Raw genomic sequence first — 56596 nt, 5'->3', positions numbered from 1 at the left:
CGCAGGGCGCGAAGCAGCTCGATCTCGAGTTCCAGTTCGTCTCGGCGACCAATCCGGATCAGGGCCGCATCGTGATGACGCCCAACCTGATGAGCCTCCAGTTCAACTCGATGAGCCTCTACCCGGCGGGCTATTTCGTTCGCCGCATCCCGGTGCAGGCGCGCGTGAAATATCCGGAGGGCTGGTCGGCCGCGTCGGGCCTGCCGTCCAAGGCGACGGGATCGACCTACAGCTATGAGAAGACCAACTATGAAGTGCTGGTCGATTCGCCCGTAGTTGCCGGCCGCTACTACAAGGCCTTCCCGCTCAGCCCGCGCGTGACGCTCGACGTCTTCGCCGACAGCCCCGAGGAGCTCGCCGCCAAGCCCGAGCAGATCGACGCGCACAAGCGCCTGGTCGAGCAGGCGGTGAAGACGATGGGGTCGCAGCAATACGACCATTACCGCTTCCTGCTTTCGATCAGCGACGAGCTGGGCGGGATCGGCCTCGAGCATCACCGCAGCTCGGAAAACGGCGTCAAGCCGGGCTATTTCACCAAATGGGACGAGGGCCCCGGCAGCCGCAACCTGCTGCCGCACGAGTTCACCCACAGCTGGGACGGCAAATACCGCCGCGGCGCGGACCTGTGGGCGCCCGATTATCGCACCCCCACGATCGGATCGCTGCTCTGGGTCTACGAAGGCCAGACCCAGTTCTGGGGCTATGTTCTCCAGGCGCGCTCGGGGCTGGTGAGCAAGGACGTGACGCTCGACGCCTATGCCAGCATCATGGCGAGCCTCGACAATCGCCCCGCGCGCACCTGGCGGCCGATGGGCGACACCACCAACGATCCCGTCATCACCCCGCGCGCGCCCAAGGGCTGGGTGAGCTGGCAGCGTTCGGAGGATTATTACAACGAGGGCCTGCTGATCTGGATGGAAGTCGATTCGATCCTGCGCGAGCGCTCGGGTGGCACCAAGTCGATCGACGATTTCGCCGGCGCCTTCTTCAAGGGCCGCGACGGCGACTATGGCCAGGTGACCTACACCTTCGACGATGTCGTCCGCACGCTGGAAGGCGTCATGCCTTATGACTGGCGCAGCCTGCTCGACGCCCGAGTGAACCATGTCTCGGAGCGCGCGCCGCTCGGCGGATTCGAGCGCAACGGCTACAAGCTCGTCTATACCGAGGAGCCCAACAAGGCGACGAGCAAGACCTTCGTCGACCTCGCCTATTCGCTCGGCCTGGTGCTGGGCCCCAAGGGGATCATGACCGTCGCCTGGGACAGCCCGGCGTTCAATGCCGGGATCGACCTGGGCGACGAGATCGTCGCGGTGAACGGCCGCGGCTATACCGGCGACCGGCTCAAGGCGGCGGTGACCGAGGCCAAAACCTCCAAGGACCCGATCAAGCTGCTGCTCAAGAGCGGCGATCGCTACCGCGAAGTCGCCATCGACTATCACGGCGGGCTTCGCTATCCGCACCTGGTTAAGACGGCCACGGGAGAGGCTGGCCTCGACAAGCTGCTCCAGCCCCGCTGAGACGGGGCGGAGACGCCAACCACAGGTGCAGGAATGCGTATCGACTTGATTCCGGTGGGCGACGATCCGCCGCACAACCTAAACGTGATCATCGAAGTACCGACCGGCGGTGAGCCGGTGAAGTACGAGTTCGACAAAGCCTCGGGCGCACTATTCGTGGATCGCATTCTCCACACACCGATGCGCTATCCGGCCAACTACGGCTTCGTACCGCACACGCTGTCGCCCGACGGTGATCCGCTCGACGCGCTGGTGATCGCGCGCTCGCCCTTCGTGCCCGGCTGCGTCGTCCGCGCCCGCCCGATCGCGGTGCTCAACCTCGAGGACGAAGCCGGCGGCGACGAGAAGCTCGTCTGCGTCCCCGACGACAAGACCTTCCCTTATTACTCGGACATCGAGGAAAAGGACGACCTGCCCAGCATCGTGATGGAGCAGATCGAGCACTTCTTCACGCACTACAAGGATCTGGAGAAGAAGAAGTGGGTGCGCGTCGGCACCTGGGGCGGCGCCGAGGATGCCCGCAGGATCACCATTGAGGCGATCCAGCGCTACAAGGAAAACAAGGAAGCGGCGGCCGCCTGAGCGCGCCGCCAGGGGGACAGGCGGCGATGGAACGGGCAAGCGAACATCGGCACGCGATCGGCAATCGAGTCGCTCCGCCGCGTTTCCTGCTGTTCGTCGCCGCCACCCTAGCCGGGCTGGGCTTTGCAATTCCCCAGTTCGGTCCGCGGCTCGGCATCATGGCCGGGTTCGACTTCGGCGCCGCGGTATTCCTCCTCGTCTGCCTGCCGCTCCTCGGCCGCGATTCGAGCGAGATGCGCCGTTCGGCCAAGCGCAATGACGCGCGCCGGGTTCTGCTGCTGCTCGTCACTGCCGCGGTGATGCTCGTGGTACTGGCGTCGGTCGCGAGCGTATTGGCGCAGCGCGGGGCTCCGCATCCGCCGGAGCTCGCGGTGGTGATGGTGACGCTCGCGCTCTGCTGGACTTTCACCACTACGGTGTTCGGGCTCCATTATGCCCATCTCTACTACAGCGAAGCGCCCGACGGTACCGACGCGCGGGGCCTGGAGTTTCCCGGCACTGACGAGCCCGATTATTGGGATTTCGTCTATTTCGCCTTCTGCCTGGGCATGACCTCGCAGACGAGCGACGTCGGCGTCACCCAGAGCCGGATGCGGCGCCCGGTCACGCTCCAGTCCCTCGCCGCCTTCGTCTTCAATCTCGGCGTGCTGGCCTTCACGATCAACGTGATCGGGAGTTAGCGCTTCTTCGGCTTCTTCGCCGGTGCGCGCTGGCCGGCGGCGATTCCGAGCGCGGCCCATTCGCGCATCGCGTCGGGATCGTCGTACACGTCGGCGGGCGCGCGGCGGTAGTTCATGCTCGCGAGCCTGCCGCGCATTTCGACAGTGAACCGGTCGCAGCGCGCAGCATCCCACACTGCATCGCTTTCCGCATCGGCCTTGAACCAAAGCTCGCCCATGCTGACGATCGCGAAGATCGTGCCGTCGAGATAGAGCGTCGCGCCGCCCATCATCCGCCGGTGCGTGACCGTGCCGATCGGCTCGAGCGCCTCGGCGACCCAATCGATCAACGCCGGGTCCGCAGCCATCAGTGGCTCCCGCCCGCCAGCTTGAGGCCCGCGATGCAGGCAACCAGCCCGAAGATCAGCAATATCCGCACCGCGCCCGCAGGCTCACCGAAAAACCAGATGCCGACGAGCACGGTGCCGAGTGCGCCGATTCCACCCCACACTGCATAGGCAGTCCCCATCGGGATGCTTCGTGAGGCGACTTCGAGCAGCCCCATCGAAAGCCCCACCGAGACCAGGAAGCCGATCGTCCAGGGCACGTTCCTGAAGCCATCGACAAATCGCAGGCAGGTGGTGAATCCCACTTCGAAGAACCCGCCCAGGATCAGCCAGACCCATGCCATCTTCTATCTCCCTGCCAGGCGGGCGAGCGCATCCCCGGTCACGCGCTGCACGCGCCATTCGTCCATGCCGACCGCGCCCATCGCGCGATAGAATGCGATCGCCGGCTCGTTCCAGTCGAGCACCGCCCATTCGAAGCGTCCGCAGCCGCGGTCGATCGCGATCCCCGCGAGGTGGCGGAGCAGCGCAGTGCCCACGCCTGCGCCGCGCGCCGCGGGAGTCACGTAGAGGTCCTCCAGATAGATGCCGCGCTTGCCCGTCCAGGTCGAGAAATTGTGGAAGAAGAGCGCGAAGCCGGCGGGCTCGCCATCGACTTCCGCGATCAGCGCCTCCGCCGCCGGGCGTTCGCCAAACAGCGCCGCTTCGAGCATCGGCTCGGTCGCCTTCACCGCATCGGGCTCGCGCTCGAACTCGGCGAGCTCGCGCACCAGGCGCAGGATCAGCGGCACGTCGGACGGAGTGGCGGTTCGTATGCTGGTGGTCATGTGAGGGCAGCCTCTGCTTCGGGTGCGGCGCCGCCGCCGGGGCGCCCGCGCGCCGCGAGCAGGCATCCGGCAACGATCAGGAACGTGCCCGCGATCGTAGCGAGCGTTAGCTTCTCGCCGAACATCCACCATCCCATCAGCGATGCCCAGATGAAGGCAGTATATTCGACGGTGAGCAGCACCTGCGCCTCGGCGCGAGCATAGGCCCAGGAGAGGAGCAGCAGCGACACGATCGCGAGCGCGGCGGCGCCGATCACCGCGGGCCAGTGCTCCGGCCCCGGCACCGTCAGCAGCAGCGGCGCAGGCACGCAGAAGATCGCGAGCACGCAGACATTCTGGAACGCTGCGATCTCCAGCGGGCGCGCGATCTGCGCCTGGTGCCGCGCGATCACCAGGTTGATCGCGTAGAAGACCGCCGAGAGCAGCACCGCGCCCATGCCGAGCAGCGCCCCCTCGCCACGCGCGGCGCCGAGCTGGCCGATCAGGATCACGCCCACGCCCGCCAGACCGAGCAGCGATCCGAGCACCGATCGCGCGCCGATCCGCTCCTTCAGGAACAGCGCGGCGAGCCCGAGCGCGATCAGGGGCGCAATGAACGAAAGCGCGATCGCCTCGGCGAGCGGAACCTGCGTTATGCCCCAGAAGAAGGCGATCGCCATCACCGCCACCACGGCGCTACGGGCGATATGCACCTTGATCACGCGCCTCGGCGGCAGCGTGGGGCGCGAGAACAGGTAAAGCGGCACGGCGATCGTCGTGCCCGCCGCCAGTCTCCAGAACAATGCGGCATAGGCGCCGATCGCGAGCCCCAGGCTCTTCATCAGCCCGTCCATCACCGCATAAAAGGCGATGCCCAGGCAGGCGGCGGCGAACGCGAAGGGAACGGAAGCGCGGGACATCGGCGAGCCTCCGGTAGCGGGCCCCGCGCGCAATGACGAGAGGGTTCGGCTATTCGGCCGCGACTGCAGCCGTGGTGTCCGCTACCTCGATCTCGGCCGCCTTGGCCTCTACCAGACGGACGATGTGATCGATCATCTCGGCATCCTGGACATGGTGATCGGTCACGCCCGACAGATAGACCATGTGCTTGCCGTTGCCGCCGCCGGTGATGCCGATGTCGGTCTCACGCGCCTCACCCGGGCCGTTGACCACACAGCCGAGCACCGACAGGCTCATCGGCGTGCGGATGTGCTGGAGCCGCTCCTCCAGCGCCTGGACGGTGCGGATCACGTCGAAACCCTGTCGCGCGCAGCTGGGGCACGAGACGACGCGCACGCCGCGGTTGCGGATGCCGAGCGCCTTGAGGATCTCGAACCCGACCCGGACTTCCTCCTCGGGCTCGGCCGAAAGCGACACCCGGATCGTGTCGCCGATCCCGAACCAGAGGAGCGAACCGATCCCGATCGCGCTCTTCACCGTCCCGCCGACGAACCCGCCGGCCTCGGTGATGCCCAGGTGCAGCGGGCAATCGACGGCGTCGGCGAGCTGCTGGTAGGCGGCGACCGCGAGGAACACGTCGCTCGCCTTCACCGCCACCTTGAATTCGTGGAAGTCGCGGTCCTGGAGCAGCTTGATATGGTCGAGCGCGGATTCGACCAGCGCCTCCGGGCACGGCTCGCCGTATTTCTCGAGCAGGTCCTTCTCGAGGCTGCCGGCGTTGACGCCGATCCGGATCGCGCAGCCGTTGGCCTTGGCGGCGTTGACGACTTCGTTGACGCGGTCAGCCGAGCCGATGTTGCCCGGATTGATCCGCAGGCAGGCGGCGCCGGCGTCGGCCGCCTCGAGGGCGCGCTTGTAGTGGAAATGGATGTCGGCGACGATCGGCACGCGCGCGGCCCGCACGATCTGCTTGAGCGCGGCCGTGCTCTCGACGTCGGGGCAGCTCACCCGGATGATGTCGGCGCCCGCCTCCTCGCAGCGGCGGATCTGATCGATCGTCGCCTTGACGTCCGAGGTGGCGGTGTTCGTCATCGTCTGCACGGTGACGGGGGCATCGCCGCCAACGGGGACGTTGCCCACCATGATCTGGCGGCTCGGGCGGCGCGCGATATCGCGCCAGGGGCGGACGGACATGGATTCTCGCTAACGCTTGCTTACCTGGCGCTGCATATAGCCTTCGATGCCGCGCTGCGAAAGGCGCAGGCCACCCACTTACAATTGGGTTCGATAGCGCCGGCTGCCGCGGAGCGCGGCACCGCTCGCCAGCGTGACCGTGAAATCCCCGCTCTTGTCGGTCTCGATGCTGCGCACCGCGTCGCGGCGGACCAGCCGGCCGCGATGGATGCGCGCGAAGTTCGGCCCCAGCTGCTCGGCGAGCGCGGCCAGGGTGGAGCGGTGCAGCAGGAGCCGCCCCTCCCACGCGATCTCGACATAATTGCCCGCGGAGGCTGCCCAGTCGATCGCCTCGATCGGCACGCGGTGGGTGACGCTGCCGTCCGGAACCAGCAACACACGCGCCCGCTCGCCCTCCGCCGGCGCCGGGCGCGCCAGCAGCCATTGCGCATAAATGAGGAAAGCGACCACCATCAGATAGGTCGCGACGTCCTTGCGATATTCGTAGAGGAGCGCCATCGGCCAGTCGCCGAAGCCATAGCTCTCGCCCGCGAGCATATAGGCAAGCTTGCGGATGCCGACCATCACCAGGACGTGGACGAGCGACACCGGCACGGTCGCGGCGGCGTGGATCAGGATCGCCGCAGGCAGCGCCAGGCGCGGCGGCCGCGCCCAGGCGACCAGCCACCACAAAGGCACCATCAGCGCGATCCAGGTAGCCAGGCTGCTGAGCTGCCAGGTCCAGACGTGCCAGCGCTGCTCGGCGATTCCAGCCTTGGCGAAATCCTCGAGCGTCGACTCGACGTTGGCGATCGACTGGACCGTGACGAACAGCAGGAACGCCGCGAGCAGCCACCCCGCGCGCTGCCGCCGAAGCCGCGCACCGCTCGTCATCGCTTCGCCGCCGTTCGTCCCTGCCGCGTTTTCAGTCATCCCCGCCTGCCCGCCGCTCCACCCTTTGCGATACCGGGCCATGGCGCGCGCCGCTAGCCCACCGTTCGCCCTGAGCACGAACGGACGGGAAGTCGGGAGGCGACGCACATGGAACGGCATTACGGAATGGACTGGCTGCGGATCGGCGCGTTCGGACTGCTGATTCTCTACCACATCGGCATGTTCTTCGTGCCCTGGCCCTGGCACGTGAAGACCGCCCAGCCGCTCGACTGGGCGGAAATCCCGATGCTCGCGACCAACGCGTGGCGGCTGCCCCTGCTTTTCCTGGTCTCAGGGTTCGCGACTGCGGCGGTGCTCGGCAAGTCGCGCGGGATGGGTGCATTCCTTGGCGATCGCACCGCGCGGCTGCTCGTTCCCACGCTCTTCGCGGCGATCGTGATCATCCCGCCCCAGCCCTGGGTCGAGTTGATCAGCCAACACGGTTATACGCAGAGCTTCACGCATTTCTGGACGACCGATTATTTCCGTTTCGGCGTGCTCGACGGAATCGTGCTGCCGACGTGGCAGCATCTGTGGTTCGTCGTCTATCTCTGGGCCTATACGCTCGTGCTTGCCGCAATTCTGGCGCTGACGCCTGCACGCGCGCGATCGAGCTTCGCGCGCTTCGCCGACGATCTGCTGAGCGGCCCGGGGCTGCTGCTCGTCCCGATGGCATGGCTGGCGGTGCACATGGCCGTCAGCTGGCCCGGCGCCGAGCCGACGCACGCGCTGATCGACGACTGGGTCGCGCACCGCATGTATTTTCCGGCGTTCGCCTTCGGCTTCTTCCTTGCCGATGCGCCGCGGACCTGGGCGGCGATCCGGCGCTGGTGGAAGCCGGCAGGCGTGCTCGCGATCCTCGCCTATGCGGTGATCGCCGCGATCCTCGCGTCGTGGATCACCGGCACCGTCGCGCCGAGCGAGCTCCGCCTGCCGTTCGCAGCCGCGCGGCTGGTGATGGGATGGGCAGCGATCGTGGCGCTCGTCGGCCTGGCCGACCGCTACTGGAATCGCGACCATCCCCTTCGGGCGACGCTCACCGAAGCGGTCTTCCCTTTCTATATCATCCACCAGACCATCATCGTCGTGCTCGGCTGGTGGCTGCTCCGCTTCGCGCTACCGCCCGCGGCCGAGTTCGCGATCCTCGTGCCCGCGACTGCGCTCGGCTGCTGGCTTTTCTACCTTGGCGGGCGCCGCATCGGCTGGCTGCGACCGCTGATCGGGCTTCGGCCGCTGGCGCGGCGCGCGACATCTGCTAGGGAGACCGCACCAGTCCCGGGAGTGCCCTGATGCGCCTCTTGCCCCTGTTGTTCGGAGTATTCCTCATGCCGCTTTCCGCCCATGCCCAGGAGCAGGCGCGGCCCCAATGGACTCTGGTGATCCACGGCGGCGCCGGGATCATCGAGAAGAGCCGCGTGACCCCCGAGCAGGAGGCCGGCGTGCGCGCGGGGCTCGACGCTGCGCTCGACGCGGGATCGAAGGTGCTCGCTGCCGGCGGCGACGCGCTCGATGCGGTGCAGGCCGCGGTCCAGGTGCTCGAAGACGATCCCCGTTTCAACGCCGGGCGCGGCGCGGTCTTCACCTGGGACGGCAGGAACGAACTCGACGCCGCGATCATGGACGGCCGCACCCGCGCGGCGGGCGCAGTCGCAAGCACCACCACCACGCGCCACCCGATCGCCGCGGCGCGCGCGGTGATGGAGAAGAGCCCGCACGTCCTGCTCTCGGGCCCGGGCGCCGATCAGTTCGCGCGCGAGCAGGGGCTGGAGCAGGTCGACAACAGCTGGTTCGCCACGCCCGAGCGCCGCAAACAGCTCGACAAGATGAAGGCCAACGACAAGCTCGGCTGGTTCGACGTCGACCTGAAGTACGGCACCGTCGGCGCCGTCGCGATGGACCAGAACGGCCATGTCGCCGCTGCCACCTCCACCGGCGGGCTCACCGGCAAGCGTTGGGGCCGGATCGGCGACTCGCCGATCATCGGCGCGGGCACCTATGCCGACGACCGCGCCTGTGCGGTCTCAGCGACGGGGGCGGGCGAATTCTTCATCCGCGAAGGCGTGGCGCACGAGATCTGCGCGCGGGTCCGCTTCAAGGGCGAGAGCCTACAGGCGGCCGCCGACACGGTGATGGCCGAGACCAAGGCGCTCGGCGGCACCGGCGGCGTGATCGTCACCGGTCCCACGGGCGAGATGGCGTGGAGCTTCAACACCCCGGGCATGTACCGCGCCCGCGCCTCCGCCAGCGGCGACCGGCTGGTCGCCTTCTACGGTGACGACAAGTGAAGCGCTTCCTGATCCTCCTTGCTGCGATCCTCGGCTTCGGCGCGGCACCCGCGCGGGCCTATTGGGAATATGGCCATGAGACCGTGGCCTCGATCGCCTACCGGAACGTGAGCCCGCGCGTGCAGGCCGAGATCCGCCGGCTGCTCGCCAAGCAGGCGCTGCTCGAGACGCCGACCTGCCCCGCGCGCACGATCGAGCAGGCGAGCGTCTGGGCCGATTGCGTCAAGACGCTCGGACCGCGGTTCAGCTATGCCTATAACTGGCACTATCAGAATGTGGACGTCTGCAAGCCGTTCGAGCTGAAGCGCAACTGCCCCGACGGCAATTGCGTCTCGGCACAGATCGAGCGCGACGTGAAGCTGCTGAAGGACAAGAGCGTACCGGTGCGCGAGCGGGTGATGGCGCTAGCCTTCCTCGTCCATTTCGTCGGCGACCTGCACATGCCGCTGCACGCTGGCGACCGCGGTGACCTGGGCGGCAACCGCGCACGGGCGGCCTACGGCGATTACATCACTGAGCGGCTCAACCTCCACACCATCTGGGACGGCTATCTAGCCGAGCGCGCGATCTCCACCCCGCCCTCGCTAGTGCGTGCCTATTCGACCGAGGAGCGCGCGGCGATGCAGGGCGGCAGCGTCGAGGACTGGAGCCGCGACAGCTGGCAGGTCGCGCGCGACGTCGCCTATGGCTCTGCCTATGGCGACCCTTGCGCCGAGGCCCCGCAGCGCGCCAAGCTCGACCAGGCGACGATCGAGAAGCTTATCCCGCCCGCGCGCGATCAGATCGTCAAGGGCGGGCTGCGGCTCGCGCGGCTGCTGGAAGAGGCGCTGGCCTGATTAACAATCCTCCCCCAGAGGGGGAGGGGGACCGCGCCCGAAGGGCGTGGTGGAGGGGTATGGCGCTATCGAGAGGGCGACACCCCTCCGTCGCGCTGCGCGCGCCACCTCCCCTTACAGGGGAGGATCGGGTGCGGATCACCGATCCCGCCGCCCGAGCAGCCGCAGCCGCAATGCATTGAGTTTGATGAAGCCCGCCGCATCGCGCTGGTCGTATGCGCCCTGGTCGTCCTCGAAGGTCACGACCTTCTCGCTGTAGAGCGAGTTGGGCGACTTGCGGCCGGTGACGATAACGTTGCCCTTGTAGAGCTTGAGCCGGACGGTGCCCGCCACCTTCTCCTGGCTGTGATCGATCGCAGCCTGAAGCATCTCGCGCTCGGGCGCGAACCAGAAGCCGTTGTAGATCAGCTCGGCATAGCGCGGCGCGAGCTCGTCCTTCAGGTGCGCGGCGCCGCGGTCGAGCGTGATCTGCTCGATGCCGCGGTGCGCGAGGTGATAGATGGTGCCGCCGGGCGTCTCGTACATGCCGCGGCTCTTCATGCCGACGAAGCGGTTCTCGACCAGATCGAGCCGGCCGATGCCGTGCTTGCGGCCGAGCTCGTTGAGCGCCGCGAGCAGAGTCGCAGGCGACATCGCCTGGCCGTTGAGCGCCACGCCGTCACCGCGCTCGAAATCGATCGTGATCGTCTCGGGCGTGTCGGGCGCATCCTCGGGGTTCACCGTGCGCGAATAGACATAGTCGGGGACCTCGTCCCACGGATCCTCGAGCACCTTGCCTTCGGACGACGTGTGGAGAAGGTTCGCGTCGGTCGAGAAGGGCGCTTCGCCGCGCTTGTCCTTCGACACCGGGATCTGGTGCTGCTCGGCGAACTCGATCAGCCGGGTGCGCGAAGTGAGGTCCCATTCGCGCCACGGCGCGATCACCTTGATGTCCGGATTCAGCGCATAATAGCCGAGCTCGAAGCGGACCTGGTCGTTGCCCTTGCCGGTGGCGCCGTGGCTCACCGCATCGGCGTTCACCTGGCGCGCGATCTCGATCTGACGCTTGGCGATCAGCGGGCGCGCGATCGAGGTGCCCAGCAGATACAAACCCTCGTAGAGCGCATTGGCGCGCATCATCGGGAAGACGAAATCCTTGACGAACTCCTCGCGCAGATCGTCGATGAAGATGTGCTCGGGCTTGACGCCCGCCATCTCGGCCTTGCGGCGCGCCGGCTCGAGCTCCTCGCCCTGGCCCAGATCGGCAGTGAAGGTCACCACCTCGCACTGATAGGTCTGCTGGAGCCATTTCAGGATCACGCTCGTGTCCAGCCCGCCCGAATAGGCGAGAACGACGCGGTTGATCTTGTCTGACATGGGCGTGCGACTCCAGAGGAAGGGAACGGTGCGCGCTCTAGGGGCGGCGTGCCGCTTCCGCAACCTTTGCCGCTCGGGCATGCTCGCAGCCACCGACTCGGGAGGGATCATGGCCGAGACGAAGACCAGGCCGACTCAGTGCAGCGTTGCCGAGTTCATCGACGCAGTGCCGGACCCGACCCGGCGCGAGGACGCGCGGACAGTCGCCGCGTTGATGGAGCGGCTGACCGGCGAGCCGCCTGCGATGTGGGGTCCATCGATCGTCGGCTTCGGCAGCTACCATTACAAGTATGACAGCGGGCACGAAGGCGACGCGTGCCGGATCGGCTTCAGCCCGCGCAAGGCCGAGCTGGTGCTCTATGTGCTGAGTGGCGGCGCGGAGGAAGCCGAGCTGCTCTCGCGGCTGGGCAGGCACAGGACGGGCAAGAGCTGCCTCTACATCAGGAAGCTGGTGGATGTGGACATGGCGGTGCTGGAGGCCCTGGTCCGCCACAGCGTCGCGGCGATGGGCGCGCGCTATCCGCGTTGCGCCGGGAACTAGCCTGATATTGATCAGATCGAACCAATACCGTTGCCCTGAGCCTGTCGAAGGGCCGCTCTCCACCAGCCGTTCGCGCGCGAAGGGGCGCCCTTCGACAGGCTCAGGGCAACGGCTCTTTGGCTCAACCTGGCCGAACAACTAAGCCCGCAACCGCTCCCGCGCCTCGGCCTCGCCCCCGCGCAGTGCCTGCTCCCCCTCCAGCATATAGTCGCGCGTGATCGGCAGCGCGTCGCGCGAGCGCGAGAGCTGGAGCTGGTAGTTCACCAGCCCGCCGTTCAGGAAGCTCACGCACGACCCCGCCAGATAGAAGGTCCACATGCGGTAGAAGCGCTCGTCGTACAGCTCCACGATCTGATCGTGCGCGGCGACGGTGCGGTCGTACCAGGCCTTGAGCGTATAGCCGTAATGGAGCCGCAGCACCTCGACATCGGTGGCGAACATCCTGAGCCCCTCATAGCCGCGCACCATCTCCGAAAGTGCGGGGATGTAGCCGCCGGGGAAGATATATTTCATCGTGAACTTGTCGGTGACGCCCGGGCCGCCTGCGCGGCCGATCGTGTGGAGCAGCATAACGCCTTCGGGCGTCAGCAGCTGGTGGCACTTGCGGAAGAAGGTCCGGTAGAAAGCCGGGCCGACATGCTCGAACATGCCGACCGAGACGATCCGGTCGAACTGCCCCTCCAGCGCGCGATAGTCGATCAGCTCGAAGCGCACCTTGTCGGCCACGCCTGCCTCCGCCGCGCGGCGCCGCGCGACCTTCAGCTGCTCCTCGGAAAGCGTGATCCCCAGCACCTCGGCACCGGTCTTGGCGTGAATATAGAGCGCCATCCCGCCCCAGCCGCAGCCGATGTCGAGCACCTTCATGCCCGGCTCCAGCGCCAGCTTCGCCACGATGTGCGCCTTCTTGTCCGCCTGCGCCTGCTCGAGGCTGTTCGACGGATCGGTGTAATAGGCGCAGCTGTACTGCCGGTCGGCGTCGAGGAAGAGATCGTAGAGCCGATCGCTCAGATCATAGTGATGCGCGACGTTGCGCTTCGAGCGGCGCGCCATGTTGTAGCGGCCGATGCGGTGCGTCACCGCCTCCACCGCACGGCGCAGCGGCGTGGGATTGAGCGTGCCGGTGCCTTCTTCCCAGCGGTTGTTGGCAGTGACGAGGTTGAGCAGGTCGAAGATGTCGCCCTGCTCGAGCTCGAGCCGGCCGTCCATGTAGCATTCGGCCGCGCCCAGGCTCGGATCGCGGACGATCGCCGATGCTGCGCCGCGGTGCAAACGGATGGTGACGGGCTTCAGCCCGGGATCGGGTTCGCCGAAGCTTCGTGTGCTGCCGTTCGAATGGATCACGGTCAGCGGACCGCGCTTCACGGCACGCGCAAGAAACTGATCGATCAACGCCATCCGGCTGCTGCTCCCAAAAAAGCCGCCCCCCGATGTGACAATTTAGGCCCGTAACGATTTACCGCAATGCGGAAATTCTCCGGGCCTGCCTCAAATCCCGGCATACCATTCGTAATTGTTGAAATCCTCCCAGAAGCCGCCGCGCCCCTTTCCGATCGCGTCGAGCGAAGCGACCGCCTCGATCCGCATGACATATTTGGCGTGCTTGTAGCCCAGCTGGCGCTCGACGCGCAGCCGCACGGGCGCGCCATGCCCGATCGAGAGCAGCTTGTCGTTCATCGCCCAGGCCATGATCGTCTGCGGGTGGAAGGCATCGATCAGGTCGATCGATTCATAATAGGGCGTAGCGCCGAAGCGGTCGGCACAGTGGAAGACGATGTAGCGCGCCTGATCGCGGATGCCTGCGAGCCGCAGCAGCGTCTCGAGCCGCGGCCCCTGCCATTTGCCGATCGCGCTCCATCCCTCGACGCAATCGTGCCGGGTGATCTGGGCGCGCTGCGGCATCGCCTGGAGCTGCGCGAGGCTGAGCCGCAGCGGCCGCGCCACCAGCCCGACCACCGCAAGCCGCCAGTCGGCGAAGCGGTTGGCGGCGAGCGCGTTGTATTCGGGCGTGTTCGGATTGGCGTTGCCGTTGGTGCGGAAGATCGGACTGCGCTGCTCGGGCCGGAACTCGCGCGCGAGCGCGGCGCGGCCGGTGATCGAGCGGTGGAGAAAGCGGTGGGCGTCCTCGGCGCTCAGCAGCACCGGGCTGTCGGTCAGCGAATCGCACCCGGCGAGCAGCGCCGCGCCCCCGCCGACGATCAGGCCGCGCCGCGTGATCATTTATGGTCTCTCTCGGGCGCGCGCCACCAGCCGGTGATCATCGAGCGCAGCTCGTTGATCGGGCCCGCGAGGATCACGAGCGTCAGGTGCACGACCACGAACAGGGTTAGCAGCGCCATGGCGATGAAATGAACCGAGCGCGCCGACTGGCGGCCGCCGAACAGATCGGGCAGCCACGCCCACATGCCCGGCGCCAGCGCGAGTCCCGACACCACGAGCAAAGGCAGCAGCACGAAGATCACCCCCGCATAGCTCGCCTTCTGGAAGATGTTGTAGGCGCGCGGGTCATGCGGATCGTGGAAGCGCAGCGCCAGATGCGCCTTGAAGTCGGTCCAGAGCGCCGCCGGACGCAGCTCCGCCGCGCCGATGCGCAGGTCGCGCTTGGCATGGCCGCCAAGGATCGCCCAGAGGAGGTAGAACGGCAGCGCGACGATCAGCACCAGCGCGAACGCCAGGTGCCAGTGCCGCGCGCCGGAGAGGCTGTAGTAGCTCGGCAGCGTCGCCCAGCCGGGGAAGCGCGGCAGCTCCAGCCAGGCGGGATCGAAGTTCGCGCCGTAATGGCCCCAGTAGAGCCGCGGATGCGCGTTGAAGATCATCAGCCCGCTGGGGATCAGCACCAGCACGGCGATCGCGGTCAGCCAATGCCAGATGCGCGTGATCAGCCGGTGCCGATAGACTTTGGATACCTGAGCCACCCGCGCCTTATGCCGCGAGGGGCGCCCGGACGCCAGCGGCCCCAGCTTCCTCTCCCCTTGATAGGGGAGAGGATACCGGAGCTTGGCGCTTCAGCGCCTAGCGGAGGTTGGAGAGGGGTAGAGCGGAGCGAAGCTCCGCGCGGCTGCTGTGCAGCCGCTCACCCCTCTCCCAGCTCCGACTAAGGCCTTGCTTCGCAAGACCTAAGTCTGCGCAACCCTCTCCCCTCCTCCGGAGGGGCGAGGGAAGATATCCGTCGATCACCCGGTCAGGCGGGCTGATAGAGCAGCGTATCGAGCGGCACCTGTCCACGGCACGCGCCGCTGCCGGCGGGCGTCGCACCATCCTCGATCGCCTTCGCATAGGCGACCGCGGGGTCGGCCATCAGCCGCGCCTTGAGTGCCTCGATCTTGGGATAGGCGCCGGGCTCCACCGCCTGGTGGAACTCCGCCCAGCGTGCGACTCCGATGAACACGCCGTCGGCCAGGGTCGGCCGGTCGCCGAGCAGATAGGGCGTGTCGCCGAGCATCGCCTCCAGCTTTTCGTGCCGGTCGTTCACCAGCCCCCGCCCCAGGCGCCGCAGTGCCGCCTGATAGTCAGGTTCCGGATCGGCCATCTCCAGCGCCATCCAATAGGGCATGAACGCGCCCGTGAAGCCGGTGTTGAGGAAGGCCATCAGCTGGTGCATCCGATCGGCCTGCGCCGTGCCGGGCGCGAAGCTCACGCGGCGCTCGGTGTCGCGCGCCTCCATCCACAGCGCGATCGCCATGGTCTCGGTCAGCACGTGATCGCCGTTGATCAGCACCGGCGTCTCCTGCCGGCCGTTGATCCGCGCATAGGCGGCATTCTTCATCTCGCTCAGCATGTCGACGCGCGACAGGCGATAGGGCTGGCCGAGCCATTCGAGCGCGGCGACGAGGCCCATCGAGCTTCCCAGCGGGAAGCCATAGAGCAGGATCGGTTCCATGATTTTCTCCGTGATCGTGAGGATCACCGCGCGGCTTGGCTGGTATTTAGGCGCCGCAGCATCCAAGTAAATTACGCACAAAAATGTCACCGCGGAGGAAAGATGCAGGACGTGGTTTCGAGCTGCCCGATCGAAGACGCGATGCGCGTGCTGAGCGGCCGCTGGGCGACGCTGCTGCTCTATTATCTGAAGGACGGCACCAAGCGCTTCAGCGAGCTCCAGCGCGACAATCCGACGATCTCGCACCGGATCCTGACGCTGGAGCTGCGCAAGCTCGAACAGGCCGGGCTCGTCGAGCGCATCGCGCATGGCGGCTTTCCGCTGCGCGTCGAATATCGGCTGAGCGGTCCGGGCGCCGAGCTGATGCCGATGATCGACGCGATCGGCGACTGGTGGCAGGCCTCGTTCCCGCGCCGGCGCGAATGCCGCGAGGCGGCGTAGATTGCCTCTTTATCCTCCCCCGCCAGGGCAGGGCAATCGCATGGACTGTGTTGCCGGTTCGGAAAGGGGTTCGGCAAAATCTCCGTCCGTCCTGAGCTTGTCGAAGGACGTCCTTTCTTCGGGCTGGGCGCTCGCGACGGGGAAAAATGCCCTTCGACAAGCTCAGGGCAAACGGAACTTCCATATGCGACAGTCTCCCCCTGGCGGGGGAGGATAGAAACCGAAGCTCAGCTATAGGCGCGCACGAAGAAGACGATCGTCGTCCCGCCGGTCACCAGCAGCGTCCAGCCGCGGACCAGCCCGGGGGACATGCGCTTGCCGAGAAGTGCGCCCAGCCAGCCGCCGACGATCGAGCCGAGCAGCATCGGCAAGCACGCCCACCACCAGACCATCGCGAAGCCGATGAACACGCACGCCGCGGCCAGGTTCGCCACCGCGAGCATCAGCGTGCGGATCGCGAACAGCTCGCGCGGGCGGATGTTCGCCAGCAGGCCATAGACCGCCGTGGTGATCAGCCCCACGCCCCCGCCGAAATAGCCACCATAGACGCCGAGCAATGCCTGAGTGACGAGCAGCGTCGGCCGCCCGATCGTGACGCGCGCGTGCAGCCAGTCCGCCGCTCGCTTGCCGAACACCATCACCGCGAAGGCGAACAGCAGCAGCCAGGGGATGATGATGTCGAAAGTCTCGCTGGGCGTGAGGACGAGCAGCATGCTGCCGACCAGCCCGAACACAAAGGTGATGCCCGCGAGCAGCCTGACCGACATCCCAGCCACCGGCCCCAGCTCGTCACGATAGGCCAGCGCGCTCGCCCCCGCCCCGGGCAGCAGTGCGACGTTCGAAGTCGCATTGGCGATGTTGGCGGGAAGCCCGAGCGCGATCAGCGCCGGCAGGGTCGCGAAAGTGCCCCCTCCTGCGAGGGCGTTCATCGCGCCGCCGAGCACACCTGCCCCGGCGGCCAATGCAATCGAGAAAAAGTCCACCCTAACCCCGTTCGCGCTGAGCTTGTCGAAGCGCCGTATCTCTTTTTACTGCGCGGGAAAGAGAAGAACGGTGCTTCGACACCCCCGGATCGGGTCCGGGGACGAACGGGGATGGTTCATCCCTGAACGGAAGGATCAGCCCAGCGCGACCATCTTCTCTTCCGCCAGCCGATCGAGCTCCGCCCGGCTCTTCTTCTCCGCCGCGGTCTTGAGCTGGCCGCAGGCGGCGTCGATGTCGCGGCCGCGCGGGGTGCGGACCGGCGCCGAGATGCCTGCCTCGAACACGATGTTGCTGAATGCCCTGATCCGCTCGGGAGTCGAGCATTCATAGGGCGCGCCCGGCCAGGGGTTGAACGGGATCAGGTTCACCTTCGCCGGCAGCCGGTACTTGCGGAGCAGCCGCACCAGCTCGTGCGCGTCGGCGTCGCTGTCGTTCTTGTCCTTGAGCATCACATATTCGAAGGTGATCCGCCGCGCGTTGTTCGCGCCGGGGTAGTCGGCGCAGGCCTGGAGCAGCTCCTCGATCCCGTACTTGCGGTTGAGCGGCACGATCTCGTCGCGGACTTCCTTGGTCACTGCGTGGAGCGAGACCGCGAGGTTGACGCCGATCTCCTCGCCCGCGCGCGCCATCATCGGCACCACGCCCGAAGTGGAGAGCGTGATCCGGCGCTTGGAGAGCGCGAGCCCGTCGCCGTCCATCACGATCGCCAGCCCGTCGCGCACATTGTCGAAATTGTAGAGCGGCTCACCCATGCCCATCATCACGATGTTGGTGAGCATGCGGCCCTCGGGCTGGCTCGGCCATTCGCCGAGCGAATCGCGCGCCAGCATCACCTGCGCGACGATCTCGCCCGCGGTCAGGTTGCGCACCAGCCGCATCGTGCCGGTGTGGCAGAAGCGGCAGTTGAGCGTGCAGCCGACCTGGCTCGACACGCACAGCGTCCCCCGATCGGCATCGGGGATGAAGACCATCTCGTAATCCTGCCCGTCGTGCGAGCGCAGCAGCCATTTGCGCGTGCCGTCGGTCGAGACCTGCGCCTCGACCACTTCGGGGCGCGAGATCACGAAGCGCTCGGCGAGCCAGGGGTGCTGCGCCTTGGCGATGTCGGTCATCGCCGAAAAGTCGGTGGCGCCGCGGTTATAGATCCAGTGCCAGAGCTGCTTGGCGCGCAGCTTGGCCTGTTTGGGCTCCATGCCGGCGCCCTCCAGCGCGGCGCGGATGCCCTCGCGGGGCAAGCCGATCAGGTCGACGCGGCCGTCGGCGCGCGGCGTGGTGGCCCGCGGCACGGGCACGGGATCGATGTGCCCTGGAATGGGCATGGGGGCGGCCGACACTGTCTGCATCGGATGCATGTAGGCGATTTGGCGCCGCTTTTCCACTCCCCGCTCGTTGCAATCGGTCTGTCGCAGCGCAGCAGAACCTGTCCCGCATATGCCACGCCATGTCGCTGCAAGCTTGTGGAAACAGTTGGGACAACCCCAATTTGAAGATCCGGGGGCGCGGAATCGGAGTTTAACTATGGCTTTTCGTACTTCGGGTATTCTTATTGGCGCGGCGCTGCTGGCCGCGCCGGCGGCCTTTGCCCAGGACGCACCGACCAGCCCCTCGACTCAGGATGCGCCCGCTGCGCCCACGCAGGATGCCCCGGCGACCACCGAGGCACCCGCTGCAGGCATGGCAGCGCAGGGGAGCGGCGCCGCAGCCGTGAGCGATTCGGAAGTGACTCAGTTCGCCACCGCCGCGCTCGCGGTCGACAAGCTCCGCAAGGACACGACGGTCGCCGAGGCGGACAAGAACACCAAGATGGTCGAGGCGATCTCCTCGAGCGGCCTCCAGCCGGCACGCTTCAACGAGATCGCGCAGGCGATGCAGGCCGATCCTGCGCTCAACAAGCGCATCCAGGAAGCCGCGGCGGCCCAGGCGCCGGCGCAGTAAGCCGAGCTGTAAGCCGATTTGGGGGCGGCGGTCGTTCGCCGCCCCTTTTCGCTGCTTGCCTGTTGCCGGCGGCGTCGTAAGGTCCCGCATCGGTTACCGGGAGCAAATCGATGCGGAACACGACGATCCTGATCCTGGCGGCGGCGCTTGCGGCCTGCTCGGGCGGTGAGAATCCTCCTCCGGCAGCGAACGAGAATGAGAACGCGACGACGAACGGCGTGCTCGCCGCCGGCCCCGCGACCAACATCAGCGAAGTCTCCGCCGATGCGCTGCCGCCCGAACTGGCAGCGCTGATCCAGAAGACCGTGCCCGGCATGACCGTCGCCGAGGCCGAGCGCAAGGAGCGCGAAGGCCGCATCTACTTCGACGTCGAAGGCACGCGCCCGGACGGCAGCAAAGTCGAGCTCGACGTGCTCCAGGAAGGCAGCGCCTTCCGCGTCGTCGAGATCCAACGCGACATCGCCTGGAACCAGGCTCCAGCCCCTGTCCTTGCAACCGCCAAAGCCGCGCCGGGCTATTTCGAGCCCGAACGCGTCATCGAGAGCCGCCAGACCGACGGCAGCACCATCTACGAGCTGTTCGCTCCCGGCCGCCGCGATGAGCCCGCGATCGAAGTCCGCCTGCGCGACGGCAAGGCCGAGCTGCTCACCGAGCGCTGGGACCATTGAGCCCCTATTTCCCCGCGCACCCCGCAGCCGCGGCATCGATCGCCGTCGCCGCGCCCTTCAGCGCATAGGTGTCGGCGAAGGGGGCGCCGTTCGCGGCCAGCGTCTCGATGCTCATGCTCCGGCCGTCGCGCATCGCCGCGACGACCGCGGTATCGGTGCGCGAATCGGGCGCCCAGGCGTCGGCCGCTCCCGCCTTCAGCTCGAAGCGCCGCTCGCCGACCGCTAGCGTCACGCGCGCATTGGCGGCGCGCGGCCGGCTCAGCCGGATGTGGAGCTGGTTGCGCGCGCCCTCGCGCGGCCAGGTGGCGATCGAAGCAAAGGCTTCGCCGCGCCCGTTCTGCCCCGCAGGCCACGCGATCGCGAAGCAGCGCAGCGGCGAGGGGTCGCGGAACGCACCCCAGCTCTCGAACACGCCCAGCGGAACGCGCCCCTCAGCCAGCAGCAGCAGCGCGAGCGCGGCCGCGATCACGCCGGCGCGTCGCCGGTGCCGAGGTGGACGACCTTCTCCACGCCATTCTCGATCAGCACGATCGACCCCTGCGGCAGGTCGGGCGCGACCGGCGCACTGACGCGCGGAATCACGTCCTGCCCCGTCATCACTCCGCGCAGTACGCGGCTCGACATGCCGTGCATGATCACCAGCCGGTCGCCCGGATCGTCGTTGGTATCGGCGAGCCAGCCGGAGACGCGCGCCGCGATCGCGTCATACCATTCGCCGCCGGGCGGCGGGCGGACGTAGAGATGGTGCTCGGGATCGAGCACGGTGCCGATCTCCTGCGCCAGATCGGCATAATAGCGTCCGCTCCACTCGCCCATGCCGATCTCGACCAGGCGCGGATCGGTCTTCGCCTGATGCCAGTCGAGCTCGAGATGCTCGGCGATCACCGCCAGCGTCTGGAGCGTGCGCCCGGTGGTCGATGCCCATAAAGTGATCGGCGGCTGCGTGCCCAGCAACCGCCGGAGCGCTTCGCCCATCTGCTCGGCCTGGGCGAAGCCGGCTCGGGTCAGCGGCGTGTGGAGGTGATCGCCCTGCATCCGGCGTGCCCGGTTGTACACCGTCTCGCCGTGCCGGGCGATGAAGTCGCGGCCCTTGCGCTGGGGAATTGCCATGCGTGCCTCCTCAGCGCGTCCGAACGCGGAAGGCAATGCCCAATTTCCGCCTCGTTTCGTTCAGCCAACGATCAGGTGGCATGCTCCAATAGCACACCAGCGCTTCCGCCACGGAAGCGCCAGTGCAGGGAGTATCGCCATGAACCGGTTTTCGCCGCCTTTGTCGACCGCGCCCTGACGCCGGAGCGGCGCGCGGCACCTGTTGCAAAGATGCCACGCTTCGCCCCGTTTATCGGGGGTTCATGCAACCCCCGGAGTCCCACGCCAGTTAAGCCGCGGTCCCGCTCAGCGGGCTAAGGTATCAAGGAGTTTGTTATGCGTACCACCCTTCTCGCCGCTTCGGCCCTCGCCGCGGCGACTATCTTCGCCGCCCCCGCGATGGCCCAGGACACTCCCAGCGGCTTCCGCGCGGGCGTGATCGGCGGCCTCGACATCGTCCGCCCCGGCAGCACCGAGGATTCGGACGTCGAGGGCGACGACCAGAGCATCGAGGGTTTCCAGTACGGCATCGAGGCCGGCTATGACCTGCCGCTCGGCGGCGTCGTGCTCGGCGTCGAGGCCGAGCTGAGCGACTCGACCGGCAAGACCCGCACCGACACCAGCGATCCGAACTTCTTCGGCTATGGTGAGGTCAACACCGGCCGCGACATCTATGTCGGCGCGCGCCTCGGCGTTCCGGTCGGCACCGGCACGCTGCTCTATGCCAAGGGCGGCTACACCAATGCCCGGCTGAACGTCGCCGCCGACAACGGCACCGAGACGTTCGACGAGAATTTCGAGCTCGACGGCTGGCGCCTCGGCGCAGGTGTCGAGAAGTCGATCGGCACCAACACCTATGCCAAGGTCGAGTATCGCTACTCGAACTACACCGACGCGGACTTCCAGTTCGCGAACGGCGCGACGACCGACACGTTCGAGGTCGATACCGACCGTCACCAGATCGTCGCGGGCGTCGGCTTCCGCTTCTGAAGCACCATCCACACCAAATTTGGTGTGCAGGAAGGGTCGGGGCGCTTGCCCCGGCCCTTTTTGCCGTTAGAGATTATGAACGATCCATATAGCGACCGCCGGATTCGAAGGCGGCCCCGGGGGTTTTAGGGCATGAAAGCGACGATCGAACGCGCAACTCTGTTGAGGGGCTTGAGCCACGTCCAGTCGGTGGTCGAGCGGCGCAACACGATCCCTATCCTGTCGAACGTGCTGATCGAGGCGCAGGCCGGCGGCACGATGCGGCTGATGGCGACCGACCTCGATCTCCAGATCGACGAGACGATTCCCGCGGCTGTGGACCAGCCGGGCGCGATCACCGTCTCGGCGCACACGCTGTTCGACATCGTCCGGAAGCTTCCCGAAGGCTCGCAGGTCGAGCTTGCCGCTGCCGAGGGCCGCATCACGATCAACGCCGGCCGCGCCAAGTTCACGCTCGCCACGCTGCCGCGCGACGATTTCCCGATGATCGCCGAGGGCGAGCTGCCGGTCACCTTCGAGCTTCCGGCCGAGACGCTCAAGCAGATCATCGACAAGACCCGCTTCGCGATCTCCACCGAAGAGACGCGCTATTACCTCAACGGCATCTTCTTCCACGTGACCGACGAGGCGACGCCGCTGCTGCGCGCCGCGGCCACCGACGGCCACCGGCTCGCGCGCGTCACCGTCGCGCGCCCCGACGGTGCCGAATCGATGCCCGACGTGATCATTCCGCGCAAATGCATCGCCGAGCTGCGCAAGCTGCTCGAGGAAGTCGATGGATCGGTGGGCGTCTCGCTCTCGGGCTCGAAGATCCGCTTCGATCTCGGCCAGGCGATCCTCACGTCGAAGCTGATCGATGGCACCTTCCCCGATTACAGCCGCGTCATCCCCACTGCGAACGACAAGCTGCTCAAGCTCGATCCGCGCAGCCTGATGGAGGGCGTCGACCGCGTCTCGACGATCGCCACCGAGAAGACCCGCGCGGTCAAGATGGCGCTCGACCGTGACAAGGTGATCCTCTCGGTCACCAGCCCGGAGAACGGCGCCGCGGCCGAGGAAGTCCCCGGTGACTATGCCGCACTGCCCTTCGAGATCGGCTTCAACAGCCGCTATCTGATGGACATCCTCGGCCAGATCGAAGGCGACACGGTCGAAGTCCACCTCGCCGACGCCTCGGCCCCCACGCTGATCCGCGAGAACGACGCCTCACCGGCGCTTTACGTGCTGATGCCGATGCGGGTGTAAGCCCGCCGACGCAGGAATTATCCTCCCCCGCCAGGGGGAGGTGGCGCCGAAGGCGACGGAGGGGGAGGTCAGCGATGCACTCCCGATTCCGGCCAGTACGACGTCCGCCCCCTCCGTCATGCTCCGCATGCCACCTCCCCCTGGCGGGGGAGGATTTGCGCTGCCCCAATCCTCAACGATAACCGCTGGTTATTACCGTCGAACGCCTGTCCCATGGACAGCGCAACAGCCGCGGCCCAACTTCCCGGCGCTGAAACCGCAGGGGGATATTGCCGATGATCAACCGCCGCTCCTTCCTGCTGGGCACGGCCGCGACGCTGGTCGCGAGCTCGGCGGGTGCCGCGACGCTGTTGCGCCCCGTGCGGCAGAAGGCAGTGCGCGGCCCCGGCGCACCGATCGACATCGTCGATGACGTCTATGGCGTTCCGCACATCCGCGCCGCCTCGATCTCCGACGCGTTCTTCGGGCAGGGCTATGTCGTCGCGCGCGATCGGTTGTTCCAGATCGATCTGGCGCACCGCCGCGAGCTCGGCCGGCTCGCCGAAGTCTTCGGCGCGCGCTTCGCCGGGCACGACGCCAACGCCCGCCTCTTCCACTATCGCGGCGATTCCGATGCCGAGCTGCGCGACGTGCCGGCCGAGGTGCTCGCCTGCGCGCGCGCCTATGTCGCCGGGATCAACGCGCGCATCGACGAGGTGATCGCCGATTCCGCGCTGCTCCCGCTCGAATATCGGATTCTCGGCATCGCCCCGCTCAAATGGGAGCTGCGCGACCTGATCGTCCCGCGCGGCGCCTCGGTGGGTAACGCCGACGACGAGGTCCGCCGCGCCCAGCTCGCGGCGCTCGGGCTGCTCGATCTCGATGCAGTGATCGCGCCGCTTCGCCCCGCCTGGACGATGCAGGTGCCCGAGGGGCTCGACGTCGCCGCGGTGAGCGAAGCGGATCTGGGCGTCCTCCAGCTCGGCAGGCTGCCCTGGGGCGCCGATCTCACCGCGCCCGATCCCGCGAATGCCGCCGAGCGCGCCAATGCCGGCAGCAATGCCTGGACGATCGCGCCCTCACGCAGCGCCACCGGCCGGCCGATCCTCGCGAACGATCCGCACCTCGGCATCGGCGGCTTCGGCCCGCGCCATGTTGCGCATCTGAGCGCGCCCGGCTTCGAAGTGATCGGCGGCGGTGCGCCGGGCCTGCCGGGCATCATGCAGGGCCATACCGATCGCTTCGCGTTCGGCCGCACCAATTCGCACATCGATCAAAGCGACCTGTTCGTCCTCGAGCTCGATCCCGAAGACTCCGAGCGCTACCGGCACGACGGCCGCTGGAAGCGCTTCGACCGGGTCGAGGAATCGATCGCGATCCGGGACGCGGCGCCCCAGCGGGTGACGCTGCGCTATTCGGTCCACGGGCCGGTGGTTTCGCACGATCCCGCGCGGCGGCGCGCGACGGCGCTCGCCTCGATCGCGATGCAGCCGGGCGGTGCGGGCTCGTTCGCGATGATCGCGATCAACTTGGCTAAGGACTGGAAGAGCCTGCGCAAGGCCTTCCCGCTCCACCCCTCCCCCACCAATTTCCATTATGCCGATGTCGACGGGAACACCGGCTGGCAGGTGATCGGCTTCGCGCCGGTACGCAAGCGGGGCGACGGGCTGCTGCCCCTGCCGGGCGACGGCCGCTATGACTGGACCGGCATGCGCAACTTCGCGACGATGCCGAGCGAGTATAACCCCACCAAGGGCTGGTTCGCCTCGGCCAACCAGAACAATCTGCCCGCGAACACGCCGCGCGATCGCATCCCCGCCTTCTCGTTCCGCGATCCCTATCGCTACGAGCGCATCGCCGACGTGCTGGCCAGCCAGAGCAGGCACGGCATCGCGGACAGCGTCGCGCTCCAGTACGACACGCTCTCCACCCCCGCGCGCCAGTTCCTGGCGCTGCTCCCCCAGCGCCCCTCCGCTGCGGCCAAGCCCGCCGTCGACATGCTGCGCGGCTGGGATGCGCGGATCGATGCGGATTCCGCCCCGGCCGCGCTGTTCGAGATCGCCTGGCGCGAGCTCGGCCAGCGGATGCTCGCAGCGATCGTGCCGCAGCGGGCGAAGGCGCTGGTGACCGAGATCGCGCCCTCGGTGCTGCTCGGCCTGCTCGCCCGGCCCGATGCGCGGCTCGGCGCGGATCCAGAGGCCGCGCGCGATGCGGTGCTCGACGCGGGGCTCGCCTCCGCCTGGGTCTCGGCGCAGCAGCTGCTCGGCGCCGATCCGGCGAAGTGGCGCTATGGCACGCTCCACCAGGTGCGGATCCGCCATCCGCTCTCGGCGATTCCGGCGATCGCCGCGGCCTTCCCCCCAATCGAAGGCGGCGGATCGGGCGGCGACGGCTATACGGTGATGGCGCGCTGGCTCGGCTCGGGCCCCGGCTGGGGCGTAGGCGGCGGGGCGAGCTATCTGCAAGTGATCGACGTCGGCGGCTGGGACAATTCGCTGATGCTCAATCTGCCCGGCCAGTCTAACGACCCGCGCTCGCCGCATTACCGCGACCAGTATCGGCCCTGGATCGAAGGCAAGATGCTGCCGATGCTCTTCAGCCGCCCCGCAGTCGACACCAACGCCGCCGCGCGCACCACCCTCCGGCCCTCCTGAGGGCGCCCGCGCGGCGCCCACCGCGCCCTCGCCACGCCGTGTCGCATTGGGTCGTTACGAACGCGATAGGCAAATGCACGTAGTTGCAGACGGGCCACATATCTGCGAACTTACGCAGACTCGATGGGTCGCACCTTCGGGTTGCGGGCCGGGCGGCGTCATCCCTTTTCCGTTGTCCGGCCTGCATCTTTCGCTCTCCCTCATTCGGCCCGAATCGCGCTGACTTCGGCGCGCGCCTTGTCGCGCACTGCCCGCGCGCGCGCTTCGCCCTGCCGCGCCGCGATCTCCGCCTCCTCGCGCAGCCCGTGCGCGCGCGATTGCAGCCGCGCCGCCTCGAAGCCGTTCGTCGTCGCCGCCTGCTGGTCGAGCGCCTCGGCCTCGGCGCGCAGCCGATCGGCGTCCTGGTCCGCGGCATCCTCGATTCCGTCTGCCTGAGCCTCGGACGCATCCTGTATATTGTCGATGCGCGCCTCTCGCGGATCGGAGGGTCCGCAGGCCGAAAGCAGCAGCATCACCGCCGGAATCATGGCCAACAAGCGCATCGCCAGCCTCCCTGTTACGGCGTTGCAACGGTCAGGCTGCGCTTTCGTTGCGGCGGCACGAATTGAATTTCCCGCGGATCGATGCTATTTACACCAGTGTCAGTTAAGGAACCGCGAGTCATGGCCACCCAAGCTTCTCCCGCGTTCAATCCCGGCGTGCCGCTCAAGCGCGAATGGGGCACCGCGCTCCGGGCGCTGCGCCGCCTGCTCGCCAACGGCGACGATACCGAGCAGGTGTTCCGCATCATGCGCGCGCTCAACGGTGACGTCACCCAACGCAACTATCGCAAGCTGCTCACCGTCCCCGGCGGCGGCGCGATCGCCTATCGCCGCGTCGAGCTGGCGGAGCGGCTGTCGGACCGCGCCTGGGTCGACAGCTTCCCCGATGGTTCGCTCGGCGCCGCTTATCGCGCCTTCCTCGATTCGACCGGCTATTCGGCAAAGGGTCTCGAAGAGGTCAGCAAGAACGCGATCGGCGACCAGGGCCTCGAGCTCGAGCATCCCTATGCCTGGATGGGCCGCCGCGAGCGCGACATCCATGACATCTGGCACGTGCTCACCGGCTACAAGGCCGACGAGCATCTGGGCGAAGCGTGCCTCGTCGCCTTCTCCTACGCGCAGACCGGCGGGCTCGGCTGGGCCTTCATCGCGGCGGGCGCGGCGCTCAAGAGCATCCGCGTGACCGGCAAGCTCGAATTCCTCAGGGCCGTTATCGAAGGCTATCGCCACGGCAAGCGCGCCGGCTGGCTCCACGGCGAGGATCACGAGACGCTGCTCCACGAGCCGCTCGACTCCGTCCGCCGCCGCCTGCGCATCGCCGAACCCAGGCACTATCGCGTCGCGCAGGCGAGCCTCGAGGCCGCGGGGCTGACGGGCATCTAGCTCAAATCCTCCCCCGCCAGGGGGAGGTGTCAGCCGCAGGCTGACGGAGGGGGAGGTAAGCGACCAACTATCGGCGTGCTTCCTCCCCCTCCGTCGCGCTTCGCGTGCCACCTCCCCCTGGCGGGCAGGGGTATCGCTATGGAATATATTCCCGGTGCGGGAACGGGGTTCGGCAAAGTCTCCGCTCGTCCTGAGCTTGTCGAAGGACGCCCTTCGCTTCCGGCCGGACGCCGGCAGCGGGGGAAGGCCCTTCGACAAGCTCAGGGCAAACGGAATTTCCATATGCGATAGCCCTGTCTGCCAGGGGAAGGATTTCCCGCCTCGCCCGTCGTCGCCCGCTGCGCTAGGGCAGAGCCGATGGCCGTCACGCGTCTCGTCCTCACCGATTTCCGCAACCACGAAGATGCCGTGCTCGCGCCCGGCGCCGGCTTCGTGGTGCTCAGCGGCGAGAATGGCGCGGGCAAGACCAACATCCTCGAAGCGCTGTCGCTGCTCGCCCCCGGCCGGGGCCTGCGCCGCGCGCCGCTCGCGGAGATGGCGCGCCAGGGCGGTCCCGGCGGCTTCGGCGTCGCGGCACGCATCAAAGCCCCTCCCCTTCAGGGGAGGGGTTTGGGGTGGGGCATGTCCGCAAGCACTGGTCTCAGGGAAAGCGACAGGCCCCACCCCAACCCCTCCCCTGAAGGGGAGGGGCTAGTAGATATCGGCACCGGCACCCGGCCCGACGCGCCCGAGCGTCGGATCGTGCGGATCAACGGCGCGGCCGCCGCGGCCACCTCGCTCGCCGAATGGGTGACGGTGCTCTGGCTCACCCCCGCGATGGACCGGCTGTTCGTCGAAGGCGCGGGCGAGCGCCGCCGCTTCCTCGATCGGCTCACGCTCGCGCTCGCCCCCGGCCATGCGCATCATTCGACTCGCTACGAAGCCGCGATGCGCGAGCGCAACCGCCTGCTCGCCGAAGCGGCGCCGCCCGATCCCGAGTGGCTGAGTGCGCTCGAAGCGCGGATGGCTGAGCATGGCGCCGCGCTCGATGCCGCGCGCCGCGAGGCGGTGGCGCTGCTCGATGCGCGCCTCGCGGATCAACCCGAAGGCCCCTTCGCCCGCGCCGGCCTCGCGCTCGAAAGCTGGAGCGGCGATACCGGCGAGCTCGTCCATGCGCTCCGCGAAGGCCGCCGCCGCGATGCCGCCGCGGGCCGCACGCTCGCCGGCCCGCATCGCGCCGACCTCCTCGTCACCCACCTCGGCAAGAATCAACCCGCGCACCTCTGCTCGACCGGCGAGCAGAAGGCGCTCCTCCTCGGCCTGGTCCTCGCGCACGCGGAACTGGTCGCCGATCGCGTCGGCCGCGCGCCGATCCTGTTGCTCGACGAAGTCGCCGCCCACCTCGATCCCGCCCGCAGGGCCGCGCTGTTCGAGCGGCTCGCGGACAAGGGGCAGGTGTGGATGACGGGCACCGAGCCCGAGCTGTTCGCCGCCGTCGCCGGCGAGGCGACGCGCTATCGCGTGGCGCACGGGGCGATCGAGACCGCCCCGCGGTGACGCCGGCTAAGAGCCTGTTTGGGAATGCGCATTGCGGCGCATTGCGGCACCGGCCCGCTCCCCCACCCGGCCACCCAGCGACAGTATCCTATGGGTGGCCGGGTGGGGGAGCGGGCCGGTGCCGCCCAAGGTTCCGGCGATGCGCAGCATCGATGGAAAGGCTGCGGAGGGCGGTGCCGCCTAGAAATGCGCTCTTCCGTGCATTTCCAAACAGACTCTAACGCCTAAGCCTGCCATTGGCGCGCCTCACTTCGCAGGCTTGGCGCTGCCCGCCACGATCGCATCGAATTTGGCCTTGGGCATGTTGATCAGCAGCCCCTTGTTGTTCTTGGCGAGCGATGCGAATTCCACTTCGACCTTGCCGACCGGGCTGGCGATCACCGCAAACCCGGTGCCTACCTTCTCGATCGAGCCGATCACGACGCCCTTCGAATCCCGGACTTCGCTGCCCGGCGTGACATCGTCGGGGCTCACGGGAACGGGCCGCGATGACTTGGGGCGGCCCGCGGTGACCTCATTGTTCAGCCTGTTCAAATCGGCGAAGCGCTCGTCAGGGCCGCGCATCATGTCCGGCGGGCTGGACGGAGCGGGCGCCGACGCCGGGGCAGGATTGCCGACGGCCTGGGCATGCGCTGCCCCGGCCAGCGTCAGAGCGGTAGCCACAGCCGCGAGTTCGAGCACGCGCATCCAGCCTCTCCCCATTTTATGCGATGGTATCGCTACCAGGCATCAAGGGCAATCGCTTGTTCTTCATCGCCCCCCAGCTACCGGCCAATGAGCCATTAGCCAGCCATTTGCGCAAACGAATCCGCTGGCAATGTAGGATTTGTTCTGCTTTCGTTCGTATCATGGACAAACAGCACACGCCTCCCTCCGCACGCCCGCACCCCGGCATGACGCTTGCCTCGCAACCCCGCGAAGGAGTCAACTTAGAGTCAAGCGCCCTATCGCCGGAAATGCCCGGAAGCCGCAGAAATCCGCCATTTCCGGACCCAACCAAAAGGTTGGACCGGCCGGCGCTCGAAGCGATAGCCAACCTTATGGTTGGCTATCGGCTTGACTCCACTTTCCATGCACTCGCCGATCCCACCCGCCGCGCGATGCTCGATCGGCTGGCAAGCGGCGAGAAGTCGGTTGGCGAGCTGGCCCTCGGCTTCGCGATGAGCGGCACCGGCGCCGCCAAGCACCTCGCCGTGCTCGAAGCGGCGGGGCTCGTCCGGAGGAGGCGCGAAGGGTGCCGCTGCCTCTGCGCGCTCGATGCCGATCCGCTGGTCGAGGCGGGGCTGTGGCTCCGCCGCTGGGACGCTCTCGCTAGTCCGCGGGCGGCCAGGCTCCGGGCAATGCTCAGCGCCCCGGAGCGCGTCGATTAAGGCCAGGGGGCACCACTCTCATCGGCTGCGCGGCGCGCGTTCGGCCGCGCCCCATTTTGCTTCCGTTTCCCGGGCGCAAACCCTATATGCTGGGCATGGCAACCAACGACGACCAGACTCCCGAAAATCTCCCCAACGCGAACGCCTATGGCGCAGACTCGATCAAGGTCCTCAAGGGCCTCGATGCGGTCCGCAAGCGCCCCGGCATGTATATCGGCGACACCGACGACGGCTCGGGCCTCCACCACATGGTGTTCGAGGTCTCGGACAATGCGATCGACGAGGCGCTCGCCGGGCATTGCGACAAGATCATCATCCAGCTGAATCCCGACGGATCGGTCTCGGTCGAGGACAACGGCCGCGGCATCCCCACCGGCATCCACTCGGAGGAGGGTGTCTCGGCGGCCGAGGTCATCATGACCCAGCTCCACGCCGGCGGTAAGTTCGAGAACACCAGCGACGACAATGCCTATAAGGTGTCGGGCGGCCTCCACGGCGTCGGCGTGTCGGTGGTCAACGCGCTCTCCGAATGGCTCGATCTCAACATCTGGCGCGACGGCGAGGAGCATTACATGCGCTTCGCGTTCGGCGATGCGGTCGCCCCGCTCAAGGTGATCGGCAAGGCCGTCGACGAGAACGGGAACCCCAAGAAGGGCACGCGCGTCACCTTCCTCGCCAGCCCCGCGACCTTCAAGATCACCGAATATGATTTCGAGAAGCTCGAGCACCGCTATCGCGAGCTCGCCTTCCTCAATTCGGGCGTTCGCCTGTTCCTGCGCGACGCGCGGCACGAGGAAGTCAAGGAAGTCGAGCTCTATTACGAGGGCGGCATCGCTGCGTTCGTGAAGTATCTCGATCGCAACAAGACCCCGCTGATGCCCGATCCGGTGGCGATTGCGGGCACGCGCGACGATGTGACGATCGACGTCGCGCTGGAGTGGAACGACAGCTATTACGAAAACGTCCTCTGCTTCACCAACAACATCCCCCAGCGTGACGGCGGCACCCACCTCGCGGCGTTCCGCGCCGCGCTGACCCGGACCCTCAACAACTATGCCGACAAGTCGGGCATGTTGAAGAAGGAGAAGGTCACTCTCACCGGCGACGACATGCGCGAGGGCCTCACCGCGATCGTCTCGGTCAAGCTGCCCGATCCCAAGTTCAGCTCGCAGACCAAGGACAAGCTGGTCTCGTCCGAAGTCCGCCAACCGCTCGAAAGCCTCATGGCCGACAAGCTCGCCGAATGGCTCGAGGAGAACCCCGCGCATGCCCGCTCGATCATCGGCAAGGTGATCGACGCCGCCGCCGCGCGCGAGGCCGCCAAGAAGGCGCGCGAGCTCACGCGGCGCAAGGGCGTGATGGACATCGCCTCGCTGCCCGGCAAGCTCGCCGACTGCCAGGAGCGCGATCCCGCCAAGTCCGAGCTGTTCCTGGTCGAGGGTGATTCGGCCGGCGGATCGGCGAAGCAGGGCCGCGACCGCCACTTCCAGGCGATCCTCCCGTTGCGCGGCAAGATCCTCAACGTCGAGCGTGCGCGCTTCGATCGGATGCTGTCGAGCCGCGAGATCGGCACGCTCATCCAGGCGATGGGCACCGGTATCGGCCGCGACGACTTCAATCTCGAGAAGCTGCGCTACCACAAGATCGTCATCATGACCGACGCCGACGTCGACGGCGCACACATCCGCACGCTGCTGCTGACCTTCTTCTACCGGCAGATGCCCGAGATCATCCAGGCCGGGCACCTCTACATCGCTCAGCCGCCGCTCTACAAAGCGACCAAGGGCCGTTCGGAGGTCTATCTCAAGGACGATGCCGCGCTCGATCAGTATCTGGTCGATGCCGGGGTGCTCGGGAACCTGCTCGAAACCGCCGGCGGCACACGCAGCGGCGAAGACCTGCGCGATCTCGTCGAGCATGCGCGCCGCATGCGCACGCTGATGCGCTATGTGCCGCGGCGCTACGATCCTTCGATCATCGAAGTGCTGGCGCTGGGCGGCGCGCTCGATCCCGAAGCGACGCGCGAAGTTCGTGCCGAGCGGCTCACGTCGGTCGCGACGCGGCTCGATGCCGCGGATGCCGAAGCGCGGTGGAGCGCGCGCATCACCGAAGAGGGCGGCTATCACTTCGAGCGGCTGTGGCGCGGGGTGACCGATCACCACATTGTCGAGGCGAGCTTCCTCGTCTCGGCCGAGGCCCGCAAGCTCCATGCGCTCGCGACCGAGCAGGCGCCGAGCTACCTCATCCCCTCCAAGCTCGTGCCCTCCAAGGCGATTCCGGCCACCGAGGCGGAGGCTGCCGCGGCGCTGGAGGACGGCGAGGAAGCCGAGGCGATCACCGTCGGCAAGGGCGAGACTTTGGTGTCGCGTCCCTCGCAGCTGCTCGACGCGATCCTGGCCGCCGGCCGCAAGGGCCTCGCGATCCAGCGCTACAAGGGTCTCGGCGAAATGAACGCCGAACAGCTTTGGGAAACCACCCTCGATCCGCAGAACCGCTCGATGCTCGTGGTCCAGATCGACCAGGCCGATGTCGCCGACGCGATCTTCACCCAGCTGATGGGCGACGTGGTCGAGCCGCGCCGCGAATTCATCCAGGAGAACGCCCTGAGCGTCGCAAATCTCGACGTCTGAGCCGGTCGGCCCTCGCTTGAGCTAGTGCGAATAAGTTGCATTAGAACTCCCCCGCCGTTAGAGGCCGCTCAAAATTACGAGCGGGGGAATATGTTGCGCGTGCACTCTAAGCTTGGTTTCGCCCTTCTGACGTCGGTCGCCCTTCCGTTTGCCGCCCAGGCGCAGACCGCGGAGGACCGGGAGGAAGAAGTCACCGTCATCGCCGAGCGCGCGGTGACTGCGACCAAGACCGACACGCCGCTGGTCGAGACGCCGCAGGCGATCAGCGTGGTCGAGGATTCGCTGTTCCGCGACCGCGGCGCGCTCAACCTGCAGGAAACGCTGCGCTATTCGGCCGGCGTCACCGGCGAGGCCTATGGCCTCGACACGCGCGGCGATGCGACGATCATCCGCGGGCTCAACCCGGTCCAGTTCCTCGACGGGATGCGTAACTTCTACACCTATGCGCCCTTCGCCCGGAACGCGATCGAGACCCTCGACCGCGTCGAAGTGCTCCGCGGCCCCTCCTCGGTGCTCTACGGCCAGGCATCGAACGGCGGCATCGTCAATAGCGTGAGCAAGACGCCGCTGTTCGACGCCCAGGGCTATGCCCGCGTCGAATATGGCTCATGGGACCGGATGCAGGCAGTGGTCGACCTGACCGGCCCGCTCGACGACGCCGGCCGGTTCGCGGCGCGGGTGGTGAGCGTGATCCGCGACGCCGGCCAGCAGACCCGCGGCCTCCAGGACGACCGCTTCCTACTCGCACCGTCGCTGACCTGGCGGCCGGGATCGGACACCCAGGTGACGCTGCTCGGGGTGATCCAGCGCGACACTTCGGCGTCGAGCCAGCAGTTCCTGCCGATCGTCTCGACGATCCTCGCCCCGTCCGAGGCGCGCAAGATCGACAATCGCACCTTCCTGGGCGACTATGATTACGACGTCCTCGATCAGCGCAGCCTATCGGCGACGCTGATCGTCGATCATCGCTTCTCCGATCTCGTCAGCGTCAGCGCCCGCGCCCGCTATATCGACGCCAAGGCCGAGTTCCGCGAACTCTATCCGGACGTCTATTCGGACCCGCTCGATCCCTTCCTCGACGGCGACGGCGACACCGGGCGCATCGTCAATCGCTTCGCCTACCAGACCAAGCCGCGCGCGCAGATCTTCACCAGCGATGCGAACGCGCGCTTCACCTTCGATACCGGCCCCTTCTCGCATCAGCTGCTCGCGGGCGTCGATTACAGCGACTATTACGAGCGGACCTGGTCGGCATCGGGAATGGGCACGCCGATCGACGTGTACAATCCGGTGTCGAGCGGCGTTTCGGTGCTGCCGTACAGCCTGTTGCCCGAGCAGCGGAACACCCAGCTCGGCGTCTATGTGCAGGACCAGATCCGCTATGCAGACCGCGTGACGCTGGTGGTGGGCGGGCGCCACGACCGCGCCACTTCGAAGACCGAGGGCGTCGACCTCCGCGTCGACGAGGCCTGGACCTTCAAGGTCGGCCTGATCGGCGAGATCGGTTATGGCGTGTCGCCCTATGTCAGCTATTCGGAAGCGTTCCAGCCGATCCCCGGCTTCGATCGCAGCGGCGAGGCGCTGGTGCCGACGCGCGGGCGCCAGGTCGAGGGCGGTATCAAGTGGCAGCCGCGCCGCGGCGTGCTGGTGACGGCCACCTATTACGACATCGTCGAGAGCAATCGGCCGACCAACGATCCGTTCGATCCGATCAACATCTTCCAGACCGGCGAGATCGCATCGAAGGGGTTCGAGTTCGAGGCCGCGGTGTCGCTGCCCGGCAATTTCGAGCTGACCGCCGCCTATAGCTACAACGACGCCAAGGTGACCGAGAGCCTGTTCGAGCCCGAAGTCGGGCTGCGGCTGAGCGACGTTCCCCAGCACATGGCCTCGGCCTGGGGCGTGAAGACGCTGCGGCTGAACGAGAGCGCGGCGCTGCGTCTGGGCGCGGGCGTGCGCTACATCGGCGACACCGTCTCGACCGGCACCGCGATGACGCTGGAGACGCCCAGCTACACACTCGTCGATGCCCTCGCCGCGATCGACTGGGATCGCTGGACGCTCGCCGTCAACGCCACCAATCTGTTCGACAAGGAGTATTTCGCCCCGTGCCGCGCGTTCGGCGACTGTTTCAGCGGCAACCGTCGCTATGTCGTCGGATCGCTGAGCTTCCGGTTCTGATCCCGTGAAGCGGGGGACGGTGCAAGCCTGGTACCTGGTCCATAAGTGGACCAGCCTCGTCTGCACGCTGTTCCTGCTGATGCTGTGCGTGACCGGTCTGCCGCTAATCTTCGCGGAGGAGATCAGTCATCTTTCGGGTGCCGAGCCCGAAGTCGCCGCGCCGCCGCCCGGAGCGGTGCCGGCGAACCTCGATACGCTGATCGAGAAGGCGAAGGCGCAATATCCGGGCGAAGTGCCGCTGTTCCTCGGCTGGTTCCCGGACGCGCCGATCGTCTACGTCAATCTCGGCCCCCGGCCCGATACGCCGCCTGCCGGGATGCAGACCGCGCTTTTCGATGCCTATTCGGGCGCGGCGGTGTCTGCGCCGCAGTTCAACGAAGGGCTGCTCTATTGGATCGGCCGGTTGCACGTCGACATGCTCGCCGGACTTCCGGGCAAGCTGTTCTTGGGCGTAATGGGCCTGCTATTCGGCGTGGCGATCGCCTCCGGCGTGGTGCTCTACCGTCCGTTCATGACCAAGCTGGCCTTCGGGACGGTCCGGCGCGAGCGCAGCCGGCGAGTCAAATGGCTCGATCTGCACAATCTGCTCGGGATCGTCGCCACCGGCTGGCTGCTGGTGGTGGCGCTGACCGGCGTGATCAACACGCTCGACGAGACGCTCTATGCGTCGTGGCAGAAGAACGAGATCGCCCGGCTCACTTCGGCCTGGGAAGGCAAGCCGATGCCGACCGAGTTCGGATCGATCGCCAAGGCCGTCCGCACGGCACAGGCGGAGCGCCCCGACCTGCGCCCGGCGTTCGTGAGCTATCCGGGCACGGGCTATAGCGGCAATCATCACTATGGCGTGTTCATGAGCGGAACCACCCCGCTCACCGAGCGCAACTATCAGCCGCTGCTGTTCGATGCCCGCACCGCCGAGCTCAGCGCCGTGCCGGCCTGGCCGATCGCGATGAGCGCGATGTACCTCTCCCAGCCGCTTCATTACGGCGACTATGGCGGCCTGCCTCTCAAAATCCTGTGGGCGTTCTTCGATCTGGTCGCGATCGCTGTGCTGGCGAGCGGCCTCTATCTTTGGCTCGGGCGCCGCGGCACACCGCTGGCGCTGCGCGTGCGCGAAGTGTCGCGGGGCGGCGAAGTCGAGGCGGCGGCGTGAGGTACAGCCTTTTCCAGACCTTCGCCGTGCCGCTGCTCTTGCTCGCGCTGACGATCGGAAGCCTGATACTTGGGCTGGCAGCGAAGGGCTGGCCCGACACGGTGGCAGTGGCGCTGCTCGCAGTGCCGATCCTCGTCATCCTCAGCGCCTGGCTGGGCCGGCCCGTGCGACCGGCCAAACTTCCTCCCTCCGCCTGATTTCCTTCGGGCAATTTGCATCGCAGTTGACGGAAGCCCTTCGCTCGCGCCTCTTAGGAGCCAGAGGAGAAGGACAACGGAACGCGAGGCACTGGCCGAGTGGGTGGGGCGCGAGATCCTGCCGCACGAGCGCGACCTGCGGCTATGGCTGCAGCGGCGGCTCGTCGGCGCGGCCGACGTGGAGGACATCGTGCAGGAATGCTATTGCCGCCTAGCCCAGCTCTCCGACGTTTCGCACGTCACGATGCCGCGCGCCTATCTCTTCACCATGGCACGCAACCTCGCCCAGCGGCAGCGGCAGCGGGCGCGCGTCGTCCGCATCGAGGCGATGGCCGATTCGATCGAGGCCGATTGGGAGAGCGATCAGCCCTCCCCCGAGCGGATCGCGGCTGCGCGCCAGGAGCTCGGCCGCGTGCAGGCCGCGCTAGCTACGCTTTCCGACCGGGCACGGCGGATCTTCGTGATGCGCAAGGTGGACGGGCTGACGCAGAGGGAAATCGCCCAGGCGCTGGGCGTCAGCGAGGCAGTGGTCGAGAACGAAGCGAGCCGAAGCCTGCGCAAGATCCTGAAGTTGTTGACCGAGCCGGGGAGCGAACAGCCCGGCATGTCGGCGAAAGGGGTATCGCATGCACGATCCCGTTGAAGCGGCCGCGGCTGCCTGGGCGCTGCGCCATCCCCTCGATCCGGCCGAGCGCGGCGAACTCGAGGCATGGCTGGCGCAGGACCGCCGCCACGCCGGAGCATTGCTGCGGGCCCAGGCGGGACTGAGCGTGATCGATCGTGCGCTGACCCGCGAGGAATTCTCCACGGCGCCAGCCGACAGCACCCCCCGGCTCGCACCGACACGCCGCTGGCTGCTGGCGGGCGCTGGCGGTGCCATCGCGGCCGCGATCGCCGGAGTCGTCGGCTGGCCGGTGCTGATGGGCGAGCATGTGGCGACCGCGCGCGGCGAGATCCGCCGGCTGCCGCTCGCCGACGGTTCGGTGGCGACCATCGACACCGGCAGCGAGCTCCGCGTGGTGATGGCGAGCGATAGCCGCCGGATCGCGCTCCACAAGGGCCAGGCCTGGTTCCAGGTCGCAAAGGACCGCAAGCGCCCCTTCGTCGTCGACGCCGGGATCGCCCAGGCACGCGCAGTGGGCACGGCCTTCTCGGTGCAGCGCACCGACACCGGCGTCCAGGTGGCCGTTACCGAGGGCAGGGTCGCGGTCTGGGCAAGCGACGCCAGCGGCGCGATGACCATTCTCGAGGCGGGCCAATATGCGAACTTCCGCCGCGGTGCACCCGCGCCGGTCACCGGAACGGCGCCCGCCTCGATCGAGCGCTCGCTCGCCTGGCGCAGCGGCGAGATCTCGCTGGAGAACGAGACGCTGGCCAGCGCGGCGGCACAGTTCAACCGCTACAATCGCCAGCAGCTCGTGATCGTCGACCCCGACCTTGCCGACGAGCGGCTGGTCGGACTGTTCCAGATCGACAAGCCCGGGGTCTTTGCATCGACGCTCGCCGCCTCGCTCGACGTGACCGTCACCACTACCTCCTCCGAAATCCGCCTGGCACGAAAAAAGACCGCGCTGCCCTGACGGAAACCGCCCGCCGCCGACTCTTGATATCGAGAGCGCACCGATAAGGGCGCCGGTCACAACGGGAGGGGATCAATGGTCTACGCGCGTTCCTATCTGCTCGGCACTGCCGCGCTCGTCTGCAGCCTGGCATCGCCGGTTCAGGCGACGGCGCAGGTTCGCCGGTTCGACGTTCCTGCCCAGCCGGCGCGCACCGGCATCCCGCAGTTCGCGCACCAGGCCGGCATCCAGATCCTCGCCTCGGGCCCGATCACCGACGGCGTGACGGTCAATCGCGTGCAGGGATCGATGGAGGTCTCGGCGGCGCTGCGCCAGCTCCTTTCGGGCACCGGGTTGGTGCCGGTCACCGTCGGCAGCGCGATCGTGCTCAAGCGCCCCGCACCGACGCTGGCGGCGCGTTCGCCTGCCTTCACCAACGCTTCCGTCGCGCCCGTCGCGCAGGAGGCGCCGGCGGCGAGCCAGGAAGAGGCTCCCGCATCCGACCCGGCGGGCGATGAAATCATCGTCACCGGCATCCGGGCATCGCTCCAGGAATCGATCGACGTCAAACGCTCGGCGGATTCGATCGTCGACGTCATCACGGCGCAGGACATCGGCAAGATGCCCGACCAGAACGTCGCCGAATCGATGAGCCGCATCACCGGCGTCCAGATCTCGCGGCGCGAGGGCGACGGATCGAACTTCACGGTGCGCGGGATTTCGCAGAACCGGCTCGAGATCAACGGCCGCAATTATATCGGCCCCGGCAATGGCGGCAACGCGGCGCTGGAATCGGTGAGCCCCGAGATTCTGTCGTCGATCGTCGTCATCAAGTCGCCGACCGCCGACATGCCGGAAGGCGCGCTCGGCGCAACCGTCAACCTGCGCACCAAGCGACCGCTTGATCTCGACGATCTGGTCGTGGCGGGGCGCATCCAAGGTGCCTATGCCGACCAGGCCGATCATATCGGCTATCGAGGATCCGCGATGGTATCGAAGAATCTCAGCGAGCGATTCGGCCTGCTCGCGAGCGTTGCTTATTCGGATACGAAGACGCAGGGCTATTCGTTCGATTCCGGCGGCTGGACGCAGACGGGCGCGATCGACGGCGATGGCGACGGTGTCGACGATCCGGGCCTGTTCCGCCCCAATCGCTTCATGGCGCGCGTCTTCGATCGCGCCGAGCAGCGGCTGACCATGAACGGCACCGCGCAATGGCGCCCGACCGATGAGCTCGAAATCATCCTCGACGCGACCTACAACCACCTCAAGCGCCAGCGGAACAGCGTCAACTATCAAGTGCTGTTCAACAACAACGACGTGGATGCGACGGTCAACGACCAGGGCACCGTCGTCGCCGGCACCTTCACGGGCGTCACGATCCGTCCGCTCATCTATGACGAGCCTACCGATCTCAAATCGACCCTGCTCGGCGGATCGGTGAAATGGGAGAAGGATCGGGCTCGGGTGAGCTTCGATATGTCGTACAGCCGCGGCAAGGGCAGCGACGGCGGACCGGGCGCATCGTTCGCTTATGTCGTCGTGCCGCGCGCGGGCAATGTCGCCAACGCGAGCTATGATTTCCGCGCCGGCAACGCCGTGCCGGACCTGTCGATCGACGCCAATTTCAATCCGAACGATCCGTCGCGATACCAGCTCCTGTCGATCTTCGACTATGACGCAGTGACCGACAACAAGGGGTATGACGCGCGGCTCGACTGGGAATATCAGACCGACTGGGGCATCCTGTCGTCCGTCGAGGCGGGCATGCGCTACGAGCGTGTCGAGCTGCTCGCCGCCGATCCGCAAAACCTGCCCGTTGCAGCCAGTCTGCTCGCCGCGGGCGACAGCAACGGCGATGGCATACTCACCGTCGATGAACTTCCCGGCCTCAGCTACGGCAAGGACTATGGCGCCTTCTACCCCGGTGTCGATGGCGCTTTCCCGCGCGACCTGCTGGGGGGTACGCTCGACAAGCAAATCGCGCGCGACGGGCTCGGGCTCGCAGCACCCGATCCCTACGACACCACGATCACGGTGGGGCCGACCTCGATCAAGGACGTGACGCAGGAGACGCTCGGTGCCTATGTGAAGGCGAACTTCGAAGGCACGATCGGGGGGCTGCGCTACAGCGGCAACGCGGGCGTGCGTTATATCGACACGGCGCGCGCCACGCTGGGATATCTGTCGCCGACGGCGACCAACGTCATCAAGGCGGATTTCGACTATTGGCTGCCGAGCGCCAATTTCTCGCTGAACTTCAGCGAGGACCTAACGCTTCGCCTCGCCGCCGCGAAGGTGGTGGCCCGGCCCGGGCTCAACCAGGTCAGCGCCAGCTTCGTGCCCAACACCGTCAACATGACCGGCTCGCGCGGCAACCCCAACCTGCGGCCGTTCGAGGCGACGCAGTATGACGCGACGCTCGAATGGTATTTCGCGCCGGCGAGCTCGCTGACGGGCGCGGTCTTCTACAAGAAAGTCGATTCGTTCACGGTGACGACGGTGAACCGCGAGTTTGTCCCCGGCTTCTCGGAACGCTTCGGACTGTTCGACATCTCGCAGCCGCAGAATGGCGAAGACGGCAGCATCCAGGGGTTCGAGCTCGCCTATCAGCAGGCGCTGCGCTTCCTGCCGGCGCCGCTGGACAATCTCGGCATCCAGGCCAACTATACCTATGTCGACAGCAGGACACCGCTCACCGACGCCATCACCGGCGAACGGCTGCCGCTGCCGGGCCTGTCGCAGGACAGCTACACGCTGATCGGCTATTATGAAGACGACACCTTCTCGGTGCGCGCCGCCTATACCTATCGCAGCGAATATATGAATTCCGTCGGCGGCGCGGCGAGCGGCGGCAACAACTATGTCTCGGGGCGCGGGCAGCTCGATGCGTCTGCCCAGATCAACTTGACCAAGAACCTGCGCCTGACGGTCGAGGGCATCAATCTCACCAAGGAGATCGACAGCCAGTATCTCGGCGAGCCGGGCCGGCTGACGTTCTCCGCGCGGGAAGATCGCCGGATCTTTTTCGGCGTCGCGGCGAGCTTCTGAACAGCGCGTGAGAAGGAATATCATGAACAGCACCATGTTCCGCCGCGCGCTTGCCGCCGCGACCTGTCTTCTGCCGGCGGCAATTGCCGCGCCGCAGGCCAGCGCCCAATCCGGGCCGGTCCAACGAGCCGATATCGTCATCTACGGCTGCACCTCGGGCGGCGTCGTCGCGGCGATCGAGGCGCGGCGGCTCGGCCGATCGGTGCTGCTGGTGTGCCGCGAGGATTATCTGGGCGGCATGTCGACCAATGGGCTCGGCTGGTCGGACACCGGCAACCACCGCGCGATCGGCGGCCTCTCGCTCGACTTCTACCGCCGAGTGAAGCGCCACTACGACGACCCGGCCGTCTGGGTGCATGCCCCACGTCCTGCACGCGCCGAGAATTTCGTCGACGGCGACGCGATGTGGCAGTTCGAGCCCAAGGTCGGCGAGCGCGTCTACGAGGATTGGGTGCGCGAGGCGGGCGCCACCGTCGTCCGCAACCAGCCGCTCGACCGGTCGAAGGGCGGAGTCGAGACTTCGCACGGCCGGATCGTCGCGTTCCGCTCGAAATCGGGGCAGCGCTTCGAAGGCAAAGTCTTCATCGACGCCACCTATGAAGGCGATCTGATGGCCGGCGCGGGCGTCAGCTTCACCGTCGGGCGCGAGGCGAACGCCACCTATGGCGAGACGCTCAACGGCGTCCAGCTCGCGAACACCACCAACCACCAGTTCACGCTCGACATTGATCCCTATCGCGTGCCCGGGGATCCTTCGAGCGGGCTGGTGCCGCGGATCAGCGCGGAGCGCCCCGCGCCGGACGGCGCCGCCGATACCAAGATCCAGGCCTATACCTATCGCATGTGCCTGACCGACGTGCCCGCCAACCGCGTGTCGTTCCCCAAGCCCCAGGACTATGACGCGAGCCAATATACGCTGCTCAAGCGCTATATGGACGCCGGCTATCGCGACTTCTTCCGCAAGTTCGACCGCATCCCCAACGGCAAGACCGACACCAACAACTATGGTGCCTTCTCGTTCGACAACATCGGGATGAACTATCGCTACCCCGAAGGAAGCGACGAGGAGCGCGCCGCGATTGCGCGCGAGCATACGAGCTACCAGCAGGGCCTGCTCTGGTTCATGGCCAACGATCCCGGCGTCCCAGCCGAAACCCGCGCCGAAATGTCCAAATGGGGGCTGTGCAAGGACGAGTTCGTCGAGAACGGCCATTGGCCGCGCGAGATGTACGTGCGCGAGGCACGCCGCATGGTCTCGGATTTCGTGATGGCCGAACCGCACCTGCGCGGCACCAAGCCCACGCCCAGGCCGATCGGCATGGGGTCGTACAACATGGACTCGCACAATGTGCAGCGCATCGTCGATGCCCGCGGCTTCGCGCGCAACGAAGGCAATATCGAAGTGAGCCCGGGGCGCGCCTATCCTATCAGCTATGGCGCGATCGTGCCGAAGAAGCGCGAGGCCGCCAATCTGCTGGTTCCGGTGGCGCTGTCGGCTTCGCACATCGCCTATGGCTCGATCCGGATGGAGCCGGTGTTCATGATCCTCGGCCAGTCGGCGGCCGCTGCCGCATCGATCGCGATCCAGGACCAGGTGGCGGTCCAGGACGTGGATTATGCCAAGCTCCGCGCGAGACTCACTGCCGAAGGGCAGATCCTCGAACTGCCGCATTGACGGGCGCGGCGGGCCGGTTTCCAACGGCTCGCCGCCCCGATGCAACGGAACGGCGCAGCCGCGGCGCCGGGGAATCGGAATTTTAAGCCTCCTGGGGCAGGCCGCTCCAAACGGGAGGCACGAGTGGGGACCAGCATTCGGAAGATCGCGGGACGCGTCGCGCTTGCGGCGATGTTCGCCAGCGCCTGCGCGACGTCGCACGCCAGCGCACCCTCCGCTTCGGAAGCGCCTGCCTTCGAGCCGATCGTCGGCCACGCGAGCTACTATAGCGACGCGTTCACCGGTCGCCGCACCGCGAGCGGCGAAGCCTATGATCCCGATGAATTCACCGCGGCGCACCGCACCCTGCCCTTCGGCACCCAAGTCCGCGTCACCGATCGCACGAGCGGTCGCAGCGTAGTGGTGCGGATCAACGATCGCGGCCCATGGGGCAGGGGCCGCGTGATCGACGTCTCGCGTGCGGCCGCCCGCGAGCTGGGACTGATCCGCCGCGGGGTCGGTCAGGTCGAACTGACTCCGGTCATTAACGACGCGGACGAAGCGGCCACCGACTGATCGGTCTATAGGGACTATCGCTGAGATGGAAACCTCCGCCGTACGCCCTGAGCTTGTCGAAGGGCGCTCGCGGGTGGCCGCCCTTCGACAAGCTCAGGGCGAACGGTGACGGTTCATTCGACGAGCGCAAATTCTAGCGGAAGGCCCAGCGTAGCGTATCGGCGAGGCCGCGGACTCCCAGCCGGACGGCGGGCGTCGCCAACCCGGGCTCCGAAAGTCCGTGCATCCGCCGTGCCCATTCGGGAAGCAGATCGATCGCAGCCTGAAAGGCGAGCACCTGCACCGGCGCCGCGGCGGCGCTCGGCGGCGGCTGATCGAGCAGGATGCGCGCCACTTCGCGCGTCCGCGCATCGGCTCGCAGCTCGCCGCGCATCGCACCGATCAGCGCCTCTGCCTCGGTGCGGCTGCGCGGCACCGGGTCCGCGCCCAGCCTTTCGCCGATCACCGCAGCTTCGGCGAAATAGCGATCCTGCTCGGAACCCGGCATGCGCGGATCGCCGTATCGACGCCAGGCGGCGAGGAAGCTGGTCATCTCGGTCACGTGCACCCAGGCGAGCAGGCGCGGGTCGTCCGCCGAATAAGGCGTGCCGTCGGGCAGGGTGCCGCGGACGAAGCCATGAACGCGACGGACCTTGTCGATCGCGGCTTCCGCCTCTTCGCGCGATCCATAGGTAGTGAGCGCAACGAACCGCGCGGTGCGCCGGAGCCGGCCCTGCATGTCGTCGCGGAAGCGCGAATGATCCCACACGCCCGCGAGCACGGCCGGGTGGAGCATCTGGAGCAGAAGCGCAGTGATCCCGCCGACCATCATCGTGGTCACGTCGCCATGCACCCGCCAAATCGCCGAGCCGGGGCCGAACAGTCCGTCCGCGCTGCGCACCACCGGCCGCTCGCCGCGCGCGGTATCGTGGAACACTGCGCGCACCCGGCCGATCAGGGCGCGCTTGAGCGGGCGCGTGACGGTTCGAGCCGTAGCCATTGCTCCCGATGTAGGTAAGCGGGGCGTTGACGCTAGGGCTTTTGCGGTGCAGCAACGCACGCCATGGCCAGCCCGACGATCGCAAACAACCCCGACATCCGCTTCCTTGGTCGCCTGCTCGGCGACGTGATACGGGCCTATGGCGGAGAGGCACTGTTCAAGCGGATCGAATATATCCGCGCGACGTCGGTCGATCGCCATCGCGGCGTGGCGGGCGCGGAATCGATCGATCCCGGACTCGAGCGGCTGACCCTCGACGAGACGCTCGATTTCGTCCGCGGCTTCATGCTCTTCTCGATGCTCGCCAACCTCGCCGAAGACCGGCAGGGCGTGGCGACCGAGCAGGACGCGGATTTCGCAGCGGCGCTCGCCCGGCTCCAGGAGCACGGCATCGGCCATGACGCAGTGATGGCGCTGCTCGATCACGCGCTGGTGGTGCCCGTGCTCACTGCGCACCCCACCGAAGTCCGCCGCAAGTCGATGATCGACCACAAGAACCGGATCGCCGAGCTGATGGCGCTCAAGGATCTGGGGCTCGACGAGACCGAGGATGGCGACAAGATCGACGAGGCGATCCTGCGCCAGATCGCGCTGCTGTGGCAGACGCGCGTGCTCCGGCGCGAGAAGCTTGGCGTGCCCGACGAGGTGGAGACCGCGCTCTCCTACCTCCGCGACGTGTTCCTGCCGGTGCTCCCTGCGCTCTATGCCCGGTGGGACCGGGCGCTCGGCGAGCGCGTGCCGAGCTTCCTGCGCGCCGGCAGCTGGATCGGCGGCGACCGCGACGGCAATCCCTTCGTCACCGCCGAATCGCTGCGGCTGGCGCTGGCGCGATCGGCCGAAGCGGTGCTCGCTTATTATCTCGAGTCGGTACACGCGCTCGGCGCCGAGCTTTCGATCTCGACCGAGCATGCCGCGGTGGACGAGGGGGTGAACAAGTTGGCCGAGGCGAGCCACGACACCGGCAAGAGCCGCGAGGACGAACCCTATCGGCGCGCGCTCTCGGGCATCTATGCGCGGCTTTCGGCGACGCACGAGAAGCTGGCGGGCAAGCCGCCTGCACGGCCTGCGCCGCTCGCAGCCGAGCCTTACGCGCATCCGGGCGAGCTGCGCGAGGAGCTGGTGGCGATCGCGCACGGGCTCGCTGCGCAGGGCGGCGGCACGCTTTCCAGCGGCGGCGCGCTCGGCCGGCTGATCCGCGCGGTGGAGGCGTTCGGCTTCCACCTCGCCACGCTCGACATGCGCCAGAACAGCGCAGTGCACGAGCGCGTCGTCGCCGAGCTGCTCAAGGCGGCGGGCGTGTGTGACGACTATGCGGCGCTCGGCGAGGAGCAAAGGATCGAAATCCTCCGCCGCGAGCTCGGGAGTCCGCGCCTGCTCACCAGCCCCTATGCCAGCTATTCGGAAGAGGCCGCGTCCGAGCTCGCGATCATGCACGCCGCAGCGGAGGCGCACGCGCGCTACGGCCGCCAGTGCATCACCCATTACATCGTCTCGATGGCGCAGTCGGTATCGGACCTGCTCGAGGTCCATGTGCTGCTCAAGGAGGCCGGGCTCTACCTGCCCGGCGAGGACCCGCAGGCGCATGTGATGGCGATCCCGCTGTTCGAGACGATCGCCGACCTGGAAGGCGCGCCTGCGATCATGGAGGCCTGGCTGGGCCTGCCCGAAGTCGCTGCGATCGCAGCAAAGCGCGGGCATCAGGAAGTGATGATCGGCTATTCCGATTCGAACAAGGACGGGGGCTATCTGACTTCGACCTGGCAGCTGTCGCGCGGATCGACGGCGCTCAAGCCGGTGTTCGAGAAGGCCGATCTGGCGATGCAGCTGTTCCACGGCCGCGGCGGCGCGGTGGGTCGCGGCGGCGGTTCGTCCTTCTCGGCGATCCTCGCCCAGCCCCCAGGCACGGTGCAGGGCCGCATCCGGATCACCGAGCAGGGCGAAGTGATCGCGGCGAAGTATGGCACGCGCGAAAGCGCGATGACCAACCTCGAGGCGATGGCTTCGGCGACGCTGATCGCCAGCCTGGAGCCCGAGCAGCTCGCTCCGGCCGACGCCGAGCGCTTCGCCGCGGCGATGGACAAGCTCTCCGAGACGGCGTTCCATGCCTATCGCGGGCTGGTCTACGGGACCGAGGGGTTCACCACCTATTTCCGCCAGGCGACGCCGATCGCCGAGATCGCCGGGCTCAAGATCGGCTCGCGGCCGGCGAGCCGCAAAAAATCCGATGCGATCGAGGATCTGCGCGCCATCCCCTGGGTGTTCAGCTGGGCGCAGGCTCGAGTGATGCTGCCGGGCTGGTACGGCGTCGGCGCGGCGATCGACGCTTTCGAGGACAAGGGGCTGCTGCGCGAGATGGCGAGCGCATGGCCGTTCTTCCGCGCCACGCTCGACAATATGGAGCAGGTGCTCGCCAAGTCGGACATGGCAGTGGCGGCGCATTATGCTGCGCTGGTCGAAGATGCCGGGCTGCGGGACGCCATCTTCGGCCGCATCCGCAGCGGCTGGCAGGCGACCCACGACGGGCTGCTGACCGTCACCCGCCAGACGCGGCTGCTGGAGAAGCACCCCGCGCTCGACACCTCGATCCGGCTGCGGCTGCCCTATATCGAGCCGCTCAACCTGCTCCAGGTCGAGCTGCTCAAGCGCCACCGCCGCGGCGAGGACGACGCCCGCATCGGCGAGGGCATCCTGCTCTCGATCAACGCGATCGCGACGGCGCTGAGGAACAGCGGGTAGCTTTAAATCCGTTTGCCCTGAGCTTGTCGAAGGGCGCCTACCCTCCAGCAGCCCGCTCGTGGATGGCGCCCTTCGACAGGCTCAGGGGGAACGGAATGGACTCAATTCTTCAGCCGGTATCCCGTCCGGAAGATCGCCACGATCAGCCCGAGACAGATCGCGAGGAAGGCGCCGGTGAAGCCGAGGCTCCAGCCGATCCCCACGTCGCCCTGGCCGAAGAAGCTCCAGCGGAAGCCGCTGACCAGATAGACCACCGGGTTGAACAGGCTCACCGTGCGCCACGGCTGGGGCAGCATGTCGATCGAATAGAAGGCGCCGCCCAGGAAAGTGAGCGGCGTGATCAGCAGCGCCGGCACGAAGTTCAGCTGCTCGAAGCCCTTCGCCCATACCCCGATGATGAAGCCGAGCATGCTGAACGCCACCGAGGTGAGCACCAGGAACGCGAGCATCGCGAAGGGGTGATCGATCCGCAGGTCCACGAAGAAGGCTGCGGTGATCAGGATGATGAGGCCGATCGCCACCGACTTAGTCGCCGCCGCGCCGACATAGCCGACCACCAGCTCGACCGCCGAGATCGGCGCCGAGAGCAGCTCGAAGATCGTGCCGGTGAACTTGGGGAAGTAGATGCCGATCGATGCGTTCGAGATGCTCTGGGTGAGCAGGGTCAGCATGATCAGCCCGGGCACCAGGAAGCTGCCGTAATCGACGTCGCCGATATTCTCGATCCGGCTGCCGATCGCGCCGCCGAAGACGATGAAATAGAGCGAGGTGGTGATCACCGGGGTGGCGATCGACTGCCACAGAGTGCGCAGCGTGCGCGCCATCTCGAAGCGGTAGATCGCCCAGATGCCGTGGAAGTTGATGCCGGTCATGCTGCTTTCTCCTCACCCGTTCGCCTTGAGCCTGTCGAAGGGCCCGGCGCCGGGGGCGCAATGCAAATTGAAAGCCGTGCTTCGACAAGCTCAGCACGAACGGGGTTAGCGATCATGCCGCAGCCCCCTCGTTGGACGTTTCCCTGTGCTCGACCAGATCGACGAAAATGTCCTCGAGGCTCGACTTGGACGTATCGAGATCCTTGAAGCCGATGCCTAGGTCATGGAGCTTGCGGAGCAGCGAGGGGATGCCCGTGCGCTCGGCCTGCGCGTCGAAGGTGTAGCGCAGGCGATGCCCCTCATCCTCCAGGCTCAGATGCCATTCCTCCAGCCCGGCGGGGAGCGTGGCCAGCGGATCGATCAGCGACAGATCGAGCTCGCGCTTGCCGAGCTTCTTCATCAGCTCGGCCTTTTCTTCGACGAGGAGAAGCTGGCCCTTGTTGATGACGCCCACCCGATCGGCCATCTCCTCGGCCTCCTCGATATAGTGCGTCGTCAGGATGATCGTGACGCCGCGCTCGCGCAGCGAGCCGATCAGCTTCCACATGTCGCGGCGAAGCGACACGTCCACGCCCGCGGTGGGCTCGTCGAGAAACAGGATGTCGGGCTCGTGGCTCAGCGCCTTGGCGATCAGCACGCGGCGCTTCATGCCCCCCGACAATTCCATGATCTTGGAATTGCGCTTGTCCCACAGCGACAGATCGCGGAGCACGCGCTCGATATGCGCGGGATCGGGCGCCTTGCCGAACAGGCCGCGGCTGAACCGCATCGTCGCGAGCACGGTCTCGAACATGTCGACCGACAGCTCCTGCGGCACGAGCCCGATGCGCATGCGCGCCTCACGCGGCTGGCGGATCGCGTCGAGCCCGTCGACCAGGATCGTACCCGTGCTCGGCGTCACGATCCCGCAGATGATCGAGATCAGCGTGGTCTTGCCGGCACCGTTGGGACCGAGAAGCGCGAAGATTTCGCCGCGATTGATTTCGAGATCGACATGGTCGAGCGCCTTGTGGCCCGAGCCATATGTCTTGCTGACCTGGGAGACCGAAAGAATGGATTGCATGGAACCCCCGGAACGGAACGGACCCGTTACTTAGGACTGGTGCTTTGCCGCAACAAGGCGGACGACGGCATCGGATGCGATTGCAGCCAAAAGCTTGGCAACAACGGCGGCAGCTAACCTTTTGGTTGGATGGAAAAACCACGGATTTGTGCGGGTTTGGCTCGATTCCGGCGCTGCGGTGGTTGACACTCGCTTGACACCTCCCCGCATTTTCCGAGGCGAGCGTCCAGCCGCTCGGGATGGGGCAGGGAGAGATTCTGCTGCGCTCGCATTGCAGAACAAAAGCAGATCAAATCCTATTTGACCAGCCCCAATCGTCCGCCGGCTCACCGCGGCTTGCGCGCCTCCGCCACCGCCGCCGCCAGCCCGTCATAGTCGCGCGCGCCGTAGTAGAGCTTGCCGCCGATCACCCAGCTCGGCGTGCCCGTCATCGCCAGCTCGCTGCCCAGCCGGTGGTTCTCGAGGATTTCCTGCTCGACCGGCTTGGAGCGGATCGCCGCCCTGGCGCGCGCCTTGTCCAGTCCTGCCTTTGCAGCAGCCTCGGCGATCACCTCTTCGCTCGGGCTGCCGGCCGCATAGAGTGCTTCGTGGAACGCCGCATATTTGCCCTGCTCGGCCGCGGCGAGCGCCCAGCGGGCGGCCATGATGCTTTCGGGACCCAACACCGGATATTCGCGATAGACCACCCGCACATTGGGGTCCTTCGCCAGCAGCTCCTGGATGCCCGGCAGGCTAGCGCGGCAATAGCCGCAGGCATAGTCCATGAAGGCGACCAGCGTGACATCGCCGTTGGGATTGCCCGCCCAGGCCGAGCCATAGGGCTTGGTGACCTGCGGGAGATGTTTGGCGACATCCGCCTGCGCACTCTCCTGCGCCTTGTCGAGCCGTTCGGCTTCGCGCGCCCGGAGCTTGTCCATCGCCTCCGGGAGCACTTCGGGATGTTCGAGCAGATAACCGCGCACTGCCGGGCCGGCCAGCGACGGCACCAACGCCAGCAGCGCCGCGAACAGCGCGGCGCCGAGCAGCGCCGATGCGACAAAGGCGCCGGCGAGCGCCAGCGGGTTGCGAAGCAGCTTCTCGATCATTGCCGCCGCCGGCCGTTGCGTTTCTCTTCGTCGATGGCGGTCTGCGAAACCATCATAATGTCCTGCGCGCGCACCCATTCGGACGATCCCTGCGGCAGCGCCGCCATCGCCGAGCGCGCGCTCACCAGCGCCATGCGCGCATCGCCGATCAGGCTCGCGCGCTCGGCCGTCGCCAAGGCGACGCGCGGCTGATCGCCCTTGCGCTCATAGACCGTGCCGAGCTGCATCCATGCGAACGGGTTTTCCTTGTCACGCGCGACGGCCTGGCGGAGTATTTTCTCGGCCTCGCCAAGATGCGCAGGATCCTCGGTCGCGAGCAGCGCATGGCCGAAGGTCGCGGCGATCAGCGGTTGGTTGTTCGAGCGCTGCGTGGCTTCACGCAACGGCTCCAACGCCTGGACGGGCTTGCCCGACTCGAGCAGAATCTGCCCCTCGAGCTCCAGGAAATAAGGGTCATGCGGATCGGCCCGTACGAGTGCTGAGGCTTCGGCCGCGGCCTGATCCGGGTAGCCGGACTTATGGTAAGCATAGGCCCGTGCATAATGGGCAGCGATAGACTGGGTGCTCTTGGGATAGAGCCGCAGCGTGACTTCGGGCTCGTTGACATAGCCGCGCAGCTTGGCCTGGACGCGCTTGAACCGCACCTCAATATCCGCATCGAACGGCTTGTTCCAGCTCGGCGCATTTTCGAGATCGGCCTTGAGCGTCTGGACGCGATCGGCCGACATCGGGTGCGTCTGGGCGAAGGGATCGACCTCAGGGTTGGTGCGGTAATAGCCGTAGCGGTGCATTTCGGCAGTGAGCTTGTCGAAGAAACTCAGCATCCCCTTGCCGCTGATCCCGGCGGTGTTGAGGAAGCGCACGCCGGCGGCGTCGGCCGAGGATTCCTGCACGCGGCTGAAGGCCAGATATTTGCCGATCGCGGCACGCTGGCCCATCATCAGCACGCCCATGCCGGCTTCGGCGGACCCCGCGGCCATCGCCGCGGCACCCAGCAGCAGGCTGAGCAGCGAGATATTGGTATAGCCGCCGTCGCGCTGGAAGACGGCATGGCCGCCGACGATGTGGCCGATCTCGTGCGCGATCACGCCCTGGACTTCGTTGGCGGTGTCCGCCGCATCGAGAAGGCCGGTGTGGATGTAGACGATCTGCCCGCCCGCGACGAAGGCGTTGATCGATTTGTCGTGCACCAGCACCACGCGGAAATTGTTGGGCGCGAGCCCCGCCGCCTCGGCGAGCGGGCGCGCCATGTCCGAGAGCAGCGCCTCGGTCTCGGCATCGCGCAGGATCGATTGGGCCGCTGCCGGACGTGCCGCGAAGCACATCAGGCAGATCAAGGCCAGCAAGGTGGCGAAGCCGCGCCTTATCGAGATCGAGCCGCGTCCTTTCCCCGTTCGGCCTGAGCTTGTCGAAGGGCGACTCTCCACATGCATCTCGCTTGCGGCGACGCGCCCTTCGACAAGCTCAGGGCGAACGGACCTTTGGTCCAATCTATGTGAAACAGGCCATAGGCGCTTCATGCGCGGGATCATCGTCTCAAACTCTCCTGCCGGCAACGCCCTTGGACAGCCCCGATGAACGGCGCGTGAAACCTCGTGCGGGGGAGCGGAAGCGGCTTGCGCCCGTCCGCTCCCCCGGCACGATCAGGCGCCGAAGGTCCGCTGCCACCAGCCGCGGCGCGGCGACCCGTCTTCGTTCTGCTCCTCGGATTCGGCGGGTGCTTCCGCCGCTTCCGCCTCGGCTTCGGCGGGCGCGAGATCCTGCGCGACTTCGGCCTCGGCTTCCGCGGGAGCCTCGGGCGCCGGGGCAGCCTTGCGGCGGCTGGCGCGGCGCTTCGGCGCGGGTGCCTCCTCGTCGGCAGGCGCTGCTTCGATGGCAGCCGGCGCTTCGATCGCTGCCGGCGCTTCGGCAACGGCCTCCGCCGCGGGCTCGGCCCCTTCGGCTTCGCTCAGGACAGGCTTCTTGCGGCGCGAGCGCTTGGGCTTGGCCTCCGCCTCGGGCGCAGGCTCCGCGACGGGAGTCTCGGCAACGGCCTCGGTTTCCGCCTCGGCCTTCTTGCGGCTGCGGCGGCGCTTCGGCGCGGGCGCCTCGGCCTCAATAGTGGCTTCGGCTTCCGGCTCGGCGGCAGCGACGACATCGCTCACCGGCTCGCCCTCGCCTTCGGCCACGCCTGCCGCCTCGGCGACGGCTTCCTCGGCCTGCGACGCACCGCGGCGACCGCCACGGCGGCCACGACGGCGGCGCTTGCGGCCACCCTCGTCCTCGTCGCCCTCGGATTCGACAGGACGTTCGTCGGTCCCGGCCTCGGCTTCGCGTGCCTCGTCCTCTTCCTCGGCGGTTTCGGCGGCTTCGGCCTCCGTCCCCTCGCCGGCCTCGCCCTCACGGCCGCGCCGTCCGCGTCCGCGACGACGGCGGCGGCGCTTGCGGCCGCCCTCGCCTTCGCCGCTGTCGGCCCGACGCTCGCGAGTCTCGGTTTCGGCCTCGGCTTCCTCTTCTTCTTCCTCGAGCTCGTCGGCTTCCTCGACATAGTCGTCTTCGGGCTCTTCGATCAGCCGCTCGATCCTGGGCGCATGCGCCGGCGGCGGGCCCGAAGCCTCGACCGACATGCGTGCGCCTTCGAGCTCACCATCCGAGGTGACTTCGATCGTCACCCCGTAGCGATCCTCGATCTCGGCGAGCTCGGAACGCTTCTTGTTGAGCAGGTAGAAGGCCGCTTCCTGGCTGGCGCGCAGCGTGATCTGCGATCCTCGGCCGCGCGCGGCCTCGTCCTCGATCAGGCGCAGTGCAGAAAGACCAGCCGACGAAGCGGTGCGAACCAACCCGGTGCCCTCGCAATGCGGGCACTGGCGCGTCGAGGCTTCGAGCACGCCGGTGCGCAGGCGCTGGCGGCTCATCTCCATCAGGCCGAAGGCGCTGATGCGGCCGACCTGGATGCGGGCGCGATCGTTCCTCAGCGCCTCCTTCATCGCCTTCTCGACCTTACGGACGTTGGACCCATGATCCATGTCGATGAAGTCGATGACGACGAGGCCCGCCATGTCGCGCAGGCGGAGCTGGCGCGCGATTTCCTGCGCGGCCTCCAGATTGGTCTGGGTCGCGGTCTGCTCGATATTGTGCTCGCGCGTCGAGCGGCCCGAGTTGATGTCGATCGAGACCAGCGCCTCGGTCGGGTTGATCACCAGATAGCCGCCCGACTTGAGCTGGACGACCGGGTGATACATCGCGGCGAGCTGATCCTCGACATGCGCGCGCTGGAACAGCGGCACCGCATCGGCATATTGCTTCACCTTGCGCGCGTGGCTGGGCATCAGGAGCTTCATGAAGTCCTTCGCCTGGCGATAGCCGTCCTCGCCCTCGACGATCACCTCGTCGATGTCGCGATTGTAGATGTCGCGGATCGCACGCTTGATCAGATCGCTGTCGCCGTAGACCAGCGCGGGCGCGGTCGACTGGAGCGTGTTCTCGCGAATCTCGTCCCACAGGCGCGCCAGATAGTCGAAGTCGCGCTTGATCTCGGTCTTGGTGCGCTGGAGGCCCGCGGTGCGGACGATGCAGCCCATCGTCGGCGGCAGTTTGAGGTCCGCCATGATGCCCTTGAGGCGCTTGCGGTCGGCCGCCGAGCTGATCTTGCGCGAGATGCCGCCGCCGTGCGCGGTGTTGGGCATCAGCACGCAGTAGCGGCCGGCGAGGCTCAGATAGGTAGTGAGCGCCGCGCCCTTGTTGCCGCGCTCTTCCTTGACGACCTGGACGAGCAGCACCTGGCGGCGGCGGATCACGTCCTGGATCTTGTAGCGGCGGCGCAGGTTCATGCGGCGCGCGCGCAGCGCGTCGGCCTCGTCGGCGTTGCCGCCGCCGCGGCGACGGCGGCGGCCGCGGCCCTCGCCGGAGTCCTCGCTCTCGCCGGTCTCGGCTTCGCCTTCGCCGTCCTCGTCGTCGACGGGGCGCTCGAGGACTTCTACGCCCTCTTCGTGCTCGCCGTGCTCGTCGTCGGCATCTTCCTCGGCGCGAAGCGCGGCTTCCTGCGCGGCATGCTCGGCTTCCTCGCGGAGCAGCGCGTCGCGGTCTTCCTTGGGAATCTGGTAATAGTCGGGGTGGATTTCGCTGAAGGCCAGGAAGCCGTGGCGATTGCCGCCGTAATCGACGAACGCGGCCTGGAGCGACGGCTCGACCCGCGTCACCTTGGCAAGATAGATATTACCCTTGAGCTGCTTGCGCTCGGCGCTCTCGAAATCAAACTCCTCGATTCGATTTCCCTTGACGACCGCCACGCGGGTCTCTTCCCGGTGGCGTGCGTCGATCAGCATACGCATTGTCATTTATTGTTCTCCGGGCGCGCCGGCCTGAATCCGCAAAGGGCTGAAGCGCGTGCGCGCGATATATGGTGCGGCCTGGGCCGGAACGTCCGGCTGCGGTCTCGCAGGTTTCGAAATATGCTGCTGCTCGAAGGGCACGCCCGGACGCGTGGTCCGGGAGCTCCGCCACACCCGCACGGCCGGCCACAAAGGCCTGGCGGAGCGGACGGTGGGGAAAGTGCCTCATGCGAGCGTCAACCTGAACTGTCGCGGTAGATGTGGCCGCGAATACGCTCCCGCACAAGAAGGGGAGCCCAGACTGCCTAGCATCGGGCGGGCGATGCGGCAACTCCATCGCGATCAACTTGTTACGCGCAAGATATGATTGTGCTCCGCAAGGTTCGCCAACGCGGATTTCGGCTGGACCGTCAGCCTCCCCGCGCGGCATATCGCGTGGGTGCTGATGCTGCTCGCCCTTCTCTCCGGCTGGCTGACCGGAGCCCCGAGCTGGGCGGGAATCGTGCAGCAGGTCCGCGTGACCGGCGACGGAATCGCGATCAAGTTCGACGAGCCGGCGGCGCGCGCGAGCGGGTTCCTGCTCGGCTCGGCGGGCCGGATCGTGCTCGACCTCGCACGCCCCGCGATCGTCACGGAAGGGGACTTCGGCGGGGACGGCCGCACGCTCACGCTCGAACTGGCGACCGCCGACGAAACGCGCTTCGCCCGCGCCGCGGCCGAGCGCCGGCTGAGCTTCCTACCGCCCTTCACTTATCTCCAGCCGGCGAGCAGGCATCCGTACAGCGTCTCGCTTCCGGTGCCGCGCCGCGCTGCCTCCGCGCGGCTTCCGCGGATCCACGGCGAGCCCGGCCGGCCGCTGGTGGTGATCGATGCCGGCCATGGCGGGCGCGATCCCGGCGCGGTCGCCCCTTCGGGCGATCTGCGGGAAAAGGACCTGACGCTCGAAACCGCGCTCGCGATCCGGGATGCGCTGCTCGCCTCGGGACGCGTCCGCGTGGCCCTCACTCGCGAGGACGACCGGTTCCTGATCCTCCAGGAGCGCTACAGCATCGCCCGCAGGCTGGGCGCCGAGCTGTTCCTCTCGATCCATTGCGACAGCGCCGGCGATCCGGAGGCGACCGGCGCGAGCATCTACACGCTCTCCGAAGTCGCGTCCGACAAGGAAGCCGCCCGGCTCGCCGCCCGCGAGAACAAGGCCGATGCCCTGGCCGGCGTGCATGTGGACGAACAGAGCGCCGACATCGCCTCGATCCTGCTCGATCTCACCCAGCGCGAGACGATGAACGCCTCGGCCGGTTTCGCGCGCCTGCTGGGCCGCGAGGCGCAGCCGCTGATCCCGCTCAAGGCCAATCCTCACCGCATGGCGTCGCTGATGGTGCTCAAGGCGCCCGACCTGCCCTCGATATTGTTCGAGACCGGCTATATCTCCAACTCCCGCGACGCCGGGTTCCTCGCCTCGCGCGAAGGCCAGCGCAAGGTGGCGCAGAGCGTGCGCAAGGCAGTCGAGATCCATTTCGCCACCCGCATGGCTGCGCGGTAGGCAGTTCCTAACCCTATCCTCCCCCGCCAGGGGGAGTGTCAGGTTGACCGTGCCCCGCACGGTCAAGGATCGTCCGGGGGACGATCCGACCTGACACTCGCCGAAGGCGACGGAGGGGGCGGATGCCAGAACATGAGCGGCGTGATTCCTCCCCCTCCGTCAGGCTGCGCCTGACACCTCCCCCTGGCGGGGGAGGATAGAGAAGCGACGCACCATGTCGGCAGCCGAATTGGGCGGCTTTCTTCCGTCTCCAATCCTGCTACACCGCACCCCGCATGGCGGACGGCACGATTTCCAACGTAAAACTGCGCCTCAAGCGCGACTTCGGCGAGCTGGGCGGATTCTTCGCGCGGCTGTGGCACCGGCGCTGGTTCCGCATTCTCGGCGGGCTGGCGCTGCTCGGCCTGCTCATGATCATCGCGCTATGGCTGTTCGTCGCACGCGACCTTCCGTCCGTCGACAAGCTGCGCTCCTACGAGCCGCCGCTGCCCACCAACGTCCGCTCGGCCGACGGAACGCCGATCCACAGCTATGCGCGCGAGCGCCGCGTCCAGCTCAGCTATCCCGAATATCCCAAGCAGCTGGTCAACGCCTTCCTCTCGGCCGAGGACAAGACCTTCTTCAGCCATCACGGCGTCGACATCCCCGGCATCGTCTCCGCGGTGATCAACAACCTCACCAGCGGCGGCCGCCCGGTGGGCGCATCGACGATCACCCAACAGGTCGCCAAGAACCTAGTGGTCGGCAACGAAGTCAGCTACGTCCGCAAGCTGCGCGAAGCGATCCTGGCGTGGCGCATCGAGGACACGCTCACCAAGGAGCAGATCCTCGAGCTCTACCTCAATTCGATCGAGCTCGGCCGCAACGCCGGCGGCGTCGA

At 67.2% G+C, this 56596-nt stretch carries 51 protein-coding genes (2 of these 51 running past the window's edge); 28 read left to right on the top strand and 23 right to left on the bottom strand.

What is annotated here, in order from left to right; translation table 11 throughout:
• The 3 genes in view from ACMGDH_RS04895 to ACMGDH_RS04885 are tightly spaced (at most 33 nt apart) and all read left to right on the top strand, a layout consistent with a single transcriptional unit that may run on beyond the window.
• Positions 1 to 1520: the 3' portion of a M61 family metallopeptidase gene (locus ACMGDH_RS04895; protein WP_436826780.1), read on the top strand. The gene continues 373 nt to the left of window position 1, outside the view; the window shows 1520 of its 1893 coding nt (coding positions 374-1893); the start codon falls outside the window, past its left edge; it ends in the stop codon at positions 1518 to 1520.
• A 33-nt stretch (positions 1521 to 1553) separates the two neighbouring features.
• On the top strand, positions 1554 to 2102 hold the full coding sequence (gene ppa, locus ACMGDH_RS04890) for an inorganic diphosphatase (protein WP_436826779.1): 549 nt from the start codon (positions 1554 to 1556) through the stop codon (positions 2100 to 2102).
• Between the two features lie 26 nt (positions 2103 to 2128).
• On the top strand, positions 2129 to 2782 hold the full coding sequence (locus ACMGDH_RS04885; RefSeq protein ID WP_436826778.1) for a DUF1345 domain-containing protein: 654 nt from the start codon (positions 2129 to 2131) through the stop codon (positions 2780 to 2782).
• Here ACMGDH_RS04885 and ACMGDH_RS04880 read toward each other — a convergent pair.
• The 6 genes from ACMGDH_RS04880 to ACMGDH_RS04855 form a co-directional block, all read right to left on the bottom strand.
• Positions 2779 to 3129: a TfoX/Sxy family protein gene (locus tag ACMGDH_RS04880; RefSeq protein WP_436826777.1), complete on the bottom strand. Its 351-nt coding sequence runs from the start codon at positions 3127 to 3129 to the stop codon at positions 2779 to 2781. The genes ACMGDH_RS04885 and ACMGDH_RS04880 overlap by 4 nt on opposite strands.
• Entirely contained in the window at positions 3129 to 3452 is a 324-nt protein-coding gene (locus ACMGDH_RS04875; RefSeq protein WP_436826776.1) for a DMT family transporter, read from the bottom strand. The genes ACMGDH_RS04880 and ACMGDH_RS04875 overlap by 1 nt, the downstream gene beginning before the upstream one ends.
• Positions 3453 to 3455: 3 nt before the next feature.
• Positions 3456 to 3935, bottom strand: a complete 480-nt coding sequence (locus ACMGDH_RS04870) for a GNAT family N-acetyltransferase (RefSeq protein ID WP_436826775.1) — start codon at positions 3933 to 3935, stop codon at positions 3456 to 3458.
• Positions 3932 to 4834, bottom strand: a complete 903-nt coding sequence (locus tag ACMGDH_RS04865) for a DMT family transporter (RefSeq protein WP_436826774.1) — start codon at positions 4832 to 4834, stop codon at positions 3932 to 3934. Before ACMGDH_RS04865 ends, ACMGDH_RS04870 begins: the two co-directional genes overlap by 4 nt.
• 49 nt (positions 4835 to 4883) lie before the next feature.
• On the bottom strand, positions 4884 to 6008 hold the full coding sequence (gene ispG, locus ACMGDH_RS04860) for a flavodoxin-dependent (E)-4-hydroxy-3-methylbut-2-enyl-diphosphate synthase (RefSeq protein ID WP_436826773.1): 1125 nt from the start codon (positions 6006 to 6008) through the stop codon (positions 4884 to 4886).
• A 78-nt stretch (positions 6009 to 6086) separates the two neighbouring features.
• Positions 6087 to 6920 (bottom strand): LytTR family DNA-binding domain-containing protein, encoded by an 834-nt coding sequence (locus ACMGDH_RS04855; protein WP_436826772.1) that lies wholly within the window; start codon positions 6918 to 6920, stop codon positions 6087 to 6089.
• A 108-nt stretch (positions 6921 to 7028) separates the two neighbouring features.
• Here ACMGDH_RS04855 and ACMGDH_RS04850 point away from each other — a divergent pair, with 108 nt between their 5' ends.
• The 3 genes from ACMGDH_RS04850 to ACMGDH_RS04840 are packed head-to-tail and all read left to right on the top strand — an operon-like array spanning position 7029 to position 10041.
• Positions 7029 to 8210, top strand: a complete 1182-nt coding sequence (locus ACMGDH_RS04850) for an acyltransferase family protein (protein ID WP_436826771.1) — start codon at positions 7029 to 7031, stop codon at positions 8208 to 8210.
• Between the two features lie 35 nt (positions 8211 to 8245).
• Entirely contained in the window at positions 8246 to 9205 is a 960-nt protein-coding gene (locus ACMGDH_RS04845; RefSeq protein WP_436827228.1) for an isoaspartyl peptidase/L-asparaginase family protein, read from the top strand.
• A complete protein-coding gene (locus tag ACMGDH_RS04840) occupies positions 9202 to 10041 on the top strand; it encodes a S1/P1 nuclease (protein ID WP_436826770.1) in 840 nt (279 codons plus the stop codon). Before ACMGDH_RS04845 ends, ACMGDH_RS04840 begins: the two co-directional genes overlap by 4 nt.
• Before the next feature lie 138 nt (positions 10042 to 10179).
• Here ACMGDH_RS04840 and ACMGDH_RS04835 read toward each other — a convergent pair whose 3' ends face one another.
• On the bottom strand, positions 10180 to 11397 hold the full coding sequence (locus ACMGDH_RS04835; RefSeq protein WP_436826769.1) for an argininosuccinate synthase: 1218 nt from the start codon (positions 11395 to 11397) through the stop codon (positions 10180 to 10182).
• A gap of 109 nt (positions 11398 to 11506) precedes the next feature.
• Between ACMGDH_RS04835 and ACMGDH_RS04830 the strand changes: the two genes are divergently transcribed.
• Positions 11507 to 11938: a DUF1801 domain-containing protein gene (locus ACMGDH_RS04830; RefSeq protein WP_436827227.1), complete on the top strand. Its 432-nt coding sequence runs from the start codon at positions 11507 to 11509 to the stop codon at positions 11936 to 11938.
• A gap of 138 nt (positions 11939 to 12076) precedes the next feature.
• Here the strand turns inward: ACMGDH_RS04830 and ACMGDH_RS04825 are convergent, their stop codons facing one another.
• From ACMGDH_RS04825 to ACMGDH_RS04810, 4 genes are all read right to left on the bottom strand, one after another.
• On the bottom strand, positions 12077 to 13333 hold the full coding sequence (locus ACMGDH_RS04825; RefSeq protein ID WP_436826768.1) for a class I SAM-dependent methyltransferase: 1257 nt from the start codon (positions 13331 to 13333) through the stop codon (positions 12077 to 12079).
• 90 nt (positions 13334 to 13423) lie between these two features.
• Entirely contained in the window at positions 13424 to 14155 is a 732-nt protein-coding gene (locus ACMGDH_RS04820; RefSeq protein WP_436826767.1) for a molybdopterin-dependent oxidoreductase, read from the bottom strand.
• Positions 14152 to 14850 carry a cytochrome b/b6 domain-containing protein gene (locus ACMGDH_RS04815; RefSeq protein WP_436826766.1) on the bottom strand — a complete coding sequence of 233 codons (699 nt, stop codon included), beginning with the start codon at positions 14848 to 14850 and terminating at the stop codon, positions 14152 to 14154. Before ACMGDH_RS04815 ends, ACMGDH_RS04820 begins: the two co-directional genes overlap by 4 nt.
• A 266-nt stretch (positions 14851 to 15116) precedes the next feature.
• Positions 15117 to 15815 carry a glutathione S-transferase family protein gene (locus ACMGDH_RS04810; RefSeq protein WP_436826765.1) on the bottom strand — a complete coding sequence of 233 codons (699 nt, stop codon included), beginning with the start codon at positions 15813 to 15815 and terminating at the stop codon, positions 15117 to 15119.
• Between the two features lie 102 nt (positions 15816 to 15917).
• On the opposite strand from ACMGDH_RS04810, the gene ACMGDH_RS04805 reads away from it, so the two are divergent.
• Entirely contained in the window at positions 15918 to 16256 is a 339-nt protein-coding gene (locus ACMGDH_RS04805; RefSeq protein ID WP_436826764.1) for a winged helix-turn-helix transcriptional regulator, read from the top strand.
• 227 nt (positions 16257 to 16483) lie between these two features.
• Here ACMGDH_RS04805 and ACMGDH_RS04800 read toward each other — a convergent pair whose 3' ends face one another.
• Together ACMGDH_RS04800 and rlmN are read right to left on the bottom strand one after the other, a co-directional pair.
• A complete protein-coding gene (locus ACMGDH_RS04800; RefSeq protein WP_436826763.1) occupies positions 16484 to 17239 on the bottom strand; it encodes a sulfite exporter TauE/SafE family protein in 756 nt (251 codons plus the stop codon).
• A 135-nt stretch (positions 17240 to 17374) separates the two neighbouring features.
• Positions 17375 to 18559 (bottom strand): dual-specificity RNA methyltransferase RlmN, encoded by a 1185-nt coding sequence (rlmN, locus tag ACMGDH_RS04795; RefSeq protein WP_436826762.1) that lies wholly within the window; start codon positions 18557 to 18559, stop codon positions 17375 to 17377.
• Positions 18560 to 18758: 199 nt separating this feature from the next.
• On the opposite strand from rlmN, the gene ACMGDH_RS04790 reads away from it, so the two are divergent.
• Together ACMGDH_RS04790 and ACMGDH_RS04785 are read left to right on the top strand one after the other, a co-directional pair.
• Positions 18759 to 19175: a DUF4168 domain-containing protein gene (locus ACMGDH_RS04790; protein WP_436826761.1), complete on the top strand. Its 417-nt coding sequence runs from the start codon at positions 18759 to 18761 to the stop codon at positions 19173 to 19175.
• 110 nt (positions 19176 to 19285) lie between these two features.
• Positions 19286 to 19843 (top strand): hypothetical protein, encoded by a 558-nt coding sequence (locus ACMGDH_RS04785; protein ID WP_436826760.1) that lies wholly within the window; start codon positions 19286 to 19288, stop codon positions 19841 to 19843.
• Between the two features lie 4 nt (positions 19844 to 19847).
• On the opposite strand, the gene ACMGDH_RS04780 is transcribed toward ACMGDH_RS04785, so the two are convergent.
• Complete coding sequence (locus tag ACMGDH_RS04780) at positions 19848 to 20309, bottom strand: invasion associated locus B family protein (RefSeq protein WP_436827226.1); 462 nt, start codon at positions 20307 to 20309, stop codon at positions 19848 to 19850.
• Positions 20309 to 20953 (bottom strand): histidine phosphatase family protein, encoded by a 645-nt coding sequence (locus tag ACMGDH_RS04775; RefSeq protein WP_436826759.1) that lies wholly within the window; start codon positions 20951 to 20953, stop codon positions 20309 to 20311. Before ACMGDH_RS04775 ends, ACMGDH_RS04780 begins: the two co-directional genes overlap by 1 nt.
• 315 nt (positions 20954 to 21268) lie before the next feature.
• Between ACMGDH_RS04775 and ACMGDH_RS04770 the strand changes: the two genes are divergently transcribed.
• From ACMGDH_RS04770 to ACMGDH_RS04760, 3 genes are all read left to right on the top strand, one after another.
• A complete protein-coding gene (locus ACMGDH_RS04770) occupies positions 21269 to 21922 on the top strand; it encodes an outer membrane protein (RefSeq protein WP_436826758.1) in 654 nt (217 codons plus the stop codon).
• Positions 21923 to 22054: 132 nt separating this feature from the next.
• Positions 22055 to 23167 (top strand): DNA polymerase III subunit beta, encoded by a 1113-nt coding sequence (gene dnaN / locus ACMGDH_RS04765; RefSeq protein WP_436826757.1) that lies wholly within the window; start codon positions 22055 to 22057, stop codon positions 23165 to 23167.
• Positions 23168 to 23442: 275 nt separating this feature from the next.
• Positions 23443 to 25800: a penicillin acylase family protein gene (locus tag ACMGDH_RS04760; protein ID WP_436826756.1), complete on the top strand. Its 2358-nt coding sequence runs from the start codon at positions 23443 to 23445 to the stop codon at positions 25798 to 25800.
• A gap of 200 nt (positions 25801 to 26000) precedes the next feature.
• Here ACMGDH_RS04760 and ACMGDH_RS04755 read toward each other — a convergent pair whose 3' ends face one another.
• On the bottom strand, positions 26001 to 26342 hold the full coding sequence (locus ACMGDH_RS04755) for a hypothetical protein (protein ID WP_436826755.1): 342 nt from the start codon (positions 26340 to 26342) through the stop codon (positions 26001 to 26003).
• A gap of 120 nt (positions 26343 to 26462) precedes the next feature.
• Here ACMGDH_RS04755 and ACMGDH_RS04750 point away from each other — a divergent pair, with 120 nt between their 5' ends.
• Complete coding sequence (locus ACMGDH_RS04750) at positions 26463 to 27224, top strand: Coq4 family protein (RefSeq protein ID WP_436826754.1); 762 nt, start codon at positions 26463 to 26465, stop codon at positions 27222 to 27224.
• A 357-nt stretch (positions 27225 to 27581) separates the two neighbouring features.
• Positions 27582 to 28760 carry a DNA replication/repair protein RecF gene (gene recF / locus ACMGDH_RS04745; RefSeq protein WP_436826753.1) on the top strand — a complete coding sequence of 393 codons (1179 nt, stop codon included), beginning with the start codon at positions 27582 to 27584 and terminating at the stop codon, positions 28758 to 28760.
• A 246-nt stretch (positions 28761 to 29006) separates the two neighbouring features.
• Here the strand turns inward: recF and ACMGDH_RS04740 are convergent, their stop codons facing one another.
• Positions 29007 to 29447, bottom strand: a complete 441-nt coding sequence (locus ACMGDH_RS04740) for a hypothetical protein (protein WP_436826752.1) — start codon at positions 29445 to 29447, stop codon at positions 29007 to 29009.
• 353 nt (positions 29448 to 29800) lie between these two features.
• On the opposite strand from ACMGDH_RS04740, the gene ACMGDH_RS04735 reads away from it, so the two are divergent.
• The 10 genes from ACMGDH_RS04735 to ACMGDH_RS04690 all read left to right on the top strand — a co-directional run bounded on the left by ACMGDH_RS04735 (position 29801) and on the right by ACMGDH_RS04690 (position 43131).
• A complete protein-coding gene (locus ACMGDH_RS04735) occupies positions 29801 to 30130 on the top strand; it encodes an ArsR/SmtB family transcription factor (RefSeq protein WP_436826751.1) in 330 nt (109 codons plus the stop codon).
• A gap of 86 nt (positions 30131 to 30216) precedes the next feature.
• Positions 30217 to 32760, top strand: coding sequence for a DNA topoisomerase (ATP-hydrolyzing) subunit B (gyrB, locus tag ACMGDH_RS04730; protein ID WP_436826750.1), 2544 nt, complete (start codon positions 30217 to 30219; stop codon positions 32758 to 32760).
• A gap of 99 nt (positions 32761 to 32859) precedes the next feature.
• Positions 32860 to 34941, top strand: coding sequence for a TonB-dependent siderophore receptor (locus ACMGDH_RS04725; RefSeq protein WP_436826749.1), 2082 nt, complete (start codon positions 32860 to 32862; stop codon positions 34939 to 34941).
• 19 nt (positions 34942 to 34960) lie between these two features.
• Positions 34961 to 36094, top strand: a complete 1134-nt coding sequence (locus ACMGDH_RS04720) for a PepSY-associated TM helix domain-containing protein (protein ID WP_436826748.1) — start codon at positions 34961 to 34963, stop codon at positions 36092 to 36094.
• A complete protein-coding gene (locus tag ACMGDH_RS04715; protein ID WP_436826747.1) occupies positions 36091 to 36291 on the top strand; it encodes a hypothetical protein in 201 nt (66 codons plus the stop codon). Before ACMGDH_RS04720 ends, ACMGDH_RS04715 begins: the two co-directional genes overlap by 4 nt.
• 103 nt (positions 36292 to 36394) lie before the next feature.
• A complete protein-coding gene (locus ACMGDH_RS04710; RefSeq protein WP_436826746.1) occupies positions 36395 to 36934 on the top strand; it encodes an RNA polymerase sigma factor in 540 nt (179 codons plus the stop codon).
• The gene (locus tag ACMGDH_RS04705) at positions 36918 to 37871 is read left to right on the top strand and encodes a FecR family protein (protein ID WP_436826745.1); all 954 of its coding nucleotides are present in this window, start codon (positions 36918 to 36920) and stop codon (positions 37869 to 37871) included. Before ACMGDH_RS04710 ends, ACMGDH_RS04705 begins: the two co-directional genes overlap by 17 nt.
• Positions 37872 to 37946: 75 nt before the next feature.
• Positions 37947 to 40901 (top strand): TonB-dependent receptor, encoded by a 2955-nt coding sequence (locus ACMGDH_RS04700; RefSeq protein WP_436826744.1) that lies wholly within the window; start codon positions 37947 to 37949, stop codon positions 40899 to 40901.
• A 22-nt stretch (positions 40902 to 40923) separates the two neighbouring features.
• Positions 40924 to 42576 (top strand): FAD-dependent oxidoreductase, encoded by a 1653-nt coding sequence (locus ACMGDH_RS04695; protein ID WP_436826743.1) that lies wholly within the window; start codon positions 40924 to 40926, stop codon positions 42574 to 42576.
• 123 nt (positions 42577 to 42699) lie between these two features.
• On the top strand, positions 42700 to 43131 hold the full coding sequence (locus ACMGDH_RS04690) for a septal ring lytic transglycosylase RlpA family protein (protein ID WP_436826742.1): 432 nt from the start codon (positions 42700 to 42702) through the stop codon (positions 43129 to 43131).
• Positions 43132 to 43264: 133 nt separating this feature from the next.
• On the opposite strand, the gene ACMGDH_RS04685 is transcribed toward ACMGDH_RS04690, so the two are convergent.
• The gene (locus ACMGDH_RS04685) at positions 43265 to 44110 is read right to left on the bottom strand and encodes an oxygenase MpaB family protein (protein WP_436826741.1); all 846 of its coding nucleotides are present in this window, start codon (positions 44108 to 44110) and stop codon (positions 43265 to 43267) included.
• A gap of 63 nt (positions 44111 to 44173) precedes the next feature.
• Here ACMGDH_RS04685 and ppc point away from each other — a divergent pair, with 63 nt between their 5' ends.
• Positions 44174 to 46846: a phosphoenolpyruvate carboxylase gene (ppc, locus tag ACMGDH_RS04680; protein WP_436826740.1), complete on the top strand. Its 2673-nt coding sequence runs from the start codon at positions 44174 to 44176 to the stop codon at positions 46844 to 46846.
• Between the two features lie 101 nt (positions 46847 to 46947).
• On the opposite strand, the gene ACMGDH_RS04675 is transcribed toward ppc, so the two are convergent.
• From ACMGDH_RS04675 to ACMGDH_RS04655, 5 genes are all read right to left on the bottom strand, one after another.
• The gene (locus ACMGDH_RS04675) at positions 46948 to 47718 is read right to left on the bottom strand and encodes an ABC transporter permease (RefSeq protein ID WP_436826739.1); all 771 of its coding nucleotides are present in this window, start codon (positions 47716 to 47718) and stop codon (positions 46948 to 46950) included.
• A 112-nt stretch (positions 47719 to 47830) separates the two neighbouring features.
• Positions 47831 to 48781: an ABC transporter ATP-binding protein gene (locus ACMGDH_RS04670; RefSeq protein ID WP_436826738.1), complete on the bottom strand. Its 951-nt coding sequence runs from the start codon at positions 48779 to 48781 to the stop codon at positions 47831 to 47833.
• A gap of 326 nt (positions 48782 to 49107) precedes the next feature.
• Positions 49108 to 49866: a DsbA family protein gene (locus ACMGDH_RS04665; protein WP_436826737.1), complete on the bottom strand. Its 759-nt coding sequence runs from the start codon at positions 49864 to 49866 to the stop codon at positions 49108 to 49110.
• A complete protein-coding gene (locus ACMGDH_RS04660; RefSeq protein WP_436827225.1) occupies positions 49863 to 51191 on the bottom strand; it encodes a M48 family metalloprotease in 1329 nt (442 codons plus the stop codon). The genes ACMGDH_RS04665 and ACMGDH_RS04660 overlap by 4 nt, the downstream gene beginning before the upstream one ends.
• A gap of 318 nt (positions 51192 to 51509) precedes the next feature.
• Entirely contained in the window at positions 51510 to 54182 is a 2673-nt protein-coding gene (locus tag ACMGDH_RS04655; protein ID WP_436826736.1) for an Rne/Rng family ribonuclease, read from the bottom strand.
• Positions 54183 to 54615: 433 nt separating this feature from the next.
• Here ACMGDH_RS04655 and ACMGDH_RS04650 point away from each other — a divergent pair, with 433 nt between their 5' ends.
• Positions 54616 to 55716, top strand: coding sequence for an N-acetylmuramoyl-L-alanine amidase family protein (locus ACMGDH_RS04650; protein ID WP_436827224.1), 1101 nt, complete (start codon positions 54616 to 54618; stop codon positions 55714 to 55716).
• 275 nt (positions 55717 to 55991) lie between these two features.
• Positions 55992 to 56596 carry the beginning of a penicillin-binding protein 1A gene (locus ACMGDH_RS04645; protein WP_436826735.1) on the top strand. Its footprint extends 1924 nt past the window's final position, so only the first 605 of its 2529 coding nucleotides appear in the window; its start codon is at positions 55992 to 55994; its stop codon lies beyond the right edge, outside the window.

Source organism: Sphingomonas radicis, assembly GCF_051400635.1.
Taxonomy (GTDB): Bacteria; Pseudomonadota; Alphaproteobacteria; order Sphingomonadales; family Sphingomonadaceae; genus Sphingomonas.
The sequence above is the reverse complement of the archived record's forward strand: the minus strand, read 5'-3'. Positions and strand labels throughout refer to the sequence as shown.

Excerpts from the sequence above, each read along its gene's own strand:
- ACMGDH_RS04875 (WP_436826776.1), bottom strand. The coding sequence starts at position 3,452 with ATGGCATGGGTCTGGCTGATCCTGGGCGGGTTCTTCGAAGTGGGATTC.
- ACMGDH_RS04805 (WP_436826764.1), top strand. The coding sequence starts at position 15,918 with ATGCAGGACGTGGTTTCGAGCTGCCCGATCGAAGACGCGATGCGCGTG.
- ACMGDH_RS04660 (WP_436827225.1), bottom strand. The coding sequence starts at position 51,191 with ATGTGCTTCGCGGCACGTCCGGCAGCGGCCCAATCGATCCTGCGCGAT.
- ACMGDH_RS04760 (WP_436826756.1), top strand. The coding sequence starts at position 23,443 with ATGATCAACCGCCGCTCCTTCCTGCTGGGCACGGCCGCGACGCTGGTC.
- ACMGDH_RS04835 (WP_436826769.1), bottom strand. The coding sequence starts at position 11,397 with ATGTCAGACAAGATCAACCGCGTCGTTCTCGCCTATTCGGGCGGGCTG.
- gyrB (WP_436826750.1), top strand. The coding sequence starts at position 30,217 with ATGCTGGGCATGGCAACCAACGACGACCAGACTCCCGAAAATCTCCCC.
- ACMGDH_RS04685 (WP_436826741.1), bottom strand. The coding sequence starts at position 44,110 with ATGGCTACGGCTCGAACCGTCACGCGCCCGCTCAAGCGCGCCCTGATC.
- ACMGDH_RS04775 (WP_436826759.1), bottom strand. The coding sequence starts at position 20,953 with ATGGCAATTCCCCAGCGCAAGGGCCGCGACTTCATCGCCCGGCACGGC.
- ACMGDH_RS04820 (WP_436826767.1), bottom strand. The coding sequence starts at position 14,155 with ATGATCACGCGGCGCGGCCTGATCGTCGGCGGGGGCGCGGCGCTGCTC.
- dnaN (WP_436826757.1), top strand. The coding sequence starts at position 22,055 with ATGAAAGCGACGATCGAACGCGCAACTCTGTTGAGGGGCTTGAGCCAC.
- ACMGDH_RS04675 (WP_436826739.1), bottom strand. The coding sequence starts at position 47,718 with ATGACCGGCATCAACTTCCACGGCATCTGGGCGATCTACCGCTTCGAG.
- ACMGDH_RS04785 (WP_436826760.1), top strand. The coding sequence starts at position 19,286 with ATGCGGAACACGACGATCCTGATCCTGGCGGCGGCGCTTGCGGCCTGC.
- ACMGDH_RS04850 (WP_436826771.1), top strand. The coding sequence starts at position 7,029 with ATGGAACGGCATTACGGAATGGACTGGCTGCGGATCGGCGCGTTCGGA.
- ppa (WP_436826779.1), top strand. The coding sequence starts at position 1,554 with ATGCGTATCGACTTGATTCCGGTGGGCGACGATCCGCCGCACAACCTA.
- ACMGDH_RS04655 (WP_436826736.1), bottom strand. The coding sequence starts at position 54,182 with ATGACAATGCGTATGCTGATCGACGCACGCCACCGGGAAGAGACCCGC.
- ACMGDH_RS04735 (WP_436826751.1), top strand. The coding sequence starts at position 29,801 with ATGGTTGGCTATCGGCTTGACTCCACTTTCCATGCACTCGCCGATCCC.
- ispG (WP_436826773.1), bottom strand. The coding sequence starts at position 6,008 with ATGTCCGTCCGCCCCTGGCGCGATATCGCGCGCCGCCCGAGCCGCCAG.
- ACMGDH_RS04770 (WP_436826758.1), top strand. The coding sequence starts at position 21,269 with ATGCGTACCACCCTTCTCGCCGCTTCGGCCCTCGCCGCGGCGACTATC.
- ACMGDH_RS04755 (WP_436826755.1), bottom strand. The coding sequence starts at position 26,342 with ATGCGCTTGTTGGCCATGATTCCGGCGGTGATGCTGCTGCTTTCGGCC.
- ACMGDH_RS04845 (WP_436827228.1), top strand. The coding sequence starts at position 8,246 with ATGCCGCTTTCCGCCCATGCCCAGGAGCAGGCGCGGCCCCAATGGACT.
- recF (WP_436826753.1), top strand. The coding sequence starts at position 27,582 with ATGGCCGTCACGCGTCTCGTCCTCACCGATTTCCGCAACCACGAAGAT.
- ACMGDH_RS04705 (WP_436826745.1), top strand. The coding sequence starts at position 36,918 with ATGCACGATCCCGTTGAAGCGGCCGCGGCTGCCTGGGCGCTGCGCCAT.
- ACMGDH_RS04830 (WP_436827227.1), top strand. The coding sequence starts at position 11,507 with ATGGCCGAGACGAAGACCAGGCCGACTCAGTGCAGCGTTGCCGAGTTC.
- ACMGDH_RS04670 (WP_436826738.1), bottom strand. The coding sequence starts at position 48,781 with ATGCAATCCATTCTTTCGGTCTCCCAGGTCAGCAAGACATATGGCTCG.
- ACMGDH_RS04790 (WP_436826761.1), top strand. The coding sequence starts at position 18,759 with ATGGCTTTTCGTACTTCGGGTATTCTTATTGGCGCGGCGCTGCTGGCC.
- rlmN (WP_436826762.1), bottom strand. The coding sequence starts at position 18,559 with ATGCCCATTCCAGGGCACATCGATCCCGTGCCCGTGCCGCGGGCCACC.
- ACMGDH_RS04880 (WP_436826777.1), bottom strand. The coding sequence starts at position 3,129 with ATGGCTGCGGACCCGGCGTTGATCGATTGGGTCGCCGAGGCGCTCGAG.
- ppc (WP_436826740.1), top strand. The coding sequence starts at position 44,174 with ATGGCCAGCCCGACGATCGCAAACAACCCCGACATCCGCTTCCTTGGT.
- ACMGDH_RS04750 (WP_436826754.1), top strand. The coding sequence starts at position 26,463 with ATGGCCACCCAAGCTTCTCCCGCGTTCAATCCCGGCGTGCCGCTCAAG.
- ACMGDH_RS04885 (WP_436826778.1), top strand. The coding sequence starts at position 2,129 with ATGGAACGGGCAAGCGAACATCGGCACGCGATCGGCAATCGAGTCGCT.
- ACMGDH_RS04740 (WP_436826752.1), bottom strand. The coding sequence starts at position 29,447 with ATGCGCGTGCTCGAACTCGCGGCTGTGGCTACCGCTCTGACGCTGGCC.
- ACMGDH_RS04825 (WP_436826768.1), bottom strand. The coding sequence starts at position 13,333 with ATGGCGTTGATCGATCAGTTTCTTGCGCGTGCCGTGAAGCGCGGTCCG.
- ACMGDH_RS04695 (WP_436826743.1), top strand. The coding sequence starts at position 40,924 with ATGAACAGCACCATGTTCCGCCGCGCGCTTGCCGCCGCGACCTGTCTT.
- ACMGDH_RS04665 (WP_436826737.1), bottom strand. The coding sequence starts at position 49,866 with ATGATCGAGAAGCTGCTTCGCAACCCGCTGGCGCTCGCCGGCGCCTTT.
- ACMGDH_RS04810 (WP_436826765.1), bottom strand. The coding sequence starts at position 15,815 with ATGGAACCGATCCTGCTCTATGGCTTCCCGCTGGGAAGCTCGATGGGC.
- ACMGDH_RS04855 (WP_436826772.1), bottom strand. The coding sequence starts at position 6,920 with ATGACTGAAAACGCGGCAGGGACGAACGGCGGCGAAGCGATGACGAGC.
- ACMGDH_RS04865 (WP_436826774.1), bottom strand. The coding sequence starts at position 4,834 with ATGTCCCGCGCTTCCGTTCCCTTCGCGTTCGCCGCCGCCTGCCTGGGC.
- ACMGDH_RS04870 (WP_436826775.1), bottom strand. The coding sequence starts at position 3,935 with ATGACCACCAGCATACGAACCGCCACTCCGTCCGACGTGCCGCTGATC.
- ACMGDH_RS04700 (WP_436826744.1), top strand. The coding sequence starts at position 37,947 with ATGGTCTACGCGCGTTCCTATCTGCTCGGCACTGCCGCGCTCGTCTGC.